The sequence below is a fragment of the Streptomyces violascens genome (assembly GCF_014649955.1).
Classification (GTDB): Bacteria; Actinomycetota; Actinomycetes; order Streptomycetales; family Streptomycetaceae; genus Streptomyces; species Streptomyces violascens.
Genome location: NZ_BMUA01000003.1, coordinates 280127 through 336038, shown reverse-complemented (window position 1 = coordinate 336038; position 55912 = coordinate 280127). Strand labels below are relative to the sequence as shown.

The 55912-nt window shown below is 71.7% G+C and carries 52 protein-coding genes and 1 pseudogene (2 of these 53 cut by a window edge); 27 read left to right on the top strand and 26 right to left on the bottom strand.

The window, feature by feature from the left end; all coding sequences use genetic code 11:
- On the bottom strand, window positions 1-157 hold the beginning of the coding sequence (locus tag IE206_RS09870) for a class I adenylate-forming enzyme family protein (RefSeq protein ID WP_189961675.1). Its footprint begins 1379 nt before the window's first position; only the first 157 of its 1536 coding nucleotides appear in the window; its start codon is at window positions 155-157; its stop codon lies off the left edge, out of view.
- Window positions 158-291: 134 nt separating this feature from the next.
- Here IE206_RS09870 and IE206_RS09865 point away from each other — a divergent pair, with 134 nt between their 5' ends.
- The 4 genes from IE206_RS09865 (at window position 292) to IE206_RS09850 (ending at window position 4468) form a co-directional block, all read left to right on the top strand.
- Window positions 292-1500, top strand: a complete 1209-nt coding sequence (locus IE206_RS09865; RefSeq protein WP_189961674.1) for an amidohydrolase family protein — start codon at window positions 292-294, stop codon at window positions 1498-1500.
- 25 nt (window positions 1501-1525) lie between these two features.
- Window positions 1526-2680 carry an acyl-CoA dehydrogenase gene (locus IE206_RS09860; RefSeq protein ID WP_189961673.1) on the top strand — a complete coding sequence of 385 codons (1155 nt, stop codon included), beginning with the start codon at window positions 1526-1528 and terminating at the stop codon, window positions 2678-2680.
- Window positions 2680-3540, top strand: coding sequence for an acyl-CoA dehydrogenase family protein (locus tag IE206_RS09855; protein ID WP_189961672.1), 861 nt, complete (start codon window positions 2680-2682; stop codon window positions 3538-3540). Before IE206_RS09860 ends, IE206_RS09855 begins: the two co-directional genes overlap by 1 nt.
- 406 nt (window positions 3541-3946) lie before the next feature.
- Window positions 3947-4468 (top strand): ATP-binding protein, encoded by a 522-nt coding sequence (locus IE206_RS09850; RefSeq protein WP_189961671.1) that lies wholly within the window; start codon window positions 3947-3949, stop codon window positions 4466-4468.
- A gap of 326 nt (window positions 4469-4794) precedes the next feature.
- Here IE206_RS09850 and IE206_RS09845 read toward each other — a convergent pair whose 3' ends face one another.
- The gene (locus tag IE206_RS09845; RefSeq protein WP_189961670.1) at window positions 4795-5721 is read right to left on the bottom strand and encodes a cyclase family protein; all 927 of its coding nucleotides are present in this window, start codon (window positions 5719-5721) and stop codon (window positions 4795-4797) included.
- Between the two features lie 87 nt (window positions 5722-5808).
- Here IE206_RS09845 and IE206_RS09840 point away from each other — a divergent pair, with 87 nt between their 5' ends.
- From IE206_RS09840 to IE206_RS09830, 3 genes are all read left to right on the top strand, one after another.
- Window positions 5809-6720 (top strand): SDR family NAD(P)-dependent oxidoreductase, encoded by a 912-nt coding sequence (locus IE206_RS09840; protein WP_189961669.1) that lies wholly within the window; start codon window positions 5809-5811, stop codon window positions 6718-6720.
- A gap of 414 nt (window positions 6721-7134) precedes the next feature.
- Window positions 7135-8280 (top strand): acyl-CoA dehydrogenase family protein, encoded by a 1146-nt coding sequence (locus IE206_RS09835; RefSeq protein WP_189961668.1) that lies wholly within the window; start codon window positions 7135-7137, stop codon window positions 8278-8280.
- On the top strand, window positions 8277-9326 hold the full coding sequence (locus IE206_RS09830; RefSeq protein WP_189961667.1) for a Zn-dependent alcohol dehydrogenase: 1050 nt from the start codon (window positions 8277-8279) through the stop codon (window positions 9324-9326). Before IE206_RS09835 ends, IE206_RS09830 begins: the two co-directional genes overlap by 4 nt.
- 73 nt (window positions 9327-9399) lie before the next feature.
- Here IE206_RS09830 and IE206_RS09825 read toward each other — a convergent pair whose 3' ends face one another.
- Window positions 9400-10398 (bottom strand): GlxA family transcriptional regulator, encoded by a 999-nt coding sequence (locus tag IE206_RS09825; protein WP_189961666.1) that lies wholly within the window; start codon window positions 10396-10398, stop codon window positions 9400-9402.
- 313 nt (window positions 10399-10711) lie between these two features.
- Between IE206_RS09825 and IE206_RS09820 the strand changes: the two genes are divergently transcribed.
- Both IE206_RS09820 and IE206_RS09815 read left to right on the top strand, forming a co-directional pair.
- Window positions 10712-12016 carry an MFS transporter gene (locus tag IE206_RS09820; protein ID WP_189961665.1) on the top strand — a complete coding sequence of 435 codons (1305 nt, stop codon included), beginning with the start codon at window positions 10712-10714 and terminating at the stop codon, window positions 12014-12016.
- Window positions 12017-12135: 119 nt separating this feature from the next.
- Window positions 12136-12840 (top strand): hypothetical protein, encoded by a 705-nt coding sequence (locus IE206_RS09815; RefSeq protein ID WP_189961664.1) that lies wholly within the window; start codon window positions 12136-12138, stop codon window positions 12838-12840.
- Window positions 12841-12861: 21 nt separating this feature from the next.
- Here the strand turns inward: IE206_RS09815 and IE206_RS09810 are convergent, their stop codons facing one another.
- The 4 genes from IE206_RS09810 to IE206_RS09795 form a co-directional block, all read right to left on the bottom strand.
- Window positions 12862-13452, bottom strand: coding sequence for a flavin reductase family protein (locus IE206_RS09810; RefSeq protein ID WP_189961891.1), 591 nt, complete (start codon window positions 13450-13452; stop codon window positions 12862-12864).
- Between the two features lie 76 nt (window positions 13453-13528).
- The gene (locus tag IE206_RS09805) at window positions 13529-14353 is read right to left on the bottom strand and encodes an enoyl-CoA hydratase/isomerase family protein (protein ID WP_189961663.1); all 825 of its coding nucleotides are present in this window, start codon (window positions 14351-14353) and stop codon (window positions 13529-13531) included.
- A gap of 65 nt (window positions 14354-14418) precedes the next feature.
- Window positions 14419-16644 carry an acetate--CoA ligase family protein gene (locus IE206_RS09800; RefSeq protein ID WP_189961662.1) on the bottom strand — a complete coding sequence of 742 codons (2226 nt, stop codon included), beginning with the start codon at window positions 16642-16644 and terminating at the stop codon, window positions 14419-14421.
- Between the two features lie 348 nt (window positions 16645-16992).
- Entirely contained in the window at window positions 16993-18138 is a 1146-nt protein-coding gene (locus IE206_RS09795) for a flavin-containing monooxygenase (RefSeq protein WP_189961661.1), read from the bottom strand.
- A gap of 268 nt (window positions 18139-18406) precedes the next feature.
- Here IE206_RS09795 and IE206_RS09790 point away from each other — a divergent pair, with 268 nt between their 5' ends.
- The 3 genes from IE206_RS09790 to IE206_RS09780 all read left to right on the top strand — a co-directional run bounded on the left by IE206_RS09790 (window position 18407) and on the right by IE206_RS09780 (window position 19888).
- The gene (locus IE206_RS09790; RefSeq protein WP_189961660.1) at window positions 18407-18859 is read left to right on the top strand and encodes a DoxX family membrane protein; all 453 of its coding nucleotides are present in this window, start codon (window positions 18407-18409) and stop codon (window positions 18857-18859) included.
- Window positions 18856-19257 carry a Zn-ribbon domain-containing OB-fold protein gene (locus IE206_RS09785; RefSeq protein WP_189961659.1) on the top strand — a complete coding sequence of 134 codons (402 nt, stop codon included), beginning with the start codon at window positions 18856-18858 and terminating at the stop codon, window positions 19255-19257. Before IE206_RS09790 ends, IE206_RS09785 begins: the two co-directional genes overlap by 4 nt.
- Before the next feature lie 73 nt (window positions 19258-19330).
- The gene (locus IE206_RS09780; protein ID WP_189961658.1) at window positions 19331-19888 is read left to right on the top strand and encodes a GNAT family N-acetyltransferase; all 558 of its coding nucleotides are present in this window, start codon (window positions 19331-19333) and stop codon (window positions 19886-19888) included.
- A gap of 91 nt (window positions 19889-19979) precedes the next feature.
- Here the strand turns inward: IE206_RS09780 and IE206_RS09775 are convergent, their stop codons facing one another.
- The 3 genes from IE206_RS09775 to IE206_RS09765 all read right to left on the bottom strand — a co-directional run bounded on the left by IE206_RS09775 (window position 19980) and on the right by IE206_RS09765 (window position 22507).
- Complete coding sequence (locus tag IE206_RS09775; protein ID WP_373300896.1) at window positions 19980-20630, bottom strand: pyridoxine/pyridoxamine 5'-phosphate oxidase; 651 nt, start codon at window positions 20628-20630, stop codon at window positions 19980-19982.
- A 25-nt stretch (window positions 20631-20655) separates the two neighbouring features.
- Window positions 20656-21213 (bottom strand): GNAT family N-acetyltransferase, encoded by a 558-nt coding sequence (locus tag IE206_RS09770; protein ID WP_189961656.1) that lies wholly within the window; start codon window positions 21211-21213, stop codon window positions 20656-20658.
- Between the two features lie 115 nt (window positions 21214-21328).
- Window positions 21329-22507: a thiolase C-terminal domain-containing protein gene (locus IE206_RS09765; protein WP_189961655.1), complete on the bottom strand. Its 1179-nt coding sequence runs from the start codon at window positions 22505-22507 to the stop codon at window positions 21329-21331.
- Between the two features lie 515 nt (window positions 22508-23022).
- On the opposite strand from IE206_RS09765, the gene IE206_RS09760 reads away from it, so the two are divergent.
- Together IE206_RS09760 and IE206_RS09755 are read left to right on the top strand one after the other, a co-directional pair.
- The gene (locus tag IE206_RS09760) at window positions 23023-24213 is read left to right on the top strand and encodes an acyl-CoA dehydrogenase family protein (protein WP_189961654.1); all 1191 of its coding nucleotides are present in this window, start codon (window positions 23023-23025) and stop codon (window positions 24211-24213) included.
- A complete protein-coding gene (locus tag IE206_RS09755; RefSeq protein WP_189961653.1) occupies window positions 24210-24707 on the top strand; it encodes a nitroreductase family deazaflavin-dependent oxidoreductase in 498 nt (165 codons plus the stop codon). Before IE206_RS09760 ends, IE206_RS09755 begins: the two co-directional genes overlap by 4 nt.
- 111 nt (window positions 24708-24818) lie before the next feature.
- On the opposite strand, the gene IE206_RS09750 is transcribed toward IE206_RS09755, so the two are convergent.
- Window positions 24819-25466, bottom strand: a complete 648-nt coding sequence (locus tag IE206_RS09750; protein ID WP_189961652.1) for a TetR family transcriptional regulator — start codon at window positions 25464-25466, stop codon at window positions 24819-24821.
- A 414-nt stretch (window positions 25467-25880) separates the two neighbouring features.
- On the opposite strand from IE206_RS09750, the gene kbpA reads away from it, so the two are divergent.
- The 3 genes from kbpA (at window position 25881) to IE206_RS09735 (ending at window position 30191) form a co-directional block, all read left to right on the top strand.
- On the top strand, window positions 25881-26684 hold the full coding sequence (kbpA, locus tag IE206_RS09745) for an AfsK-binding protein KbpA (protein ID WP_189961651.1): 804 nt from the start codon (window positions 25881-25883) through the stop codon (window positions 26682-26684).
- 177 nt (window positions 26685-26861) lie between these two features.
- Entirely contained in the window at window positions 26862-29204 is a 2343-nt protein-coding gene (gene afsK / locus IE206_RS09740; RefSeq protein WP_189961650.1) for a protein serine/threonine kinase AfsK, read from the top strand.
- A 171-nt stretch (window positions 29205-29375) separates the two neighbouring features.
- Complete coding sequence (locus IE206_RS09735; protein WP_189961649.1) at window positions 29376-30191, top strand: putative protein N(5)-glutamine methyltransferase; 816 nt, start codon at window positions 29376-29378, stop codon at window positions 30189-30191.
- Here IE206_RS09735 and IE206_RS09730 read toward each other — a convergent pair.
- The 4 genes from IE206_RS09730 to IE206_RS09715 all read right to left on the bottom strand — a co-directional run bounded on the left by IE206_RS09730 (window position 30158) and on the right by IE206_RS09715 (window position 33360).
- On the bottom strand, window positions 30158-30742 hold the full coding sequence (locus IE206_RS09730; protein WP_189961648.1) for a hypothetical protein: 585 nt from the start codon (window positions 30740-30742) through the stop codon (window positions 30158-30160). The genes IE206_RS09735 and IE206_RS09730 overlap by 34 nt on opposite strands.
- A 264-nt stretch (window positions 30743-31006) precedes the next feature.
- A complete protein-coding gene (locus IE206_RS09725; RefSeq protein ID WP_189961647.1) occupies window positions 31007-31780 on the bottom strand; it encodes an enoyl-CoA hydratase/isomerase family protein in 774 nt (257 codons plus the stop codon).
- The gene (locus tag IE206_RS09720; protein WP_189961646.1) at window positions 31777-32208 is read right to left on the bottom strand and encodes a Zn-ribbon domain-containing OB-fold protein; all 432 of its coding nucleotides are present in this window, start codon (window positions 32206-32208) and stop codon (window positions 31777-31779) included. Before IE206_RS09720 ends, IE206_RS09725 begins: the two co-directional genes overlap by 4 nt.
- 3 nt (window positions 32209-32211) lie before the next feature.
- On the bottom strand, window positions 32212-33360 hold the full coding sequence (locus IE206_RS09715) for a lipid-transfer protein (RefSeq protein WP_189961645.1): 1149 nt from the start codon (window positions 33358-33360) through the stop codon (window positions 32212-32214).
- Window positions 33361-33503: 143 nt separating this feature from the next.
- Here IE206_RS09715 and IE206_RS09710 point away from each other — a divergent pair, with 143 nt between their 5' ends.
- Window positions 33504-35105: a FadD3 family acyl-CoA ligase gene (locus tag IE206_RS09710; protein WP_308433920.1), complete on the top strand. Its 1602-nt coding sequence runs from the start codon at window positions 33504-33506 to the stop codon at window positions 35103-35105.
- 25 nt (window positions 35106-35130) lie between these two features.
- Here IE206_RS09710 and IE206_RS09705 read toward each other — a convergent pair whose 3' ends face one another.
- Together IE206_RS09705 and IE206_RS09700 are read right to left on the bottom strand one after the other, a co-directional pair.
- Window positions 35131-35331, bottom strand: a complete 201-nt coding sequence (locus tag IE206_RS09705; RefSeq protein ID WP_189961643.1) for a DUF397 domain-containing protein — start codon at window positions 35329-35331, stop codon at window positions 35131-35133.
- A complete protein-coding gene (locus IE206_RS09700) occupies window positions 35312-36166 on the bottom strand; it encodes a helix-turn-helix domain-containing protein (RefSeq protein ID WP_189961890.1) in 855 nt (284 codons plus the stop codon). The genes IE206_RS09705 and IE206_RS09700 overlap by 20 nt, the downstream gene beginning before the upstream one ends.
- Window positions 36167-36323: 157 nt before the next feature.
- Here IE206_RS09700 and IE206_RS09695 point away from each other — a divergent pair, with 157 nt between their 5' ends.
- A complete protein-coding gene (locus IE206_RS09695; protein ID WP_226598895.1) occupies window positions 36324-36569 on the top strand; it encodes a hypothetical protein in 246 nt (81 codons plus the stop codon).
- Between the two features lie 101 nt (window positions 36570-36670).
- Here IE206_RS09695 and IE206_RS09690 read toward each other — a convergent pair whose 3' ends face one another.
- The 4 genes from IE206_RS09690 to afsR all read right to left on the bottom strand — a co-directional run bounded on the left by IE206_RS09690 (window position 36671) and on the right by afsR (window position 40911).
- The gene (locus IE206_RS09690; RefSeq protein ID WP_189961642.1) at window positions 36671-36940 is read right to left on the bottom strand and encodes a hypothetical protein; all 270 of its coding nucleotides are present in this window, start codon (window positions 36938-36940) and stop codon (window positions 36671-36673) included.
- Window positions 36933-37292 carry a hypothetical protein gene (locus IE206_RS09685; protein WP_189961641.1) on the bottom strand — a complete coding sequence of 120 codons (360 nt, stop codon included), beginning with the start codon at window positions 37290-37292 and terminating at the stop codon, window positions 36933-36935. The genes IE206_RS09690 and IE206_RS09685 overlap by 8 nt, the downstream gene beginning before the upstream one ends.
- Before the next feature lie 202 nt (window positions 37293-37494).
- Window positions 37495-37695 (bottom strand): hypothetical protein, encoded by a 201-nt coding sequence (locus tag IE206_RS09680; protein ID WP_189961640.1) that lies wholly within the window; start codon window positions 37693-37695, stop codon window positions 37495-37497.
- Window positions 37696-37902: 207 nt separating this feature from the next.
- Window positions 37903-40911, bottom strand: a complete 3009-nt coding sequence (afsR, locus tag IE206_RS09675) for an SARP-family global regulator AfsR (protein ID WP_189961639.1) — start codon at window positions 40909-40911, stop codon at window positions 37903-37905.
- 217 nt (window positions 40912-41128) lie between these two features.
- On the opposite strand from afsR, the gene IE206_RS09670 reads away from it, so the two are divergent.
- The 7 genes from IE206_RS09670 to IE206_RS09640 all read left to right on the top strand — a co-directional run bounded on the left by IE206_RS09670 (window position 41129) and on the right by IE206_RS09640 (window position 50206).
- Window positions 41129-42349: an amidohydrolase family protein gene (locus IE206_RS09670; protein WP_189961638.1), complete on the top strand. Its 1221-nt coding sequence runs from the start codon at window positions 41129-41131 to the stop codon at window positions 42347-42349.
- 381 nt (window positions 42350-42730) lie between these two features.
- Window positions 42731-43144: a PaaI family thioesterase gene (locus IE206_RS09665; protein WP_189961637.1), complete on the top strand. Its 414-nt coding sequence runs from the start codon at window positions 42731-42733 to the stop codon at window positions 43142-43144.
- A 107-nt stretch (window positions 43145-43251) separates the two neighbouring features.
- Window positions 43252-44196 (top strand): LLM class F420-dependent oxidoreductase, encoded by a 945-nt coding sequence (locus IE206_RS09660; RefSeq protein WP_226598894.1) that lies wholly within the window; start codon window positions 43252-43254, stop codon window positions 44194-44196.
- A gap of 9 nt (window positions 44197-44205) precedes the next feature.
- Complete coding sequence (locus IE206_RS09655; RefSeq protein WP_189961636.1) at window positions 44206-44991, top strand: SDR family NAD(P)-dependent oxidoreductase; 786 nt, start codon at window positions 44206-44208, stop codon at window positions 44989-44991.
- A gap of 142 nt (window positions 44992-45133) precedes the next feature.
- Window positions 45134-46261, top strand: coding sequence for an LLM class flavin-dependent oxidoreductase (locus IE206_RS09650; RefSeq protein ID WP_189961635.1), 1128 nt, complete (start codon window positions 45134-45136; stop codon window positions 46259-46261).
- Window positions 46262-47009: 748 nt separating this feature from the next.
- The gene (locus IE206_RS09645; RefSeq protein WP_189961634.1) at window positions 47010-48749 is read left to right on the top strand and encodes an N-acyl-D-amino-acid deacylase family protein; all 1740 of its coding nucleotides are present in this window, start codon (window positions 47010-47012) and stop codon (window positions 48747-48749) included.
- Window positions 48746-50206 (top strand): aldehyde dehydrogenase family protein, encoded by a 1461-nt coding sequence (locus IE206_RS09640; RefSeq protein ID WP_189961633.1) that lies wholly within the window; start codon window positions 48746-48748, stop codon window positions 50204-50206. The genes IE206_RS09645 and IE206_RS09640 overlap by 4 nt, the downstream gene beginning before the upstream one ends.
- 3 nt (window positions 50207-50209) lie before the next feature.
- Here the strand turns inward: IE206_RS09640 and IE206_RS09635 are convergent, their stop codons facing one another.
- The 4 genes from IE206_RS09635 to IE206_RS09620 all read right to left on the bottom strand — a co-directional run bounded on the left by IE206_RS09635 (window position 50210) and on the right by IE206_RS09620 (window position 53602).
- Window positions 50210-50533 carry a putative quinol monooxygenase gene (locus tag IE206_RS09635; protein ID WP_189961632.1) on the bottom strand — a complete coding sequence of 108 codons (324 nt, stop codon included), beginning with the start codon at window positions 50531-50533 and terminating at the stop codon, window positions 50210-50212.
- A 99-nt stretch (window positions 50534-50632) separates the two neighbouring features.
- Window positions 50633-51379: an IclR family transcriptional regulator gene (locus tag IE206_RS09630; RefSeq protein WP_189961631.1), complete on the bottom strand. Its 747-nt coding sequence runs from the start codon at window positions 51377-51379 to the stop codon at window positions 50633-50635.
- A 22-nt stretch (window positions 51380-51401) separates the two neighbouring features.
- Window positions 51402-51989, bottom strand: coding sequence for a Uma2 family endonuclease (locus tag IE206_RS09625; protein WP_189961630.1), 588 nt, complete (start codon window positions 51987-51989; stop codon window positions 51402-51404).
- 92 nt (window positions 51990-52081) lie between these two features.
- Window positions 52082-53602 (bottom strand): CehA/McbA family metallohydrolase, encoded by a 1521-nt coding sequence (locus IE206_RS09620; protein WP_189961629.1) that lies wholly within the window; start codon window positions 53600-53602, stop codon window positions 52082-52084.
- A 218-nt stretch (window positions 53603-53820) separates the two neighbouring features.
- Here IE206_RS09620 and IE206_RS09615 point away from each other — a divergent pair, with 218 nt between their 5' ends.
- Window positions 53821-54651: a TIGR03619 family F420-dependent LLM class oxidoreductase gene (locus IE206_RS09615; RefSeq protein ID WP_189961628.1), complete on the top strand. Its 831-nt coding sequence runs from the start codon at window positions 53821-53823 to the stop codon at window positions 54649-54651.
- Between the two features lie 50 nt (window positions 54652-54701).
- On the opposite strand, the pseudogene IE206_RS09610 reads toward IE206_RS09615, so the two are convergent.
- Window positions 54702-55912: pseudogene (locus tag IE206_RS09610) on the bottom strand (CocE/NonD family hydrolase); it runs 298 nt beyond the window's last position.

Sequence of the window (55912 nt, the reverse complement as noted above, 5' to 3'; positions counted from 1 at the left end):
CCGCCGCCACCCGTTCGCAGCGCTCGCGCAGCGCGCCGAAGGTCAGGGTGCGGTCGCCCTGGAGGAGGACCGGGCGGTCCGGGGTGAGCTCGGCGCGGCGCTCGATCAGCTCCCAGAGCGTGCGCGAGGAGCCCAGTGCGTGTGCGGTGTCGGCCATGCCGATCCCCCCAACTTCCCGAACTGACGGGCTGTCAGATATGGCGGAGAGCGTAGGCCCCCGCTCCTTGCTGGTCCAGGGGTGCGAGGCTAGCCTGAGATCTGACGGGTCATCAGATATGCGGAGGGGACCTCATGACCGAACTGCCGCGGATCGTCAGCGTCGACGACCATGTGATCGAGCCGGCCCATCTCTTCGACGTCTGGCTGCCCGCCAAGTACCGCGACCGAGGCCCCAAGCCGCTGACCGCCGGGATCGGTGAACTGGCCTACGTGGCGGGCAAGTACCAGATCACGATGGACCCGGACGGGCCGCCCACCGACTGGTGGATCTACGAGGACCTGAAGTTCCCGTACAAGCGCAACATCGCCGCCGTCGGCTTCGACCGCGACGACATGACCCTCGAAGGCATCACCCGGGCCGAGATGCGGCGCGGCTGCTGGGACCCCAAGGCGCGCCTGGCCGACATGGACCTCAACCACGTCGAGGCCTCCCTCTGCTTCCCGACCTTCCCGCGGTTCTGCGGCCAGACCTTCGCCGAGGCCCAGGACAAGGAAGTGGCGCTCGCCTGCGTCCGCGCCTACAACGACTGGATGGTCGAGGAGTGGTGCGGCGACAGCGGGGGCCGGCTCGTCCCGCTGTGCATCATCCCGCTGTGGGACATCGGCCTCGCGGTCGCCGAGATCCGGCGCAACGCCGCGCGCGGGGTGCGCGCGGTGACGTTCTCCGAGATCCCCACCCACCTCGGCCTGCCGTCCATCCACTCCGGCTACTGGGACCCGTTCTTCGCCGTCTGCCAGGAGACCGGCACGGTGGTCAACATGCACATCGGCAGCAGCTCGCAGATGCCCGCCGCCTCCCCCGACGCGCCGCCCGCCGTGCAGGCCTCGCTGAGCTTCAACAACGCGATGGCGTCGATGATGGACTTCCTGTTCAGCGGGGTGCTCGTGAAGTTCCCGAGCCTCAAACTCGCCTACAGCGAAGGCCAGATGGGCTGGATCCCGTACGCCCTGGAGCGGGCGGACGACGTGTGGGAGGAGCACCGTGCGTGGGGCGGGGTGCGCGATCTGATCCCCGAGCCGCCGTCCACGTACTACTACCGGCAGATCTTCTGCTGCTTCTTCCGCGACAAGCACGGGGTGGCGTCCCTGGACGTGGTCGGCCGTGACAACGCCACCTTCGAGACGGACTACCCGCACGTCGACTCGACCTTCCCGCACACCAAGGACGTCGCCCTCGACCACGTCAAGGGCCTCGACGACGAGACGGTCCACAAGCTGATGCGCGGCAACGCGATCCGCATGCTGGGCCTCGATCTCGACCGCGACCGGGCCCGCTCATGAAGTCGACGCACGCCGAGGAGCGGCGATGGACCTGACGTACACGGACGAGGAGGAGGCCTTCCGGGCCCGGCTGCGCGAATGGCTGGCCGTGTCCCTGCCCAAACTCCCGCCGAAGCCGGACCCGCTGGACTGGCCGGCGAGACGCTCGTACGACACCGCCTGGCAGCGGATGCTGTACGACGCCGGGTACGCGGGGCTCCACTGGCCCGAGGCGGCCGGGGGCCGGGGTGCCACGCCCACGCAGCACCTCATCTACCTGGAGGAGACCGAGAAGGCGGGCGCTCCCTACGTCGGCGCGAACTTCGTCGGGCTGCTGCACGCAGGACCCACCATCGCCGCCGAGGGCACCCCCGGACAGCGGGCCCGCTGGCTGCCGCCGGTGCTGCGCGGCGACGAGATCTGGTGCCAGGGCTTCAGCGAACCGGACGCGGGTTCCGACCTGGCCTCGCTCCGCACCAAGGCGGTCCGCGACGGCGACGACTACGTGGTGACCGGATCGAAGATCTGGACCTCGCACGCCGAAGTGGCCGACTGGTGCGAGCTGTTGGTGCGCACCGACCCCGAGGCGCCGAAGCACCGGGGCATCACCTGGCTGGCCATGCCGATGGACGCGCCCGGCATCACGGTCCGCCCGCTGCGCACGCTCGCCGGGTCGGCCGAGTTCGCCGAGGTGTTCCTCGACGAGGTGCGGGTGCCGGCCGCCAACCGGGTGGGCGCGGAGAACGACGGCTGGCGGGTCACGATGGTGACCCTGTCCTTCGAGCGCGGCACGGCCTTCGTGGGCGAAGTGGTGGCCTGCCGCCGGACGCTGACGGAGCTGGCGGCGACGGCGAGGCAGAACGGGACCTGGGACGACGCGACGATAAGACGTCAACTCGGCCTGCTGAACGCCGAGTTCACGGCCTTGTGGCGGCTGACCCAATGGAACGTGAGCGAGTCGCAGCGCGTCGGCGGGGTCCCCGGCACCGGCGGCTCGGTCTTCAAGCTCCGCTACTCGCACGCCCGCCAGGAGCTGTACGACACCGCGGCCCGCGTCCTCGGCCCGGACTCGCTCGACCTGGACCGCGAGTGGACCCTGGACAGGCTCTCGTCCCTCTCGTACACCATCGCCGCCGGTACGTCTCAGATCCAGCGGAACATCGTCGCCGAGCGCATCCTCGGCCTGCCCAAGGGGCGCTGATGGACTTCCGACTCACCGAGGACCAGAGGGCGTTGAAGGCGGCCATGCGGGAGCTGCTCGAAGCGCGGTTCGACCGGGACGCGCTGCGAGCGGCAGTGGAGCGGCCGGAGCTCGACCGTTCGCTGTGGCGGGCACTGGGCGACGCGGGGTTCTTCTCGCTTCGGCTGCCCGAGCGCGAAGGCGGCGTCGGGCTCGGGCTTCCGGAGGCGGTGCTCGTGTTCGAGGAGGCGGGCCGGGCGCTGCTGCCGGGCCCGCTGGTGGCGACCCACCTCGCGGCCGGCACGGTGGAGGGCGCGGCGACCGGCGAGAGCGTGGTGACCCGGGTCGACGGCGCTCTGGTCGCCTGGCTGGACGAAGCCGACCACGTACTGGGGGACGCCTCGGACGCGACTGCGATCCGCTCCCTCGACCCGCTGACCCCGCTGCACCGGACGGGCGGAACCCGTACGGCCACGGCCGTCGAGGCCGTCCTCCTGAGCGCGGCCGAACAGCTCGGCAGCGCGGCTCGCAGCACGGACCTGGCCGTCCAACACGCACGGGACCGCGAGCAGTTCGGGCAGCCGGTCGGCGCGTTCCAGGCCGTGAAACACCTGTGCGCGGACATGCTCGTACGGACCGAGGTGGCGCGGGCGGCGGTCTACGCGGCGGCCGTGACGGGGGACCCGTACGAGATCGCCGGGGCCAAGCTGCTCGCGGACGAGGCGGCCGTACGCGGTGCGCGGGACTGTCTCCAGGTGCACGGCGGGATGGGGTTCACCTGGGAGGCCGATGTGCATCTGCACCTCAAGCGGGCCTGGGTGCGGGCCGGGCAGTGGCAGTCGGCCCAACAGGCGGCCGAAACGCTGGCTTCGGCGCTGTAGGGCGTACGGGGCGGCACAGTGAGCGGTCACGGTGCGTTGACGGCCGGCGGCCCGGCGCACTCGCCCCGGGCCGGAGTCGAGGGTGCTCTCCGGTACTCTCCGTGGGATGCGAGTGGTGGTGTGGCGCGGCTCTCCCGGTGTTGCCAGTGCGGCGGTCCCGGGCCAGGGGCCGCACGCCACACGCGCCGGACGGAGGCGTCGTACGCGCTCCCGTTCGGTTTCCCGCAAAGTGAGCCGCACAGTATGCACCACGCATACTCCTTCGCGCTGGAATATGCCCGAAGCGCTTGTTGCGGTGACTGTACGTCAACCATGCTGTCTCCCATGGGAATCACGTTCCGTGACCCCGATGGTGGTCCCTGTGAGGCGCGAGGCGATGTGTCCGCCGGTTCGGATGGTGTGAACGGTGCAGGTGCTTCAGGTGCAGTTGGAGGTCGGGCCGGATCCCGCCGAGGTGGGCCGGGCCCGGAAGTGGGCCCGCTCGCGGTTGGCGGGATCCGGAATAGGGCTCGATGAGCCGTGTGCCGAGACGTTGATCCTGCTGATCTCGGAGCTCGTCACCAACGCCGTGGTGCACACGGGCTGTCCGGCGGTGCTGCGGATGCTGCTCGGCCCGGCCGAGGGCGGCACCGTCCGGGTCGAGGTGGCGGACACCAGCTGTTGTCCGCCCAAGCCGCGCCATGCGCTGGGCGACGACACCAACGGGCGCGGCCTCGAACTCGTCGACGGGCTCGCCGACCGCTGGGGCTGGCGGCCCGAGGGCGTGGGCAAGTCGATCTGGTGCGAGGTGGACCGCGACGCGCCCGAAGTGCCGGCGGCACCGGAGCGTTCGGGGCACTCGGGGCTCAAGGAGCTTTCGGGGCGCACGGACGGGGCGTACGGCAACGGGGCGTACGAACCCCCGTGCGCTGTCACAAATACGGCATAAGTAGCAAAGCCTTCAGTGGGTGTTGACGCCTGGTGGCGGCCTGATCACTCTGGGATGAGCGATTCGTCGCGAGGGGACGCCGAGGACTCTGCACGGCCTCGGCGAGTGCGGGTCGTGGCACGGCGTCGGCTCCAGCAGGGCGAGGCTCCTCTCAGGGCATGCGAGGAGCAGAGCCGGTACGCCGATGCCTGGGTGGCGGCGGCGGTGCCGCGCTCGGGGCGCGCACGCGGCGCCGCCACCCGTGGATCTGCCCGGGGGACTGTCGAGAGGGGCTCTCTGCGGGTCCCACTGCAGGTCTCTCCGCGAATCCAGTGGCTCCAGTGGATCTACAGGATCGCTACCGGTGCGACGGGGGTTCCGGTCGCCCCCGCAAAGGGTTCCGGCATGGCGCTCAGCAGGAACGCGTACCGCGATGCCTCGGCGCAGGCGGTCGAGAGGTCCTCCAGATTCCAGTTCTGGCCCTGGAGCATGCCCATCTCGACGAGATCCAGGGCGTGCACGGGCAGCCACAGGTCCTCGATCTCGGGCGGAAAGATCTCGAAGGTGAGGGTGTCGTTGGCGACGGCGGCGACGTCCCGCGCGTGGAACCACTCGGGCGTACGCACGGAGAGCCCCGGCGACGGATAGCCGTAGCCGTGCTTGTCCCCGGCCAGGTACACCTGCATCTGCCCGGTGCGTACGAGCACGATGTCCCCGGCGCGCACGGTGACCCCCGCGAACTCCTCCGCCTCGGCCAGGTCCTCGGGCGTGACCGCGTGCCCGCCTTCGAGCCGGTCGAGGCCCTTGGCGCGGGCGATGTCGAGGAGCACCCCGCGCGAGACGACGTGTCCGGGCTTGTCGATGCCGCTGAACTCGGCACCTCCGTGCGGGGTGATGGTGGCGGCGGGCCGGCCGTTGTAGATCTTCCCCGAGTGCGAGACGTGGGTCAGGGCGTCCCAGTGGGTGGCGGCCTGGAGCCCGAAGGTCACCGCGTCGTCGCTGCACGCGACGGTGCCGGGGCCGAAGATCTCCTGGTTGATCTGGACCATGGTGTGCAGCGGGTTGACCCTCCCGGGGATGACGCCGGTCTGGACGCCGTCCTGCCGGAGGGGGAGGGCGAGGGGGATGCGGCGGCCGGAGCGGATGTGTCCTGCGGCCTGTCGGACCGTCTCGTCGGTGATGTGATTGAGCGTTCCGATTTCGTCGTCGGGCCCCCAACGGCCCCAGTTGTTCACGCGTTTGGCGATTTCGTGGAACTCGGGCGGCAGTGACATACGCGTCCCTCCCGGGGTCTTGTGGTGGAGCATCCGACGGGTCATAGAATCTAACGGTCCGTCAGAAACCGCGGGAAGGGGCCGGGCGTGGGGAACTTCTTGGCAGGCAAGGTCATCGCAGTGACGGGGGCCGGCCGGGGCATCGGCCGCGCCGTCGCGCTGGCGGCGGCCGCCGAGGGAGCCAGGGTCGTCGTCAACGACTACGGCGTCTCGATCGAGGGCGCGGAGCCCAGCAGCGAGATCGCCGACGCGGTGGTGAAGGAGATCGTCGCGGCGGGCGGCGAGGCGGTGGCCGTCGCCGACGACATCTCGACGATGGCGGGCGGCCAGCGCATCGTGGACACGGCGCTCGCCCAGTACGGGCGGATCGACGGGGTGGTGTGCGTCGCGGGCATCCTGCGCGAACGCATGCTGTTCAACATGTCCGAGGAAGAGTGGGACCCGGTGGTCGCCACGCATCTGAAGGGCACGTTCACGGTGTTCCGGGCGGCGTCGGCGGTGATGCGCAAACAGGGCTCGGGCACGCTGATCGGCTTCACCAGCGGGAACCACCAGGGGAGCGTGGCGCAGGCCAACTACAGCGCGGCGAAGGGCGGAATCATTTCGCTGGTGAGGAGCGCGGCGCTGGGCTTGCACAAGTATGGGGTAACTGCCAATGCCGTAGCGCCTGTTGCCCGCACCCGGATGTCGGCGAACGTCCCCATGGAGCTGAAGGAGATCGGCTCGCCGGAGGACGTGGCGGCGCTTGTGGTGTACCTGCTGTCCTCGCGGGCCCGGGAGGAAGGGATCACGGGCCAGGTGTACACCATCGCGGGCCCCAAGATCGCGGTGTGGGCACAGCCGCGGGAGCTCCGCGCGGGGTACGCGGAGGGGGCCTGGACCCCGGAAAGGATCGCGGACTTCCTGCCGGGGACGGTGGGGGTGGATCCGATGCCGATGCTGGCGCGGCTGGAGGAGATGGCGAGGGCGGCGGCGGGTTCGGAGCGGCCCAATGCGTAGTGCCTCCGCCGTGGTTGGGGGGTGCCGAGCTTCCCGGAATGCCCGGGGCTCCGCCCCGGATCCCGGGGGGTCGCCCACCCACTCGTACAGGCCCTCGAGAAGGCCAAGCCCTGGGGGCTCCGCCCCAGACGCCGTTCGCGCCTTGAGGGCGCTCGTGCTCAAACTCCCCCAAGGCCTCAAGGCTCAAGGGCCAGGGGGACCCCCATGACAGGCTGAAGATGCCGATGCCGGCCGGCACCGACCCCGCCAAGGGGCGCGGGGAACTGCGCGAGCGACCACCCACGGCCCGCGGCCGACCCCTCCAGGTCGGAGGGCCGAACCCACCCACCCCCGGAGGCCACGCGGCGGAGCCGCAGAGTGTTACAGCCGGGAAGGGGCGGGGTGGGGGGAACTCTCTCTGACACAGGAGGCGCCATGGACTTCCGCACCACCCCCCAGGACGACGCGTTCCGCGAGGACGCAAGGGCCTGGCTCACCACTCACCTCGCCCGCCAACCACCGGACTGGGAAAGGGAGTTGGGCCGGGGCGGATGGATCGGCATCGGCTGGCCGGGCGGCGCGACGTACGGCAACCGCACCGCCACCCTCACCCAGCAGGTCGTCTGGGCCGAGGAGTACGCCCGCGCAGAAGCCCCCGCCCGCACCGGCCACATCGGCGAGAACCTCCTCGCCCCCACCCTCATCGCCCACGGCACCCCCGAACAGAAGAACCGCTTCCTGCCCCCCATCGCCCGCGGCGAGGAACTGTGGTGCCAGGGCTACAGCGAACCCGGCGCCGGGTCCGACCTGGCCGGCATCCGTACCACCGCCCGCCGCGCAGGCGACGGCACGTACCGCGTCACAGGCCAGAAGATCTGGACCTCCCTGGCCCACGAGGCCGACTGGTGCTTCGTGCTGGCCCGCACCGAGGAGGGCTCGCGGCGCCACCACGGCCTGTCGTTCCTTCTCGTGCCGATGGACCAGCCGGGCAGGGTCGAGGTCCGGCCGATCCGGCAGATGACGGGGACGAGCGAGTTCAACGAGGTGTTCTTCGACGGGGCCGAGGCCCGTGCCGAGCACCTCGTGGGCGGCGAGGGCAACGGCTGGCAGGTGGCGATGAGCCTGCTCGCCCTGGAGCGCGGAGTGTCCACCCTGGCCCAACAGGTGGGATTCACAAGGGAGTTGGAGCACATCATCACCCTGGCCACGACCGGCGACGCACGTGCCGACCCCGCCCTGCGCGAGCAGCTCGTCAAGCAGTGGGCCGAGCTGAAGGTCATGCGGTGGAACGCACTGCGCACGCTGGGGGGCTCGGGGGACGCCGGGGCGCCCAGCGTGGCCAAGCTGCTCTGGGGCGGGTGGCACCGCAGGCTCGGGGAGCTGGCGATGGGGGTGCGGGGCGCGGCGGGCACCGTGGGCCCGGCGGACTGGAGCGAGCCGAGCCCGTACGAACTCGATCCGCTCCAGCACCTGTTCCTGTTCACCAGGGCCGACACGATCTACGGCGGCTCGGACGAGATTCAGCGCACCATCATCGCCGAGCGCGTGCTCGGCCTGCCGAGGGAGGTCCGGGTTCCGTGAGAGGTGTCCTGTTCGACGGGAAGCAGAGCCAGGTCGTCGACGATCTGGAGATACGGGACCCGGGGCCGGGGGAGGTGCTCGTGGCCGTCGCGGCGGCGGGCCTGTGCCACTCGGACCTGTCCGTGATCGACGGGACGATCCCGTTCCCGGTGCCGGTGGTGCTCGGCCATGAGGGCGCGGGCGTGGTGGAGGCGGTGGGCGCGGGGGTCGGCCATGTGGCGCCGGGGGACCACGTCGCGCTGTCCACGCTCGCCGGCTGCGGGGCGTGCGCGGAGTGCGACCGGGGCCGGCCGACGATGTGCCGCAGGGCGATCGGCATGCCGGGCCGCCCGTTCTCACGGGACGGGTCCCCGCTGTACCAGTTCGCCTCGAACTCGGCTTTCGCGGAACGCACCCTGGTCAAGGCCGTACAGGCGGTGAAGATCCCCGAGGACGTGCCGCTCACCTCGGCGGCACTGATCGGCTGCGGGGTGCTGACGGGCGTGGGCGCGGTCCTGAACCGGGCCAGGGTGGACATCGGCGAGACGGTCGTGGTCATCGGGACCGGCGGGATCGGCCTCAACGTCATCCAGGGCGCGCGCATCGCGGGCGCCTCGGTGATCGTCGCCGTCGACAACAACCCGGCGAAGGAGGCGCTGGCCCGCCGGTTCGGGGCGACCCATTTCCTCGCCTCGCCGGACGGCGTCCGGGACATCCTCCCGAACGGCGCCGACCACGCCTTCGAATGCGTGGGCCACCCGGCTCTGATCCGCGCCGCCGTGGACCTCCTGGACCGCCACGGCCAGGCCATCCTGCTGGGCATGACCGCTCCCACGGTGGAGGCGTCCTTCCTGCCCGCCGCCCTGTTCCTAGACAAATCCATCCTGGGCTGCCGCTACGGCAGCTCCCGCCCCCAGCGCGACATCCCCCGCTACGCCGACCTGTACCGCAAGGGAGCCCTCCTCCTCGACGAACTGGTCACCAAGACGTACCCCGTGGAGGACTTCGCGAAGGCGTCGGACGACCTGCACCATGGGCGGGTGGCTCGGGGGGTGCTGACTTTCTGAGCGGCGGCCCATCGGTGCACGTGGCCCTTCCGGGAAGTGAGTCTTCCGGAAGTGAGTCTTCTGGGAAGCGGGCTCAGCCCGCCGTCCCCGCCCGGAAGGTGCGTCGGTAGACCGTCGGGGGGACGCCCAGAGTTGCCTGTAGGTGCTGGCGCAGGGACGTCGCTGTGCCGAAGCCTGCCGCGCGGGCTATCGCGTCCACCGACAGGTCGGTGGATTCGAGGAGGTGGCGGGCGTGCTCCACGCGTTGCTGGGTGAGCCACTGGCCGGGGCTCAGGCCCACCTCCTCGCGGAAGCGGCGGGTGAAGGTGCGGACCGACATGGATTCCCGTTCGGCCAGGTCGCGCAGCTGGATCGGCTCGTGCAGGCGGCCCAGGGCCCAGGCCCGCGCGGCCGTCGTCGTCGCCAACTGCGGTTGTGGCACGGGGCGTTGGATGAACTGGGACTGGCCGCCCGGGCGGTGCGGGGGTACGACCGTGCGGCGGGCCACGTCGTTGGCGATCGCCGAGCCGTGGTCTCGCCGCACGATGTGCAGGCACAGGTCGATCCCGGCGGCCACGCCCGCCGAGGTCAGCACGTCGCCGTCGTCGATGAACAGGACCTCCGGGTCCACGTCCACGGCGGGGAAGAGCCGCTGGAAGTGCTCGGCCGAGGCCCAGTGGGTGGCGGCCGGGCGGCCGTCGAGGTAGCCGGCCGCAGCCAGGACGTAGCCGCCGGTACAGATCGACACCATGCGCGTCCCGGGGCGTACGAGAGCGAGGGCGGCGGCCAGTTCGGGGGTGAGCACGCCCTCCTCGAAGACCGGGCCGAGTTCGTACGAGGCCGGGATCACCACTGTGTCGGCGGCGGCCAGGGCGTCCGGGCCGTTCTCCACGAGGATCGAGAAGTCGGCGTCGGTGCGGACGGGGCCCGGTGGGCGGATCGAGCAGGTGACGACCTCGTACAGCGGTCCGCGTGCCGGGTCGGCCGCGCGGCCGAAGATGCGTTGGGGGATGCCGAGTTCGAAGGGGAGCAGGCCGTCCAGGGCCAGGACGACGATGCGGTGGGGTGGGGCGGCGTCGTCGGCCTTGCTCATGGTGGCCTCCTTCGTGGTGGGGTGGCGGTCTGCACCGCTGGCACTGGTCTGCACCGCTGGCACTGGCCCGGCCCGGCCTGGCTTTGTCGCTATCGCTATCGCTGTTGCTATCGCTATCGCACAAGTCTGAGCGCGGCCGGGGCATTCCCTCACCCCGCCCCATGAGACACGCGGCGGAGCCGCGGGGTGTCACAGCCGGGGAGGGGCGGGGTGGGGAGTGGAACAGGGCCAGTCCCCCCATGGCCCGATCCCTGCGAAGGGTGGCCTTTCAGCCACTCGTACGACAGAGACCCGTACCGCCACGCTGTTCGACGTGACCCGGACAACCGACAGCCTCCCCATCGCGCCCGCCCCCCGGCTCAAGCCCGAACCCAGGATCCACCGCGCCTGGTACGTGGCTGCCGTCGCCTTCGTCACGATCATCGGGGCCGCAGCCTTCCGCTCGCTGCCCGGACTGCTCATCGACCCGCTGCACAGCGAGTTCCACTGGTCGCGCGGCACGATCGGCGCCGCGGTCTCCGTGAACCTCGCGCTCTACGGCCTGACCGCCCCCTTCGCCGCCGCCCTGATGGACCGCTTCGGCATCCGCAAGGTCGTCGCGGTCGCGCTGACCGTGATCGCGGTCGGCTCGGGGCTCACCGTCTTCATGCAGCATGCCTGGCAACTCATCCTCTGCTGGGGACTGTTGGTGGGCCTGGGCAGTGGATCGATGGCGCTCGCGTTCGCGGCGACCGTCACCAACCGGTGGTTCACCGAGCGCCGCGGTCTGGTCACCGGCATCCTGACCGCGGCCTCCGCCTCCGGCCAGCTGATCTTCCTGCCGCTGCTCTCCTGGATGGTCGAGGCCCACGGCTGGCGCCCGGCCGCCGTCACCGTGACGCTGGCCGCGCTCGCCGTCGTCCCCTTCGTGTGGCTGCTGCTGCGCGACCACCCGGCGGACGTGGGGCTCGCGCCGTACGGGGCGAGCGCATACGTGCCCAAGCCCGCCCCCGTCACGGGCGCGGCCCGCCGCACCCTCACCGTCCTCGCCAAGGCCGCCCGCACCGGGCCGTTCTGGCTGCTCGCGGGCACGTTCGCGATCTGCGGCGCCTCCACCAACGGCCTGGTCCAGACGCACTTCGTACCGGCCGCCCACGACCACGGCATGCCGGTCACGGCGGCCGCCGGACTGCTCGCCGTCATTGGCGTCTTCGACGTCGCGGGCACCATCTTCTCGGGCTGGCTCACCGACCGCTTCGAGTCGCGCCGGCTGCTCGCCACGTACTACGCCCTGCGCGGCATCTCGCTCCTCTTCCTGCCGATGCTGCTCGCGCCCGCCGTCCATCCCCCGATGGTCTTCTTCATCGTCTTCTACGGGCTCGACTGGGTGGCCACCGTGCCGCCCACCATCGCCCTGTGCCGTCGGCACTATGGCGACGACAGTGCGATCGTCTTCGGCTGGGTGCTCGCATCGCACCAGGTCGGCGCGGCCGTCATCGCCTTCCTGGGCGGGGTGGCCCGCGACGCCTTCGGCAGCTACGACGTCGTCTGGTACGCCTCGGGCGCGCTGTGCGCGGCGGCCGCGCTGATGGCCCTGGTCATCCGCCACCGCCCCGGCACGGAACCGCTCGCCGTGTGATCCCCTCTTCCTGTACGGGACCGACGTTTACGGGGACGTCCACGAAGACGTCTACGGGACGTTTGCGTACAGGGGAGCCGGGTGTTTCCCCGACCGGGGGGGGACCTAGGGGGAACATCATGAAGCCGAGCAACACGCAGGGCGTCGCCCTGCTGGCCGCGGCCCTGCTGTGCGCCGCCGTGACCGGCTGCGGAACGGCCCGCCCGGGCGACCCGGCGGCGGTCGCCCCGGCTGCCCAGCCGTCCACGCCGTCCGCCACGTCGGCGAACCCCTGTGGGGACGAGACCACGGATACGACAGAGGACGGAACCTCCAGCGGTGCCGGTCCGGCGACGGAGGACGAGGCGGGGACGCCCGGTCCACCGACGGACGAGGACACCGGCAGCCCCGGCCCGCCGACCGACCAGGGCACCGGAAACCCCGGCCCTCCCACCGACGGCGACGGCAACGCGGGCACCCCCGGCCCTCCCACCGACGCCGACCCCGGCACCCCGGGCCCGCCCACCGACGGCACCGCGACGCCCTGCCTTCCCGCCGGCTGGTTCGACATGACGCGGGACTTCGTCGGCTACTACTCCCAGCACCTCACCAAGGCCGACGACGGGATGTGGCCGTCGGTGGTGGCGGTCCGCATCCGCAAGGAGGGTGCGGCCGAGGAGGCCGTGGTGACGGTCGACTTCAACCCGCCGCCGGGCGCCGACGACTGGGAGGGCCGCAGGGTGGCCGAGGTCTTCGCGGACTGGCGGCACGCGGCGTACGACGACAAGGGCAAGCTGCGCGTGGAGACCCGCAGCGGGCGGCTCATCACCGACGCGGCCTGGTGAGCGGCGTCGCGGAAGGCCGGCTCAGTCGCTGAAGCGGCCGAACCTGCCTCCGTGGAAGAGGAGCGGGGCGGCGCCCTCCGTGGCGCCCAGTGCCTCGACGCGGCCGACCACGATCAGGTGGTCCCCGCCGGTGTGCACGTTCTGGATGCGGCAGTCGATCCACGCCGGTACGCCGTCGAGCCGGGGCGAGCCGGTCATGGGCGCCGCGTCGAAGGCGACCCCGGCGAACTTGTCGGCCCCGCTGACCGCGAACCCCCGGCAGAGTACGGACTGTTCGGCCCCGAGGACGTTCACGCAGAACACCCCGGCGCGGGCGATGCGCGGCCACGTCGTCGACGTACGGGCCACCATGAAGGCGACCAGCGGCGGGTCGAGGGAGAGCGAGGCGAAGGACTGGCAGGCGAAGCCGGTGGGTCCGGCCGCGTCCTCGGCGGTGATGACGGTGACCCCGCTCGCGAACTGCCCGAGCACGCGCCGGAATTCACCCGGAGCGACCGGCGCCCGCTCGTCGTCCCGTACGGCCCGGAGGTCCGGGCGCGGCAGGAAGTCGACGGGCTCGGCGGCCGTGGCGGCGCCGACGGACCTGAGGTATCGGACGACGGTGGCCGCCATCCCTGCGTGTCCCATCACATCAGCCATTGAAGCTGACGGTATGTCAGATTGGAAGCCTCGCGGGTGCTGAAATGGCTTACAGGCCACGGTATTTGGGGGTGCGGCGCTCCACGAAGCTCGCCACTCCCTCGTTCGCGTCCCGGGTCGTCATGTTGATCTCCTGGGCCCAGGCCTCGGCGGCGAGTGCGGTGCTGCGGTCGGTGTCCAGGGAAGCGTTCACCAGGTGCTTGGTGAGGGCGAGCGCGCGGGTCGGCCCGGCCGCGAGCCGCTCGGCCCACTCCTTGGCGGTGGCGGCGAGTTCGGCGTCCGCGACCACGCGGTTGACCAGTCCCATGCGCTCGGCGTCGGACGCCCGCAGCGCGTCCCCGAAGAACATCAGCTCCTTCGCCCGCTGCGGCCCCACCAGGCGCGGCAACAGATAGGCGCCGCCCCCGTCCGGTACCAGGCCCCGGCGTACGAACACCTCGATGAACTTGGCCGATTCGGCGGCCAGAACCAGATCGCAGGCGAGCGCGAGGTGGGTGCCGAGACCGGCGGCGGTGCCGTTGACGGCCGCGACGACCGGCTTCTCGCAGTCGAGTACGGCGGTGATCAGGCGTTGGGCGCCCTGACGGATGGTGCGGGCGACGTCGCCGGCGACCCGCTCGCTGCCGGACGCGGTTCCGGTCGCCGGTGCCCCGCGAAGGTCGGCTCCCGCGCAGAACCCCTTGCCGGTGGCGGTGATCACGACGGCTCGTACGGCAGGGTCGGCGGAGGCCGCGCCGAGCAGCGAGATGACCCGTTCGCGCTGGTCCCAGGTGACGGCGTTCATGGCGGCGGGCCGGTTGAGCGTGATCCACGAGACGCCGTTGTCAGTGGCGTGGAGTACCAATGAATCCGGGGAGTCGTCGAGCGGGTCCATGCGGGGGCTCCAGATACGGGGGCGGGGAAGTGGCGAGTGGGGACGCGGCGAGTGGAGGGATCGGCTCAGCGGCAGATGGCGAGGGCATCGAGGGCGACCGCGCCCTGGCCGCGCGGGAGCACCATGATCGGGTTGATGTCCAGCTCGGCGAGCTCGTCGCCGAGTTCGAGGGCCATCCGCTGGACGCGCAGGACGACTTCGACGAGCGCGTCCACATCCAGCGGGGGCCCGCCGCGTACGCCGTCGAGGAGCGCCCGCCCCCGGAGTTCGCCGAGCATGTCCCGCGCCTGCTGCTCGCCGAACGGGGGGACGCGCACGGCCGAGTCGCCGAGCACCTCCACCAGGACGCCGCCGAGCCCGACGGTCACGGTGGGCCCGAACAGCGAGTCGTGCGAGACGCCGACGACCATCTCGACGCCGCGCTCGACCATCTGGCACACCAGGATGCCGTCGAGGTCGACGCCCTCGTACCGGGCGACGTCGGTGAGCTCGCGATAGGCGTCCCGGATCTGGCTGGCCGAGGTCAATCCCACCTTGACCAGGCCGAGTTCGGTCTTGTGGGCGAGCCGTGCGCCGGAGGCCTTCATGACGACGGGGTAGCCGACGAGCCCGGCCGCGCGCACGGCGGCCGCCGCGCTGGTCACGAGCTGCTCGCGCGGCACCCGGATCCCGTACGCCCGCAGAAGCTGCTTCGCCGCGTGCTCGCTGAGCTGCTGGCCCGGGCGCATCAGGGCCTGCGCCTTGCGGAACGAAGGAGAGGGCACGCGGGGCGCCTCGTCGAAGGGGGAGCGGTAGCCGGTGGTGAACCGGTGGTGCGAGAGGTACGCCCGTACGGCGCCGATGCAGTTGGCGAACGTGCGGAAGGTGGCGACCCGGTCCGAGCCGAGCAGCGTCTCGCGGTAGGCGGCCTCGGTGCCGAGCGGCGAGCCCCACACCACGCACACCAGCTTGTCGCTCTGTTCCGCCGCGTCCACCAGGTCCTGCGCCAGCTTGTCGCTCATGGGAGGGAAGGGACCGGTGATCGGGCAGATCAGCACACCGACGGAGGGGTCGGCGAGGATCGCGTCGATTATTTTGCGACCGCGCCAGTCGCCGACGGGGTGCCCGCCGTTGTCCACCGGGTTCGCCACATTCAGGTACGCGGGTATCCACTCATGGAGCTGGTCCTGCTTGGCGGGGGAGAGGGTCGGGAGGTGGAGCCCGGCGGCGGTGGCGAGATCGGAGAAGTGCGCCCCCGTGCCGCCGGAGATCGAATAGACGACGACGCCGTCGGCGAGAGGCTTGCGTGCCCGGGCCAACAGGGCGGCGGTGTCCTGGAGTTCGTCGAGTCCGTCGACGCGGATGACGCCGTACTGGCGCATGGCGGCGTCCACGACGTCGTCGGCGCCGGTCAGCTTGCCGGTGTGTGAGGCGGCCATGCGCGCGCCGGCCTCGGTGCGGCCGACCTTCACGGCGACCACGGGCACACCGGCGCGCGCGGCGCGGTCGGCGGCGAGCAGGAAGGAGCGCCCGTCCTTGAGCCCCTCGACGTAACAGGCGATGGCTCCGACCTCGGGCCGTTCGGCGAAGTAGGAGATGAAGTCGGCGGTTTCGAGGTCGGCCTCGTTGCCGGTGGGCGCCCAATGGGAGAGCCGTACGCCGAGTTCCTGCAGGGTGAACACGGGCCGCCCCTGGTGCCCGGACTGGGTGATGAGCGCGATGGCGGGCCCGTCGAGATCGTCCCGGAACTTCTCGAAGGCGTTGAGGTTGGTGTTGGGCCCGAGGAGGCGGAGGCCGGAGCGCTTGACGGCGGTGGCGAGGCGGTCCTGAGCGGCGGCGCCCTGCTCGCCGGTCTCGGCGAAACCTGAGGCGAAGGCGACGGCGAACTTGACCTTGGCCTCGGCGAGTTCCTCGATGACGGGGAGCGGGTCGCCGACCAGGAGCACAGCCAGATCGACCTGTTCCGGCAGGTCGGACACGGAGGGGACGCAGGGCAGCCCGAAGACGGATTCCCGGGTGGGGTGGACGGGGTGGATGCGGGCGCCGACCCGCTGGGCCCAGTCGATGAGCTGGCGGGTGATGCCGGTGTTGGGGCGGCCCTCGGCGTCGGAGGCCCCGACGACGGCGACGGACTCGGGCCGGAAGAACCGGTCCAGATCCGGTACGTCGGCGTACAGGGGGCGGCCGCTGACGTCCAGGTCGCCCTCGCCGGCGGCTCTGCCGTGGACGGCGCCGGGGGCGGGCTGCTCGCCGCAGGCGACCACGCGCGCGCGGAAGTCGGTCGTGAGGGTGCCGTGAGTCGATCCAAGCATCGTTCCGCCCGCTCCTGGTCGAGGGCCAACATGACTGAGCCGTGCCGGTGGTAACTGACGCATAGTCAGATTACAGACCTGACGGTCAGTCAGGAACCGGTGTGCGAGCAAAGCCTCAACCCTGCGAAGCCGTGGGGTCTGCCTCGCCCCTGCTTCCGCCCCCGCCCCAACCGTGCGCTGGGCCTGCCCCGAACCCCGGGTTTCCCAAACCCGGTTGGTCGCTTTTTGGCCGGGCGGGACCGAGCGGGCCGGTGGGGGTGCGCCGGGGCTCCGGCCCAGGGGCCCGGGGTATTCAAGCCCCTGCACGGTGGAGGGGCGGCGAGCCTCCCCCGGGGAGCCGAGCCGGGTTCACCCCGCCAGGGTTCTGGCGATCCGGGTGGCGTCCAGGGCCAGTTCTCGCAGCATCCCGCTGATCGGATTCGTAAATCCCGTGAAGTACAGACCCGGTGAACCCGGCACCGTGCGTGCGCCCTGTGCCAAGGGGCGGCCCCGTGAGTCGAGGACGCCGAGGTGGCCGACGAGGGCCGAGAGCCCACGCCCGTACCCCGTCGCACAGATCACCACCTCCGGCGAGATCCGAGCCCCGTCCGCCAGGACGACCTTGCCGCCCTCGAAGGATTCGACCGCCGCGACCGGCGAGACCCGCCCGCCCCGCACCGCGTCGATCAGCCCCACGTCCTGCACCGGGATCGCCCCCTCCCGCACCCGCGAGTACAGCCCCCCGGCCGGCCGGGGCAGCCCGTACGCGGAGAGGTCCGGCACGGAGAGCCGTTCGGTCACCGACGCGGCCCGGTCCACCAGGCGTACCGGAAGCCGGCGCACCAGGATGCCGGTCGCCTGCGCGGGCCACCCCGCCGTGGACCGGCGCAGGATGTGCGGCGGGGTCCGCACCGCGAGCCGCACCCGCCCGGCCCCGCCGTCGGCGAGGTCGGCCGCGATCTCGGCCCCGGTGTTGCCGGCCCCGACGACGAGGACGTCCCGGCCGGTGTAGGGCGCCGGGTTGCGGTACCGGCTCGCGTGCACGAGCTCACCCGTGTACGTCTCGGCCCCGGCCCACTCGGGAACGTACGGCGTGTGGTTGTACCCCGTGGCCACCACCACGCGCGACGTCGAAAGGCGCCGCCCGCCGGTCGCGTACAGCACCCACCCCTCGTCACCGGGCCCGCGCTCGATCCGCTCGACCTCGACCCCGGTGACGATCTCCAGCTCATGGAAGTCCGCGTACTTCTCCAGGTACCGCACCACGTCGTCGCGCGACACCCACCGCCCGAACCTGCGCGGAATCCGCAGCCCGGGCAGCGCGGACAGGCGCCGTGTGGTGTGCAGGTGGAGCCGGTCGTAGTGGCGCCGCCAGGAGGCGGCCACGGAGTCGGACTTCTCCAGTACGACGGCCCGCACGCCCCGTGCGCGCAACTCGGCGGCCACGGCGAGCCCGCCGGGGCCGGCGCCGATCACATAGACGGGGCTCGTCGTGGCGTTGGTGGTATCAGCCATGAACGCTGAGCGTAACGGTGCGAACACTTGATGGGTCTCGGTCAAGACCGGAATCGGTTGCGATCTGATCACGCATGTGCACGCCCTGTGTGCATGAGCGCCGCAGGAGCCCCGCGTGCGCGCCGCTCCGCATGCGGGCGCGCGCACATGGGCCTCCCTCTCGCCCCCCACCCCTTGCGCGCACGCCCCGCATCCGCTCAACTGACGTACCGTCAGAAACCTATTCCTGCTGGGGAAGAACCAAGCCTGCTGGAGAAAGGGGCCCCGCGTGGACTCGATCTGGCTCGGCGGCGCCGAATGGCTGGCCGTCCTGCGCATCGGCCTCGGGCTGTGGTGGCTGGAGAGCTGGCGGCACAAGGACAAGAAGGGCTGGTTCGAGCGCGGCACCGGCATCGCCTGGGCGGCCGACGTCGCCGCCAAGCACAAGTGGAACGCCGTCCGCAGCGGCTTCGACGTCGTGGTCAAACCCCGTCCCAAGACCATGGCGTACGTCGTCGTCTATGCCGAACTCGCCCTGGGGCTCGGCCTGGTGATCGGTTTCCTCACCCCGGTCGCCCTCGTGGCCGGGCTCCTCCTCAACCTTCTCTACCTGGTCCTGATGATCCACGACTGGGCCGAGCAGGGCCAGAACGCGATGATGGCGCTCATCTCGCTCGTCGCCCTCGGCGCCATGTCGTGGCAGACCTGGTCCCTGGACGACGCGATAGGACTGTTCCGATGACCGCTGCCACCCCGGAAGTCGACGCCTTCACCCGCCCGTACTGGGACGCGGCCGCCGAGGGCCGGCTCCTCATCCGGCACTGCACGGCCTGCGACCGCGTGCACCACTACCCGCGTGAGTTCTGCCCGTACTGCTGGAGCGAGGACGTGACCTGGCGCCCGGCGAGCGGCCGGGCCACGCTCTACACCTGGTCCGTCGTGCACCGCAACGACCTGCCGCCGTTCGGCGACCGCGTCCCGTACGTCGCCGCCGTCGTCGACCTGGCCGAGGGTCCCCGGATGATGACCGAGGTCGTCGGGTGCCCGGAGGCGGAGCTGCGGATCGAGATGGAGCTGTGCGTGGCCTTCCGGGCCGGGGACGGCGTGAGCGTGCCGGTGTTCCGGCCCGACCCGCGCTGATTGCGTGCCCGCCCGGTCGGGCGACCGCCGAAATTCCCGGCCCGCCCGTACGGATCGGGGATTGAATGGCGGCATGGATCTTCAGCTCATACCCGCCGACCTGCGCGGCCACGGCCTGCGCCTGCGCACCTGGCGCGACGACGACGTCCAGACCCTGCTGCGCGCGGTCACCGACCCCGAGTACCTGCGGTGGAACACGCACAACCACCCCGTCGAGGACGAGGCGGCAGTGGCCGAACTGCTGAGGCTGCGGGCGCTGGGCTGGGCGCGGGGCGAGTTCGCCACGTACTGCGTGACGGACGAGGCCGACGGGACGGTGCTGGGCCAGGTGGGCCTCAACTCCATCAACTGGCCCATGCGTTGTGCCCGGGTGGGCTACTGGACGCTCCCCGAGGCGAGGGGCCGAGGCGTGGCGGGCCATGCCCTGGACCTGCTCACCCGCTGGGCCTTCGAACAACTCGGCCTGCACCGCATCGAGCTGGGCCACGCGGTGGGCCACGCCGCGTCGTGCCGGGTGGCAGAGCGGGGCGGCTACGCGGCGGAGGGAACGCTGCGGGGCGCCATGTTCGAGTCCCAACGCCGGGACGCGTTCCGCGACCTGCATCTCCACGCGAGGCTGGCGACGGATTGAGGTGTGGTGTGGCGTTCCGCCGGGGTGCAACGCTCTTTTCAGGGGCGCGGGGAACCGCGCGCCCCGTTGGTCAATGCCGGGTCGTGCGGCCTTACGGCCAGAGGAGCTCGCGGACCCAGCCGGCCCCGTCGCGGCGATACCGCAGCCGTACGTGCCGGCGCCGGGCGTCGCCCTGGAAGAACTCGACCTCGGCGGGCTCCAGTACGTACCGGGTCCAGGTGGGTACGGGAGCCAGCGGATCGGCCTCCGCCCGCCGCCAGGCCGCTCGGGAGGCGTCCTCCAACTCCCGGTAGTCATCGAGTACTTCACTCATTCTTCCGACCAGGGCCGCGGCGAGTGCTCCGGTCGAGCGGGCGTGGAGGTCGGCCTGCGAGGCGGCCTCTCCGGCCGGGGTGACGGTGCCGCGCACGCGGACCTGGCGGCCCACCGCGGGCCAGTAGAAGCCCAGGGCGGCGACGGGACGGGCGGCGAGCTGGCGCCCCTTCGCGCTGGTGGAGTGAGAGGCGAAGTGCCAGCCTGCTTCGTCGGCGTCGTGCAGCATGAGGGTGCGGATGTCGGGCCGCCCGGCCTCGTCGACCGTGGCGAGCGACATCGTGTGCGGCTCGTCCTGCCCCGCCCCGGCGGCGTGCGTCAGCCAGGCCTGGAAGAGGGGGAGGGGCGCGGCGGGCGCTGCGTCGGGGTCGAAGTGGGGAAGGGCTACGTCCCAGACGCGGAGGGTGTGGAGAAACTCGCGGAATTCCATGCGGCCCATTGTCCGGGCCGCCCGGTCACCGGACCGCCCGTGCCGCGAGCCAGTCCTCGCGCGTCAGCTCGTACTCGACCTCCCCGAGCTCGGTGCCCGGGATGGGGTCCTCGAACTCCTCGAAGTAGGTGCGTACGTAGCTGAGCCCCGCCCGCTCCATGACGCTGCGGGAGCGGGCGTTGACGTACATGGTGTTCGCGGTGATGCGGGACAGGCCCAGGTCGCCGAACCCCTTCTCGATCAGCGCCAGGGCACCCTCGACGGCATACCCCTTGCCCCAGGCGGACCGCCGCAGCCGGTAGCCGAGGTCGCCCGGGCTGTCGCCCATGGGGCGCAGGCAGTGCCAGCCGATGAACTCGCCCGTGTCGCGCAGATGCGTCGCCCAGAAGCCGCCCGTGGCGTACGGCTGCACCATCCGCTCGAAGGACCCGGCGCGGACCTCGGCGCGGGTCTGGGGGCGGCCGCCGGTGAGGTACCGCATGACCTCCGGGTCGCTGTCCAGCTCGACCACGAGGTCCAGGTCGGCCTCGGTGTCGGCGAATGCGCGCAGCGCGAGGCGGGGGGTGGTGAGGAAGTAGCCCATGGGGGCGATCCTGAGGGGCGGGGGTGGGAGGTCGCCACCCAATTCCGGGTGCGGTGGCCCGGGGTGGGGCCGGCGGGGGCCGGGGCGGACCCTCAGGGCACCCCGCCCGGCCCGCTCAGCCCCGGCCCAGCACCATCGTTCCCGACGAGCAGAACCATCCCCCCGTCCCCGACACCACCCCCACCTCCGGCAACCGCCCCCCGGGCCTGCGGACCTGCCCCGCACCCCCCTCACCCCGCAACTGCCGTACCGCCTCCACCAGCAGGAACAACCCCCGCATCCCCGGATGGCACGCCGAAAGCCCACCCCCGTCCGTGTTCACCGGCAGCTCCCCGTCCCGCAGCAGCCGCCCCTTCGACACGAACGCCCCGCCCTCCCCCTTCGCGCAGAACCCGAGGTCCTCAAGGGTCACCAGCGTCATGTACGTGAACGCGTCGTAGATCTCGGCCACGTCGACGTCCGCCGGGCGCACCCCGGCCCGTTCGAAGGCGAGGCGGCCCGAGACCGCCGCCGGGGAGACCGTGAAGTCCTCCCACTCCGACATCGTCGTGTGCGAGACCGACATGCCCGAACCGAGCACCCACACCGGCGACTTGGCCGTGTCCGGTACGTACTCCTGTGCCGCGAGCAGCACCGCGCAGCCGCCGTCGGAGCGGATGCAGCAGTGCAGCTTGGTGAAGGGGTCGGCGATCATCGGGCCGCTCAGGACGTCGTCCACCGTGATCGGGTCGCGGAACATCGCGTCGGGGTTGGTGGCCGCGTTCGCCCGCGCCTGCACCGCGACGTCCGCCAACTGCTCGACGGTGGTGCCGAATTGATGCATGTGCCGGCGCGCGGCCATCGCGTACTTGGAGATCAGCGTGTGGCCGTACGGGACCTCGAACTGGAGCGGGCCCCGGGCGCCGAAGGACAGGTTCGAGGTGCGGCGGCCCGCCTTGATGTCGGCGCGGGCGGTCGAGCCGTACACCAGGAGTACGGCATTGGCGTGCCCGGCGGCGATCGCGTCCGCGGCGTGCGCGGCCATGACCTCCCAGGTGGCGCCCCCGACGGCCGTCGAGTCCACCCAGGTGGGCCGGAGCCCGAGATACTCGGCGACCTCCACCGGCGCGAGCGTGCCGAGTCCGGCCGAGCCGAACCCGTCGATGACCTCGCGGTCCAGCCCCGAGTCGGCGAGGGCACGGCGGGCGGCCTGGGCGTGCAGGGCGTAGGGGGTGGCGTCGTCCACGCGGCCGGTGTCGGAGAGTGCGACGCCTACGACGGCTACCTTGCGGCGCGGGGTGGTTGAGGGCGACATGAATCTGACGGTACATCAGATCCTGGCCCCTTCCCGCCCGTTGCCGAAACCCGTCGAGGGTGTGGGGATGGGCTGAGCGAGACTCCTGGGGCTCCGCCCCAGACCCCGTATCGAGCCTGAAGGGCGCTCGTCCTCGAACGCCGGACAGGCTGGGAATGCACTCTGGCAGGGTCGACGCTGCCAGGGGTGCGGGGAACTGCGCGAGCAACCACGTGTGGCCCGAGGTCGAAGAGGGGTTTGAGGGGCGCGGGGAACTGCGCGAGTACCGCGTACGGCCCGAGGCCGAAGAGGGGTTTAAGGGCGAGGGAACTGCGCGATCGGCCTCAGTCGTCCCTCGGCCGGGCCTCAGCCGGCCCGCAGCTGAAAAGGGGCCCACCCTTGGGTGGCGCGACGGAGTCCGTCCGCTTCCGGCAGGGGCGATCCACCCAGCCCCACCCCTGTGCATCTCCGCCCCGCGCCCCTAACATGACGGCCCGTCAGATCAGAGGCCTTGCCTCTGAGGGAGGAGCTCGACGATGGACGCCGCCTTCACCGCGGAGCAGGACGAGATCCGCCGCACCCTGCACGAACTGCTCGCCAAGCACTGCGGCCCACAGGACGTGAAGAGCGCCGTGCGCACCCCGGTCGGTCATGACACCGCACTCTGGGGACGGCTCGCCGCCGAGCTCGGGCTGCCGGGGCTCGCGCTGCCCGAGGAGTACGGGGGAGTCGGCTGCACCACCGCCGAACTCGCCCTGGCCTGCGAGGAGACCGGACGCGCCCTGCTGCCGTCCCCCCTCCTCGCCACCGCCGTACTCGCCGCCCCGCTCATCGCGGCCCTCGGCACCGACGCGCAGAAGTCCGCCCTGCTCCCGCTCATCGCCCGCGGCGAGCGCACCGCCACCCTCGCCGTGCCCGGCACCAGCCTCGCCCTCGCGCTCGGCCTCACCGGCGCCAATGCCGACGGCGAGTGGGCCGGGGGAGGCCGGGCCGGCGGCGTACAGGCCAGGCGGATGCCGCAGGACGGCACCTGGCGGCTGTACGGGGAAGCCGACCAGGTCCTCGACGGGCACAGTGCGCAGCTTCTGCTCGTCGCCGCGCACACCGGCGGCTTCGCCCGCAGCCGCACCCTGCTTTTCCTCGTGCACGGTGACGCGGACGGGCTTCGGCGCACTCGGCAGACCACCCTCGACGAGACCCGGTCGCAGGCTCGCATCCAACTGCGCGACACCGCAGGCGAGTTGATGGGCAGTGACGACTCCCTCGACATCCACGCCGCTCTCGCGGCCACCGGGCTCACCGCCGCCGCCTGTCTCTCCGCGGAGGCCGTCGGGGCCGCCGCCGAGGCGCTGGAGCGGACCGTGGCGTACGTCAAGGAGAGGGAGCAGTTCGGGCGGGCCATCGGGTCCTTCCAGGCGGTCAAGCACCGGCTCGCCGACCTGTACGTCCAGGTGCAGGCGGCCAGATCGGCGGCGTACTACGCGGCCTGGGACCCCGGCGCGGGCGCCCTCGCGCTCGCCCAGGGGCTCGACGCGCTGCGCTCCGCCGCCTCCGAGGCCGTCCAGCTGCACGGCGGCATCGGCTTCACGTGGGAGCACGAGGCGCACCTGTATTTCAAGCGGGCCGCCGCCGACGAACTCCTCTTCGGGCCCGTGCACCGACTGCGCGGCCACGCCGCCGACCGGGCCGGACTGTTCGGCGCCGCCCCGGCCGGGGCGACGGCATGAGCCCCGCCCCCGCCCGAACCGCACCCGGGGTGCGGCTCATGCAGAAGGTGTCCTCCACCCGCACGTTCGCCAGGGTCGCCCCGCACGTCATCCCCGCGATGGACCGCGCCGTACACCGCCTGACCCGCGGCAGGGTGATCCTCAGCGCGCAGATGCTGCCCGGTGTCATCCTGACCGCGCGCGGCGCCAAGTCCGGGCTCCCGCGCACCACTCCGCTCGCCTGCATGCCCGAGGAGGGCAGCGGTACGTGGATCCTCATCGGGTCCAACTTCGGGCGGGACGGACACCCCGCCTGGACCGGAAACCTGCTCGCCCACCCGGACGCGGAGATCAGCTGGAAGGGCCGGGACATCGCGGTGCGGGCCCGGCTGCTTCAGGGGGAGGAGCGGGCCGAGGCCTGGCGGGCCGCCCTCGACTTCTGGCCTCCGTACGCCACTTACCAGTCCCGCATCGAGCGGGAGATCCGGCTCTTTCGTCTGGAGCGAAGGCCCTAGCCGGGGCTCGCGGAGGGGCGGCATACGGGAACGCCGACGGCGGTTGCCCCGCGAAGGGGTGAACCGCCGTCGGCGCGACAGGACTTGGGGTATCCGCCGAGGTGCCTACGGCTACTTCGTCGGCTTCTTGCCCGTAATGCCCAGGTGGACCAACAGGGCCAGATTGGGCTTGAGTTCGGCCTGCTTGACGCCCCAGGTCTGGAAGCCCTTCTGGTGCGAGGCGACCGACGCCAGCATCGCGACGAGCGAGCCCGCCATTGCCGCCGGGCTCACGTCCTTGTCGACCTTGCCCTTGGACTGGAGCTCGGCGACCGCGTCCGTAAGGGAGTTGGTGACCGAGTTCAGGATCTTCATGCGGATCTTGTAGAAGCGTTTGTCGCCCTCGGCGGCGCCCAGGTCGACGACCCGCAGGATCGCGTCGTTCTTGCGCCAGAAGTCGAGGAAGCCCTCGACGAGCTCCTCCGCGGTCTGCCAGCCGGCCCGCCCGACCCAGGAGCGGCCCTCGACCAGAGTGGTCAACCCGGCGCCCTCCTTGGCCATTTCCTCCGCGATCTCCAGGACGGCGCCCTCGACGTCGGGGAAGTACTGGTAGAAGGTCGCGGGTGAAGTACCCGCCTTCCGGGCCACATCGATGACTTTTACGTCCCGGTACGGCGAGGAGCTGAGCATCTCACTGAGGCAGTCGAGCAGCTTCTGCCGTGTCGCCTGGCCGCGTCGGCCGGCCACGCGGCCGTCGACGGTGCGTACTTGTCCTGTCATGCCGTCAGCTTACCGAGGGGTGATCGGAGCGCGATTCGGCCGAGTGCAAATGGGGGCCCGGAGGCGGTACATCCCGACGGGCGCGGGGAACCGGCCGCCCCGGTGACCGTCCACGGGGGTGGTCACCGGGGTGTGGGCCGACGTCGCCGCCGATCGCCGTTCGCCTCACCGGTGGTCGACTTTCGGCCGTCCGCCCTCTCGACGCCTCCGGCCCGTCCGGCCACTCGAATGGTGTTATCAACACCCTGTGGACAACTTTGGTGGACAAGCCGTGCGGCACTTGGCCCGCCGCCCCGCCGTGCAGGGAAATCTGGCCATATGTTCGAATTGTGCGACCGCATCGGACGTGATGGGTCGTTAGTTTGACCCCGATACGGCCCCACGACGGGGGCACCTCAGGAAGGAATCAGGCGCATGGGCGGATATCCGGAAGGCGCGCCGTGCTGGGCCGACGCCTCGCTGTCCGATCTGGCGGCCGGCAAGAGGTTCTACGGGGAGCTCCTCGGGTGGACCTTCGACGAGGACGCCGAGGGGACGGCCGACGCCAAGCAGGGCGGCTACACCAGCGCCTTCAAGGACGGAAAGCGCGTCGCGGCCCTCCAGCCCAAGCGGGACGGCCGCATGCCGACCTCCTGGACCGTCTACCTGGCCACCCCCGACGTCCACGCGCTCGCCGCCCGCATCCGCGAAGCCGGCGGCCAAATGATCACCGAGCCGCTTCCGGTCCCGCCGCACGGCACGATGGCCCTCGCCGCCGACCCGGGCGGCGCCGTTTTCGGCCTGTGGCAGGGCGACCGGCACACCGGCTTCGAGCTGACCCGCAAGCCCGGCTCGTTCTGCTGGACCGAGGTGTACACCCGCGACAAGGACCAGGCCGACGCGTTCTACGAGTCCGTCTTCGGCTACGAGGGCGGCGATCCGGGCAGCCCCGACGAGATCGGCGCCGACTTCCGCACCTGGTCGCTGCCCGGCGCCGAGCCGGGACCCGACAACGCGATCGGCGGCCGCAGCCTGATGTCCGACGCCTTCCCCGCCGCCCTGCCCGACCACTTCCTCGTCTACTTCAGCGTCGAGGACTGCGACGCTGTCGCCGCCGCCTGCACCCGTCTGGGCGGCCGGGTCACCGCCGAGCCCTTCGACATTCCGTACGGGCGGATGGCGGTCCTCAACGACAACCAGGGCGCCGCTTTCGCCGTTCTGCAGGGTTCGGGCACGTAAGAGCCCGGGTCCCGCGGCACGCGCGGCACGTCCGGGGTGTCCCGGATCGGGGGGAGACATCCCGGTCTCGACCCGGGTTGGCCACCGGCCACCTCCGGCAGGGAGAATCGGGGTGCCGCGTGAGACGCTGCACGGGGCCGAATTCATGCACGGCCCGTACGGGGAGGTGGCAGGCAAGTGGAGCAGCTGACGCAGCACGACCCGAGGCGGATCGGCCCCTTCGAGGTGCTGGGACGGCTCGGTGCCGGCGGCATGGGGCTGGTCTATCTGGCGCGCTCGGCCTCCGGCCGCCGCGTGGCCATCAAAACGGTGCGCACCGAGCTCGCCGAGGACCAGCTCTTCCGGGTCCGCTTCACCCGTGAGGTGGAGGCGGCCCGCGCGGTCAGCGGCTTCTACACCGCCGCCGTCGTCGACGCCGACCCGCGTGCCCCCGTGCCGTGGCTGGCCACCGCCTACGTACCGGCGCCCTCCCTCGAAGAAATAGTGAATGAGTGCGGGCCGCTCCCGGCCCAGGCGGTGCGCTGGCTCGCGGCCGGCATCGCGGAGGCCCTGCAGTCGATCCACGGCGCGGGCCTGGTCCACCGCGACCTGAAGCCGTCGAACGTCCTGGTCGTCGAGGACGGTCCCCGTGTGATCGACTTCGGCATCGCGTCCGGGGTCTCCAACACCCGCCTGACCATGACGAACGTGGCCGTGGGCACGCCCGCCTACATGTCGCCGGAGCAGGCCAAGGACTCCCGCAGCGTCACCGGAGCCTCGGACGTCTTCTCGCTCGGCTCGACCCTCGTCTTCGCGGCGACCGGGCACGCGCCCTTCCACGGCGCGAACCCCGTCGAGACCGTGTTCATGCTGCTGCGCGAGGGCCCGGACATCACCGGCCTGCCGGACGAGCTGCGCCCGCTCATCGAGTCCTGCATGCAGATGGAGCACCCGAACCGCCCCTCGCCCGAGGACCTCCAGGCCCAGCTCGCGCCCCACCTCTTCGCCTCGGGCTCGGACGACAGCGGCACGGCGTCGGCCTGGCTGCCGCCCCGCTCCGTCGCCATGATCGAGCAGCGCAGGGGCGGCGGCCGCATGCAGGTCGTCAAGCCCGCCGACCCCTCGCCGAGCTCCGCCGTGCCCTCCGGCAGGCCGGCCCCGCCCCGTCCGGTGGAGCCGCCGTACCCGGGCGGGCAAGGCGGCTCGGCCGTCACCTACCCGCCCGTCCACGCCGACGATCCGGTCCACCTGCCCGGCGCCAAGGTGGCGATCGGCCCCGGACCGCGGGCCGCCGACGCATCCCGCGTCGCCGTCGACGCGGGGCCCGCCACCGGCTGGGTGCGCAGGCCCGGTGCCAATGGCGCGCAGGCCGGCCCGGTGCCGCCGCCCGCTCATCCTCCCGAGGCCCCCGGACGCTGGCGCCCCTGGCGTTTTCGCATGTCGAACGATGTGTGGGGCACCCCGGCCGTCGCGGGCGACCTGCTGTACGTGACCTCTTTCGAGGTACACGCCCTGGACGTGGGCAGCGGCCGCCGCCAGTTCAAGACGCGCGACGTCGCCTGGGCCATGGCCGTCGAGGCCGGCCGCATCCACGCCTCCGACGGGCCCACCCTGTACGCCCTGGACGCGGCCGACGGCGGCGAGCTGTGGCGCCTTCAGGCGGACGCCTGGGTGTATTCCCTGAAGGCCGACCGCGGCACCGTCGTCACCGGCACCCGCGGCGGCGGCGTACAGGCCTGGGAGGCCGCGAACGGCGAGAAGCTGTGGGAGACCTCCGGCGCCCAGACCGACTTCGAGACCCCCGAGGCCGGGCCCGCCATCCACGACGGCACGGTGTACGTCTGGCAGGACGCCCGGCTGCGCGCCCTGGACGCCCGCACCGGCGTCGAGCGCTGGTCCTACCCGGTCGGCGACGCGGCCTCCTGCGGCGGCGTCCCGGTCCGGGTCGCACCCGCGCAGGACGGCTACGTCTACGTCTCGGCGGGCACCCGCGTCCTGGCGATCGACATCGTCTCCGGGCACGTCCGCTGGCACTTCGAGGCCCCCGCGGTCTTCCTGTGCCCGCCGACGTTCGCACCGGGTCCCGCGGTGGCCGGGGGCGGCGTGTACCTCGCCGACTACCTCGGCACCGTGTACGCCCTGGACGCCTCGACCGGCAAGGACCGCTGGCGCATCGCCACCGAGTCCCGCCAGTCCGTCGAGCCGGTCCTGGTCGCCGACGGCAACATCCACGTGGGCAGCGGCAACGCGCTGTACACCCTGGACGCGGTCACCTCGACCCCCAAGTGGCGCTTCGCGGCGGGCGGCGAGGTCGTGGGCACCCCCGTGGTGGCCGAAGGCCGCATCCACTTCGGCTCGGCCGACCACTGCCTGTACACGCTGGACGCGGCGGGGGGCCAGCTCCGGTGGAAGCTTGCCACCGGGGGTGAGATCACCGGGTCCCCTGTCGTGCGCAGCGGGGTGGTTTACGCGTGCAGCAAGGACAGGTGTGTGTACGCACTCGATGCGGTCAAGGGAACCGCCACCTCTGGATCCCGCTAGGCGCGGGGGGCCTTTGCCCTCTCGCTGCGGGTCCGTCGTGGCTGGTCGCTCCCCCAAGGTCTCGGCTTCGCTCGAACCGAGGGGGACCCCCATCGCGGCGGAGCCGCACGATGACACCGCCCCGCACCCCTTGGGGGTGCCTGATGTCGTATCCGAAAGGGCTTTTCCCGTATGCCAGTTGAGGCGCTTTCTTCTTCCGCTGTCGTTGCGCGACTGCGCGCCGCTGGGTGCGTATTCGCCGAGGACGAGGCGGAGTTGATACTCGCCACCGCTGAAGGTCCGGCCGAAATCGCCGCGATGGTGGAGCGCAGGGTCTCCGGGTTGCCGCTTGAGCATGTGGTGGGGTGGGCCGAGTTCTGTGGGCTCAAGGTGGCTGTCGACACCGGGGTTTTCGTGCCGCGCAGACGTACGGAATTCCTGGTGCGGCAGGCGCTCGCGGCCGCTGACACGGCCCGCCCGCTCGTGATCGTGGACCTGTGCTGCGGTTCGGGGGCGCTCGGGGCCGCGCTGGCTTCGGCGCTGCCGGGGGCGGAGCTGCACGCTGCCGACATCGAGCCCGCCGCCGTGGCCTGCGCCCGGCGCAACGTGGCCGCGCTGGGGGGCCGGGTCTACGAGGGCGATCTCTTCGCGCCGCTGCCGTCCGGGCTGCGTGGCCGCGTCGACATCCTGACGGCGAATGTTCCGTACGTCCCCACGGACGAGGTCGGCCTGCTGCCGCCGGAGGCCCGCGACCACGAGCCGCTGGTGGCCCTGGACGGAGGTTCGGACGGGCTCGACATCATGCGCCGCGTGGCTCTCGCCGCGCCGGACTGGCTGGCCCCGGGCGGCACCCTGCTCGTGGAGACCAGCGAGCGGCAGGCGGCGGCTGCGTTGGCCGCGATGTCGGCGGGGGGCCTGCGGGCCGGGCTCGTCACTTCGGAGGAGCTGTACGCGAACGTGGTGACCGGGGTACGTCAGGCGCGGGGCGGGCTGTCCGGGGGCTCGTAGGGGGGCTGCTCGTCCGGGGGCAGCGCGTGCCGGGGTTCGTACGGAGCCTCATGGGGCGCCTCGTACGGGCGCTCGTACGGGCTGTCCGGCGGCGTGGGTACGTCGGAGCGGGGGCGGGGCTCCGGCTCCGGCTCGGCCGCGCGTCGCCCCGACATCAGTCCCGCTGCGAGCAGCAGCGCCAGCCCTCCGCCCAGGGCCATCGCGACGCCCTGCCCGAGCCCGTTGCCGGACGAGTCGACGCTCAGGCTTCCCGTGACCTGCCCCTGCCGCACCATCCACAGGATGGCGAACCCGAGCGTGATCAGCCCGGCGACGGCGACCAGGATGCGCGAGCGCAGCACGAGCCCCACCAGGGTGACGAGTGCCGCGAAGGCGAAGGGGAGCAGGATCGAGCCGGCCACCTGCGCCTTGGTGGCGGAGATGCCCGAGAAGAGGTCGTCGATGCGGTAGGTGCTGCCGTGACGGCCGTCGTACCAGGCACGGAAGGGGCTCCAGACGGCGGCCGTCGCTCCGGCGAGAGCGAGGATCGAGCCGAGGATGTTGCGGACCATCGGCGGCCCTCCTTAGCGGCGGCTCTCGCTGCCGACGCTACGCCGGGCACGACGGTGCCGCTACCTGGCGGCTCCGGGTGCCGCCCTCCGTTTCGGCCGCGGGTGGCGGGCGCTGGTTTGCGCAGTTCCCCGCGCCCCTTATGGTTCAGCACCCTTTCCGGGCGCGGGGAACTGCGCGACCAGCACCCACCGGCCCGCAGGGAACGCTCTCCCACACCCCACACCCCACACCCCACACCCCACACCCGCACCCCGCGGAACGCGTCACCGTACCCGGAACTCCCCCGACCGCCGGGCGGAAAACAGCTCCGCCTGTCGCGCGGCCGGCAAGTTGCCCAGTGCCACAAACCCCGGGGCCCGGGCATGGGCCGCGGCCAGGGTCGTCTCCTTCGCGGCCCAGAGCGACCGCACCGTTCCCTGCACCGCCTCCGTAGGGAACGAGGCGATCGCCTCGGCGCACCGGGTCGCTGCCACCAACTCCCCACCCGGCGGGGCCACTTCGCTCACGAAGCCGATCTCGTACGCCCGCCGCGCCGACATCCGCTCGGCCGTCCCCATGAGCGCGAGCCGGGCCGCCTCGCCGTGCGGCATGCGCAGCGCGAGGTACATCGACTCGTACGCGCTGACCATCCCGTACGTCGTATGAGGGTCGAAGAACGTCGCATCCTCGGCGGCGATCACGAACTCCGCCTCGCCGAGCAGATAGAACGCCCCGCCGCAGGCCATCCCGCGCACGGCGGCGATCACCGGCTTCCACAGGTCGTTCGCCTTCGGGCCGATCGCGATCAGCGGATCGTCGGTCGAGTACGGGGACGAGGGCTGCGGCACCTCGGCCGAGCGGTCGATGCCGGTGCAGAAGGCCCGCTCCCCGGCGCCCGTCAGGACGACCGCCCGCACCGTGTCGTCGAACCTCAACTCACGCCAGAGTGAGGACAGTTGATCGGCCGTATCCAAATCCACCGCGTTCAGGCGCTCCGGCCGGTTCAGGGTGACGATCGCGACGCCCGTCTCCTTGTCGCGGTCCACCAGGACGCTCATGCGCGCTCCAGGAGCCAGCGTGGCACGGTCATCCCGTCGACCTCGGTGAACGCGACCTGTACGCGGGCGCCGATCCTCAGCCGGGACGGGTCGACCGAGTCGAGCGCGGCGTCCGGCTCGGCGACGACGTTGCCGACCAGCCGGATCAGCGGGTCCTCGGCGAGCTCGACGATCACCGCGTTGTACGGGGCCTGCGCCGCGTAGTCGGGGAGGAGCGGGGGGTGCGGGAAGACGTACGACCAGATGCGGCCGCGGCCCGAGACCCGGCGCCACTCGTCGGCGAAGGACTGGCAGTGCGGGCAGCACGGCCGGGGCGGGAAGCGGAGCCGGCCGCAGTCGGGGGCGGCGCAGGCCTGGACGCGGAGTTCGCCCCGGGCCGCGTACTCCCAGAAGGGGGCGCCGTCCGGATCGACAACAGGGGTCAGCATCTCTCAGCTCCTCAGCAGAATGGCGGAGGTGGGGACTCCCTCGCCCGCGGTGACCAGGCAGGTGGCGGCGTCCGGGACCTGGGCAGTGCTGTGGCCGCGCAGCTGTTTGACTCCCTCGTTGATGAGGTTGAAGCCGTGTACGTAGGCCTCCGACAGGCCTCCGCCGCCGGTGTTGATGGGGAGGCGGCCGCCGATCTCCAGGGCGCCGCCCTCGGTGAAGGCGGCGCCTTCACCGCGCCCGCAGAAGCCGTAGCCCTCCAGGGAGAGAGGGATGAGCGGGGTGAACGCGTCGTAGATCTGGGCCACGTCGACGTCGTCGGGGCCGAAGTCGGCCTGCTTCCACAGGTGCCGGGCGGCGGTCCAGGCGGGGCCGGTCAGCGGGTCGTCGTTCCAGTAGTTGACCATGCCGTGGTGCTGGGCGGGCAGGCCCTGGGCGGCGGAGTGCACGTACACGGGCTTCTGCCGGCAGTCGCGGGCGCGCTCGGCGGCGACGATGACACACGCCAACGCGCCATCCGTTTCAAGGCAGTTGTCGAAGAGACACAGGGGTTCGCTGATCCAGCGGGACGTCATGTACATCTCCCGGGTCAGCGGGCGCTCGTACATGATCGCGGCAGGGTTCTGGTTGGCGCGGTTGCGGCAGGCGAGGGCGACGTTGAAGAGGTGGTCGCGAGTGGCGCCGTGCTCGTGGAGATAGCGGCGGGCCAGCATGCCGATCTCGTCGGCCGGCCGAAGCAGGCCGAACGGACGGGTCCACTGGGCCGGGGTGGGAAGCTGAACGGCCGTATTTTTCCAGGGCCTTGGCCCACTGCCCCGCTTTCTCGACCGCCAGGCGACACCGACGCTCGCCTGCCCGGTGGCGATCGCGGCGGCCAGGTGCCCGACGGTGGCGCAGCAACCGCCGCCCCCGTAGCCGATCTTGCTGAAGAAGGTCACGTCGCCCGCGCCGATGGACTTGGCGACCTCGACCTCGTCGGTCTCCTCCATCGTGTACGAGGCGAACGCGTCAACCTCGGCGGCGCTGATGCCCGCGTCATCGAGCGCGGCGACGATCGCCCGGCACGCCAACTCCTTCTCGGACTCCGGCAGTTGCTTGGCGAAGGGCGTCTGCCCGATCCCGACTATGGCTGTCGCGTCCTTCAGGGTGGCCATGGCCCCACCTCCACGAGCGTCACCAGTACTGACAGCGCAGGAGGCTACAGCTAATCTGACGGTTAGTCAGCAATGGGGTCTCCCCTGCTCGAACGGAGTTGAGAGCTTGGGGAAGGGTGGAGGGGCTTTCGATGGGGCTTTCGGTGCGCGGGGACCTGGAGTGGGGCACGATCGCGAAGCTGGTACGCGGCGCGGCCGTCCGGTACGGCGAACGCGAGGCCGTCGTCGAGGGTCGCAGTCGCATCTCGTACGCGGAGCTCGGCGAGCGGGTCGAGCGCGCGGCCGCCGCGTGCATGGCGGCCGGCGTCGAGCCCGGCGACCGGGTCGCCCTCTGGGCGCCCAACACCGCGGACTGGATCGTCTCGGCGCTCGGCGCGGTGACCGCCGGCGCGGTGCTCGTGCCGCTGAACACGCGGTTCAAGGGCGCGGAGGCGGCGTACGTCCTCGACAGCAGCCGCGCGAAGCTGCTGTTCGTGACGGGAACATTCCTGGGCACCTCGTACGTCGCCTCACTGCGCCGCGCGACCGCCGAGGGCTCCGGTTCGGGCCCCCTGCCGTCGCTCCCGCACCTGGAGCAGGTGGTGGTCCTCTCGGACGACGCACCCGACAACTTCCGTACGTGGAAGGACTTCCTGGCGGGCGGGGAAGGGGTGTCGGATGCGGAGGTGACGGCCCGGGCGGACGCCATCGAGCCGGAAAGCCCCTCCGACATCATCTACACCTCGGGCACCACAGGCCGCCCCAAAGGCGCCGTGATCACCCACGCCCAGACCCTGCGCGGCTATGCGATCTGGTCGGAGCTCGCGGGTCTGCGCGAGGGCGACCGGTACTTGATCGTGAACCCGTTCTTCCACACCTTCGGCTACAAGGCGGGCATCATCGCGTGCCTGATGCGGGGCGCGACGATGGTGCCGCAGCCGGTGTTCAACATCGACACGGCGCTCGCGAACATCGCCGCCGAACGCATCTCGGTCCTGCCCGGCCCGCCCACCCTGCACCAGTCGCTCCTGGACCACCCGGCCCGCGACCAGCACGACCTGAGCGCCCTGCGCCTTGTGGTGACGGGGGCTGCGGTCGTCCCCCTGCGCCTGGTCGAACGACTGCGGACCGAGCTGGGCGTGGGCACCGTCCTGACCGCGTACGGCCTGTCCGAGGCGAGCGGCATCGTCACGATGTGCCGCCGCGGCGATCCGGCGGAGGCCATCGCCTCGACCTCGGGCCGTGCGATACCCGGCACGCAGATCCGCGTCCTCGCCGCCCCGGGCGCCCCGGGCGAGGTCCTGGTGCGCGGCTTCAACGTCATGCGGGGCTACTACGAGGACGAGCCGGAGACGGCGCGGGCGATCGACGAGGACGGCTGGCTGCACACCGGCGACGTCGGCGTCCTGGACGAGACGGGCAACCTCCGCATCACCGACCGGATCAAGGACATGTTCATCGTCGGAGGCTTCAACGCCTACCCCGCGGAGATCGAGCAACTCCTCGGCCTGCACCCGGAGGTGGCCGATGTCGCGGTGATCGGCATCCCCGACGCCCGCCTCGGCGAAGTGGGCAAGGCGTACGTGGTCCGCCGCCCCGGCTCGGTGATGACGCCGGACGACCTGATCGCCTGGTCCCGCCGCGAGATGGCGAACTACAAGGTGCCGAGGGAGGTCGAGTTCCTGGCGGAGCTGCCGCGGAACGCGAGCGGGAAGGTGGTCAAGGGGGAGCTGCGGGCCCGCTCTTGTGCGGGCGGCTTTGAGTGAGCCCGACCCTGTCCGAAGGCTTGGCTCAGCCCTTGACGTCGGCTACGAAGGCGGCCCAGCTGGCGGCGCGGAAAAGCAGAACGGGGCCCTGCTGCACCTTCGAGTCGCGGACGGGGACAAGATTGGGGAATCCGTCGGCTATCTCGACGCAGCTCCCGCCGTCGCCGTTGCTGTAGCTGCTCTTGAACCAGCGCGCGGCACTCAAGTCAAAGCTGTTGCTTGCCATTTCGATAGTCCTTAGCCGCTTCCTCGATCACGGTGAGGGACGCCTCCGGTGGCATTGCGGCGGCCCTGAGCCGATCGTATGCCTTACGGTACTGCTTCACGACGGCCGGATCGTCGATGGTGTCGCCGCTGTACGACGACTCCGTATAGAGCAGCGGCGGGGCGTCGGGGAAGTCCAAGACGGTGACCATGCCAGCCATCAGAGGATGTGCCCCGCAATTCCACGGAAGGATCTGTGGAGTGATCCGGTGCTGCCGTGCCAACGCTGCGATGTGTTCGAGCTGTTCGGCCATCGCTTGTGGCGAGGTGATCGGCAGTCGGAGTAGAGACTCGTGCAGGATCGCCCAGTACTCGGGCTTCATGGGGTCGGCATCGAAGAGTTGGGCCCGGGCGAGGCGTGCGTACACTCGCGTGTCCGTCTTCTCTTGCGGCTCTGTCGGGTGCGCAGCCCGGCTCACGGCGCGGGCGTACGCCTCGGTCTGGAGGAGACCAGGGACGACGGTGGGGCCCCACTCCTCAATGGATTCGGCGCGCTTCTCAGCCTCAAGGACCCGCTCGAAGTACGAGGCGTGCCCGCCCCGCTTAGCCTTGCGCACGTCCTCGCAGCGGCGCGCGAAGAACCCGTCGGTCTTCAGTACCCGGTCCACGTGCTCGGCCAGTTCGCGCGGCATGCGGCGCTCGCCCCGCTCGACTTCGCTGAGGTGGCTCAAGCCGTAGAAGCTCCCCTCAACCAGCTGCTGAAGCGTGAGCCCCGCCGCTTCCCGCTTCCAGCGCAGCTCCTTGCCGTAGAAGCAGGGGACGCTCTCCGAGCCGTCGATGTCCTTGCGTCGCACCATGGTCTGCCCGCCCATTCCACAACGTTCCTGCCGCGCTTCACAGTTCGCGCAGGGGAACCCAAACCCCTTCCAAGGTAGGCCACTTCACGTCAGGGTGTGACTGAATCGTCACAGTGCGCATGCGTGCGCGTGCGCACCCACAGGAAGGCACTGCCCCATGAGCCCCCACCAGGACCACCACCCCGTGTCCCACCGGCCGGACGGCGACGACATGACCCGCTGCGTGCAGGAGCTGCGCCGCGCGCTGGCGGCCCACGGCATCATCCTGCCCTCGCTCCGCGTGGACCTGCCGAGCTTCGTGAGCCGGTACCCCTCCCCGTCGGGCCTGGTCGCGCTCGGCAACTGCAACACGGACACGGCGCTGAGGCTGGCCGAGGCGCTGCGGTGCTGCAGCGGCGAATGAGCGGTTGCGGGGGAGGCCTGTGGGGCACTCGCCGCGCCCCCGGCCCCCGCGCCCCCGGGCGGCGGTGGCCGGTTGGCCGTGAGGGCTGTCGCAGCGGTGGGTCACATGGGTGAGGCGGTTACCTGGAGGACGTACACGCACTGGTGCCGCACGATCGTCAGGTAGAGGAACATGCCCCCGGGAACGAAGGCGGTCTGGACGCCGTCCCCCAAGCCCTCGTAGCGCGTGCCGTCGAGATGGAGAGCTGCTGCGGCTCTGGTGATTTCGGCGGCGCGTTTCTCCACCTCGGCGACCAGCAAGGGTGGTGGAGGTGTCTCGCCGCCGACCACGTGCGTCTCGTGGGGCTCGTACTCCCAGTGCCACTCACTCATGCGCGAGCGACTCCCGGGCAGTGAGGTAGACGGTCCGGATCTCCTCCATGGCCGTCCGCCAGGCCGGATCGTCGCGGTCGAGGATCTGTGCGGCGTACTCGGCGGAGTGCAGGCGCGAGGCGAGGGCGGGGAAGCGTGCGATCTCGATGACGATCGCCCAGGCCTCCAGGAACTGCACGATCGGACCGAGTGAGTCCGTGCGCGCCGCAAGGGCGATCGCTTCGTCCTTCTGCTGTTCCATCTCGGCCAGCCGGTGCGGCGCGACCTGGGCCAGGGCGACCCGGAGCGCCGCGGGCGTTCGTTCCGGCCGTGGGATGAGGGGGCCGCCGGGCTCGGTGTGCTGTGCGCTCATCCTGGTCCTTCCTGAGGTGCCAGGGGCCACAGTACGGGAGGCGTACAGACCTCGCGGGGCCGTTGTGGAAGCCGGACCCGCGCCGGGCACACGACTGCGGTGCGGGCCCGCCCCCCAGCGGGTCCCGCACCGATGGTCCTGCTCCCCCCGGCCGCGGCGGCTCCCCTCCCGCGCCGCCGCGGCCGTCCCCCGCTCGGATGGGCTACTGGGCCTTCGGCCTGAAGGGCTCCGAGGTGGCGTGCTGGTCGAGCGTGGTGATCGCCGGCTCGTCCGTGGCGTGCTGGTCAAGGGTGGTGACCGGGGTGCCGGTGGCGTGCTGGTCGAGCGTGGCGATGGCGGGCTCGTCCGTTGCGTGCTGGTCCTGCGGCGTGACGAGCGGCTCGTTCTTCTTCACGTCGCCCATGATTCTCATCTCCCGTTGGTGGTGCTGCCTGAGTGGATGGCGAAACCGTCCGGCCACTCCCCCGAGGGTGGCCGGACGGACTTGCCAGGGCCGACAGATTAATGTCCGGCCGTCCTGTCGGCTCTCGCGCCCCCCGACGCGCCGGGCCGACAGGTAAGACAATGCCGGGTGCCGATAAACGTTCAATGAACGCGCTGACCAGGGCCGTTATGCGGCCGCCAGCGGGCTGAGCAGGGCGCGCACCTGGACGGCCTCCGGCGAGCCCAGCTCCTCGAAAATGACCAGCGCGTCGCGCCAGCAGACCTGCGCCCGGCCGGCGTGACCGATGGCCGCCAGAGCCTGTCCGAGCACGGTCAGGACGTTGCCGCGCCGCCACTCGCCGCCGATGCCGCGCAGCACGGTGAGCGCCATCTCGGCGTTGGCCGCCGCCTGCGCGGGCCGCCTGCCCGAGAGGTCGACCTCCGCGAGCCGGAACAGCGTCATGCCCTCCCACAGGCGCTGCCTGCTGTCCCGGAACACTTCGAGCGCCTCGTTGAGCCGGTCCGCCGCCGCGGGCAGCTGGCCGCTCTTGGTGAGCGCGAGGCCCAGGGCGTAACGGGCGTTGGCGCCGCGCAGCTCGTGGCCCATCGAGTCGTAGATGTCGAGGCCCTCCTGTGCCAGGGTGACCGCGCTCGCGGTGCGGCCCATGGCCAGGTGGATGCGGGACAGGTTGCACAGCGCGCTGGCCTCGCCGGGCCGGTTGTCGTCGGCGCGGAACGCCTCGATGGCGCGGGTCAGGTGGGTCTCGCCGTCGGTGTGCCGGTTCTGGTAGAGCGCGATGATGCCGCGCGCGTTGGAGGCCCAGCACAGCGGCAGCGGGTCCGCGGTGGGCCCGGCGAGGCGCATGGCCTCCTGGGCCTCGCGGTCGGCCGGCTCGAACCGGCCCGCCAGCTGGTGCACATTGGCCAGCGTCATCACGGCGCGGCCCTCGGCCTGGGTGTCGCCCCAGGTGCGGGCGGCCTCGCGGACGGCCTCGGCGGTCGCCTCGTACTGCTTGGAGTTGGCGCCGGACTCGCCGAGGTCGAGGGCCGCGTACAGGAGGTCGACGGCGCGGCGCAGGGTGCGCGGCCCGGACAGCTGGCGTACGCAGGCGAGCAGCGGGTCGGCCTCGGTGTACAGCCAGTCCTGGGCGGCGTGGCGGTCGTCGAAGACCAGGCCCCGGTGCGTGGTGGGCTCCAGGTGGTCCACGAGGCGGTCGCCCGGGCGCTCCAGGGCGTACACCCCGGACGCCGTGGCCAGATAGAAGTCGAGCAGGCGCGACATCGCCGATTCCCGTTCCGCGGACGGCAGATCGTCCCGCTCGGCGCAGGAACGCGCGTAGAGCCGCACCAGGTCGTGATAGCGGTAGTGGCCCGGCGCGGCCGACTCCACCAGGGACGTGTCGACCAGCGACTCCAGGAGGTCCTCGGTCTCCTGCTCGGGCAGGTCGAGGACGGCGGCCGCCGCGGCAAGCGAGATGTCGGGCCCGTCGGGCAGGCCGAGCAGGCGGAAGGCGCGGGACTGGGCGGGCTCCAGCTGGCCGTAGCCGAGCTCGAAGGTGGCCTTGACCGCGAGGTCACCGGCCTGGAGCTCGTCCAGGCGGCGGCGTTCGTCGGCGAGCTTCGCCGCCAGTACGGACACCGTCCAGGTACGGCGCGAGGCGAGCCGGGATGCTGCGATGCGGATGGCGAGCGGCAGGAAGCCGCACGCGGCGACCACGTCCAGGGCCGCCTCGCGCTCCGCGGAAACCCGCTCCTCGCCGACGATCCGGGTGAACAGCTGGAGCGCCTCGTCGGGGGACATCACGTCCAGGTCGACCAGGTGCGCGCCGACCAGGTCGACCATGCGGATGCGGCTGGTGACGAGCGCCGCGCAGCCCGCCGTGCCCGGAAGCAGCGGCCGGATCTGGGCCGCGTCCCGGGCGTTGTCGAGCAGCACCAGGACCCGGCGGCCGTCGAGCGTGGAGCGGAACAGGGCCGCGCGCTCCTCCATCGAGTCGGGGATCGCCGAGTCCGGCGTGCCGAGCGCGCGCAGGAACGCGCCGAGCACGGTGTCCGGCTCGGCGGAGTGCTGCCCCGCGCCCTGGAGGTCGACGTACAGCTGGCCGTCGGGGAAGTACGGGCGGGCAGTATGGGCGACGTGCACGGCGAGGGTGGTCTTGCCGACGCCCCCGATGCCGGCCAGCGCGGAGACCGCCATGACCGTGGTCTCGGCGCTGGCGAGCCGCGAGGTGAGCTCGCGCACGAAAGCGGCCCGGCCGGTGAAGTCCGGGACGGACGCGGGGAGTTGAGCAGGGCGGACCGGGGCCGGGGCGGAGGCGGGCGCGTCGGCGGGCGGCCGGGCCAGGTCCTCGTCGGCCTGCAGGATGCGGTGCTGGAGGCGGGCGAGCTCGGGCCGCGGGTCGACGCCGAGCTCGTCGGCGAGCAGCCGCCGGGTGTCCGCGTACACGGCGAGCGCCTCGGCCTGGCGGCCGCTGCGGTACAGGGCCAGCATCAAGAGTTCGCGCAGCCGCTCGCGCAGCGGGTGGGCGGCGGTCAGCGCGGTCAGTTCGGAGACGGCCTCGGCGTGGCAGCCCGCCTCCAGGTCCATGTCGAGCCGCGCCTCGGTGAGCTGGAGGCGCCACTCGGCGAGCCGGGTGCGCTGGTTCTCGGCGTACGGGCCCGGCACGTTGGCGAGCGGTTCGCCGTCCCAGTGCGCGAGCGCCTCGTTCAGGAGGTCGCGGGCGCGGGACTTCTCGCCGCCGGCCCGCGCCTTCTCGGCGGCGGTCGCCAGCTCCTGCGCCTCGGCGAGGTCGAGGGTGGCGGCGCCGGCCCGGATCGCGTAGCCGCCGGACTCGCTGACCAGGACCCCGGGGTCGAGCACCTTGCGCAGCCGGGAGGCGTATGTGCGGAGCGCGGCAAGCGCCTGCGAGGGCGGCTCCTCGCCCCAGATGGCGTCGATGAGTTCGGCGGCGGTGGCGGTGCGGCCGTCGCGCAGGAGCAGGGCGGCGAGCAGGGCGCGCTGCTGCGGGGAGCCGGACGGCAGGGCCTCTTCGCCCCGCCAGGCCCGTACGGGTCCGAGTACGCCGAAGCGGAGCCCGGCGCCGGACGCCTCCGGGTCGTGCTCGGCCGCCGCCTGGACGAGGTGCCCCGTCGTGCGCTGCGGCGGTGGTACCGGAGCGCGCTGCTCCGGTACGCGCGTCCCGCCGTCACGGTCCATAGCTGCCCCCTGTACCCCCGTACTCCTGGATTGCTCCCCGCCAGTCTGCCCTGTCCGGAGGGGTCGCGTCAGCAGCGGGTGACGCTCTGCACAAGGCTTCGACACATGCCCTGCACACTCATCGCAAGCGCTGGTGGGGCGCGGGAGCGGTCCGGGCGGGGCCCGAGGCGTGCGCGAGTAGCTGACGGATCGTCAGATCAGGTCTACCGTAAACGGCATGGAGACCTTCCCGAAGATCATCTCGGTGGACGACCACACGGTGGAGCCCCCCAACGTCTGGCGGGACCGCCTCCCGTCCGCATACCGGGACATCGGCCCGCGCATCGTCAGAGCCCCCCTGAAGGAAATGACGTTCCTGGGCGGCAAGTTCGCCCCGGTCATGGGCGCGAAGGGGGACGACGGGCCGATCGGCGACTGGTGGGTGTACGAGGACCTGCACCGCCCGCTGACCCGACTGGACACGGCGGTGGGCTACGACAGGGACGAAATAAGGCTGGAAGTGATCACGTACGAGCAGATGCGACCGGGCTCGTACGACGTTCCGGCCCGCCTCGCCGACATGGACATGAACCACGTCCAATCGGCCCTGTGCTTCCCGACCTTCCCCCGCTTCTGCGGCCAGACGTTCACCGAGGCGAAGGACCGTGAGCTCGGCCTGCTCTCGGTGCGGGCGTACAACGACTGGATGGTGGAGGAGTGGTGCGGCCCCCAGGCGAGGGGCCGCCTGATCCCCCTCACCCTGATCCCGCTGTGGGACGCCGAACTCGCCGCAGCAGAGGTCCGCCGCAACGCGGCGCGCGGGGTGCGCGCGGTGGCGTTCTCCGAGATACCGCCGCACCTGGGCCTGCCCTCGATCCACACGGACGACTGGGACCCGTTCCTCGCCGCGTGCGACGAGACCGGCACGGTGATCGCCATGCACATCGGCTCCTCCAGCCGCATGCCGTCCACCTCCCCGGACGCCCCGCCCGCGGTCGGCTCGACCATCACCTTCGCCAACTGCTGCTTCTCGATGGTCGACTGGCTGATGAGCGGCAAGTTCGAACGCTTCCCCAACCTCAAGATCATGTACGCGGAGGGCCAGATCGGCTGGATCCCGTACATCCTGGAACGCGCGGACGTGGTCTGGGAGGAGAACCGAGGCTGGGGCGGAGTGGCGGACAAGGTCCACCGCCCGCCGTCCGAACTCTTCAGGGACCACGTGTACGGCTGCTTCTTCGACGACGCGTTCGGGCTGCGCAACCTGGACGCGGTGGGAGTCGGCAACGTCCTGTACGAAACGGACTACCCCCACTCGGACTCGACGTGGCCCAAGTCGAGGGAGGTGGGGGAGTCGCAGATGGGGCACCTGGAGGGGGACGTGGTGGAGCGGATCGTGCGGGGCAACGCGATCGGGCTGCTGGGGTTGACGCCCGAGGGGCTCTGGCCTGGGGCGTGAACGTCCCCGGGCGGTCGCCCTGTTGAGAGCGGGGGTGGTGGTCGCAGCCCGGGAGCTCCGACCACTACGCCTCCTCTCTGATCGCGCCTTCACCGCACACGACAGTGGGCAGCTGGACGAAACCCCACGACGGGGAAGCGCCTCGGCTGCGTGAATAGGGGCGGCGTCCTGCCGGAACGGGAGTCGGGGCCTAGCCGGCCTCATGGGCCGGAGTGTTGCCCAGCCCCCTCAGGGTGAGTGGCGCGCCCAGTAGGCACCCCGCCAGGATCCCCGCGTGGAGGGTCGTGGGCTCATGGTGACGCAGGTGGGCCGGGACGCGGCAGGGTGGGCCGTCGTCGGGTGGCGGTGACATTTGTCCGGGCCGCCGCCACCATGAACGGCATGGCACTGACCCTTGCTGAAGCAGAGAAGATCCTGGCCGACAACTTCGCACCCTGGGTGCTCGATCTCGGGCTGACGGTGGAGGACACCGGCGCGCTCCATGCCGTACTGCGGCTGCCCTGGAGCGACGCGCTCGCCCGGGACGGGGGCGGGATCAGCGGGCAGGCGCTGATGGCCGCCGCCGACACCGCCACCGTCATCGCGGTTGCCTCCGCGCGCGGGGCGTACGGGCCGATGACGACCGTTCAGCAGTCCACCACCTTCCAGCGCCCCGTCACCGGTGTCGACGTACTGGTCGACGCGCGCGTCACCAAGCTCGGGCGGCGGATGGCCTTCGCCGAGATCACCATGACGGGCGAGGGCAGCGAGGAGCCGGCCGCCCGCGCCTCCACGGTGTACGCCCTGCTCGGCTGACACCACCACCGCCCGCACACCCCTTGCCTGACGATGCGTCAGCAATGACGATAGGGGCCACCGAGTTATTTGACGGTTCGTCAGATCAGGGTGGAGGCGGGCATACGGTGCCGATACTGCCGAACGGGCGACTGGTGTACGGGATGCAGCTTCCCGTCCAGTCGCAGAGCACCATCTACGCGGAGGGGTGGGAAGCCGACGCCGGGCCGGAGGACCTGGTCGCGATCGCGCGGGCGGCCGACCGGTCGGGGTTCGCGTACGTAGCGAGCTGCGACCACGTCGCCATTCCCCGGCGGCTCGCGGGGCCGATGAGCACCATCTGGTACGACCCGGTCGCCACCCTCTCCTTCCTCGCCGGGGTCACCGAGCGGGTCCGGCTGATGAGCCATGTCGCCGTCGTCGGGCTCCGGCACCCCCTCGTCGCCGCCAAGCAGTACGCGACCCTGGACCACCTCAGCGGCGGGCGGCTGATCCTGGGGGTCGGAGCCGGGCACGTACAGGAGGAATTCGAGGCGGTCGGGGCCGACTTCGAGCGGCGCGGGCCCGTGCTCGACGAGACCATCGACGCGCTGCGGGCCGCGCTGGGGCCGGAGGAGTACCCGTCCTTCCAGGGCGAGCGGTTCGCGTTCAGCGGGCTCGGACAGCGGCCCCGGCCGGCCCAGCGGCACGTACCGGTCTGGGTGGGCGGATCGTCCCCGGCGGCGGTCCGCCGGGCCGCCCTGCGCGGGGACGGCTGGCTGCCCCAGGGGGACAGGAGAAGCGAACTCCCGTCCCAGATCGCCAAGTTGAGGGGCATCCGTGAGGACGCCGGGATCGTCGACCCCATCGTCATCGGCGCGATCACCGAGGCGTTGTACGTCGGTGAGCCCGGCTGGGAGACCGGGCGGCGCACCCTCACCGGGAAGCCGGAGGCCCTCGCCGAGTCGCTGCGCGTGTACCGGGCGATGGGCGTCGACCAGATACAGGTGCGGTTCCGGTCCCGTGGGCGCGATGAGCTCACCGACCAGATGGCCGCGTTCGGGGCCGACGTCGGCCCGTACCTCAATGACTAGGAGTCCAGTATGGGCAAGCTCGACGGGCGGGTCGTCTTCATCACCGGTGCGGCGCGCGGGCAGGGCGAGCAGGAGGCCCGCCTGTTCGTGGCCGAGGGGGCCAAGGTCGTCATCGCGGACGTGCTGGACGAGCAGGGCGAGGCACTGGCCAAGGAGTTGGGGGAGGAGGTGGCCCGCTTCGTCCATCTCGACGTGAGCCGGGAGGAGGAGTGGACGGCCGCCGTCGGCGCCGCCAAGGACGCCTTCGGGAAGATCGACGGGCTGGTCAACAACGCGGGGATTCTCCGTTTCAACGCGCTGGTGGACACTCCGCTGGATGAGTTCATGCAGGTCGTGCAGGTCAACCAGGTCGGCTGCTTCCTCGGGATCAAGACCGTGGCGCCCGAGATAGGGGCCGCGGGCGGCGGCACCATCGTCAACACCGCCTCATACACCGCGATGACCGGCATGAGCGCGGTGGGCACATACGCGGCCACCAAGCACGCCATCCTCGGGCTCACCCGGGTCGCGTCGATGGAGCTCGCGCATCTGAGGATCCGGGTCAACGCGGTGTGCCCGGGGGCGATCGACACCGCGATGTCCAACCCCGCCCAGCTGGATCCGACGGCGGACGCCGCGGAGACCTCCGCGGCCCTCGACGAGCTCTACCGCAAGCTGGTGCCGCTCGGCCGGGTCGGCAGGCCCGAGGAGGTGGCCGCGCTCGCCCTGTTCCTGTCCACGGAGGACTCCTCGTACATCACGGGGCAGCCGTTCGTCATCGACGGGGGGTGGCTGGCGGGGGTGTCGCTGTTCTGAGGCCGCGTTCCGTGGCTCCGCGCGAAGCCCTGCCTGACTGTGCGTCAGGTATTGACGGTCCATGCGGCCGGTGGAACAGTCGAGCTCGTCACAATCTGACGATGCGTCAGAAACTCGTGATATCTCATGAAGGAGAAGTCCCTTGGAATTCGGACTCTTTGTGCAGGGATACGTGCCCGCAGCACGGTCCGCGGTCGACCCCATGGCGGAGCACAAGGCGCTGATGGAGGAGACGAAGTACGTCATCCAGGCCGACAAGTCCGGCTTCAAGTACGCCTGGGCCTCCGAGCACCACTTCCTGGAGGAGTACTCGCACCTCTCGGCCAACGAGGTCTTCCTCGGCTACCTCGCCCACGCCACCGAACGCATCCACCTCGGCTCCGGCATCTTCAACCCGCTGGCCCAGGTGAACCACCCGGTGAAGGTCGCCGAGAAGGTGGCCATGCTCGACCATCTCTCGGAAGGGCGCTTCGAGTTCGGGTCCGGGCGGGGGGCGGGCTCGCACGAGATCCTGGGGTTCATACCTGGCGTCACCGACATGAACTACACCAAGGAAATCTGGGAAGAGACCATCGCGGAGTTCCCCAAGATGTGGCTCCAGGAGGAGTACCCGGGGTTCCAGGGCAAGCACTGGCAGCTTCCACCGCGCAAGATCTTCCCCAAGCCGTACGGGAAGTCGCACCCGGCCATGTGGTACGCCGCCGGGTCCCCCTCCTCGTACGCCATGGCCGCGCGCAAGGGGCTCGGGGTGCTCGGCTTCTCCGTGCAGAAGGTCTCCGACATGGAGTGGGTCCTGGAGCAGTACAAGACGGCCATCCAGGAGGCCGAGGCGGTCGGTGACTTCGTCAACGACAACGTGATGGTGACGTCGACGGCGATTTGTGCGCCTACGCATGACGAGGCCGTACGGATCGCGGTCGAGGGCGGGCTCAACCGGCTCCAGTCGCTCGTGTTCCGGTACCACGACACCTTCCCCCGGCCGGAGGGGATTCCGGAGTGGCCGGAGACCCTGCCCGAGTACAACGCGGAGATCATCGAGCTGCTCATCGCGGAGGAGCTGATGATCTGCGGCGATCCGGACGAGGTCACGGCGCAGTGCAAGAGGTGGGAGCAGGCGGGGGCGGATCAGCTGTCGTTCGGGCTGCCGATCGGGGTGCCGTTCGAGGACACGCTGCAGACGATTCGGCTGATCGGGGAGCATGTGATTCCGAAGATCGACACGGATCCGGTGCACCGGTCCTCCCGGTTCCGGGCAGCGGCGGGGGGCTGACGCCCCCGGGCCCCGGGGGCGGGGGTGCGCCGGGGTTCCGCCCCGGGCCCCGGTGGCCCCCCGCCCCTTCCCGCTGTGACACTCTGCGGCTCCGCCGCGGGGCCTCCGGGGGTGAGATGTCCGGGTGCGGCCCGGTGGTCGTTCCTGGGGCTCCGCCCCAGACCCCGTTCGCGCCTCAAGGGCGCTCGTCCTCAATCGCCGGACGGGCTGAAATGGGCTGACGTCCGTGATCGTCGACTGGCCAGGGACGCCTGCTTGGACACCCTGCCAGGGGGCAATCCCGCCAGGGGCGCGAGGAACTGCGCGAGCAACCACCCACGGTCCGCAGCCGACCGAGCACCCCTCGTCCGACCCCACCCCCGGCGGGTTTCGGGAAGGGGCGAGCGAGGGGCCGATGGGGTCTGGGGCGGAGCCCCAGGAGGCCCGGGCCGTCCAACCCAGCGCATACGGGCGGGCGGGTGGACACCCCTCGGGGCCCACCCCAGCCCAGAGGGAGCCGGGGGCAGAGGCCCCCGGGCAGAAAGGCGCGGGGCGGTGTCTTCCCGGACCGCCGCTCCGTAACCGGCCCCGGCCGGAGGCCATTCGCGGCGGCCCCCGGCCGGGGCGGACCCGCGTACGCGGAGAACGGAGGGGACCCCGCGTACCCAGAACCGCCCCGGCGGGGGTGCACGCCCCGTAACCAGAACCGTCCCCGCCCGCCCCCGCGTACCCCGCAGGACAAAGCCGCCGCACCGAAGAAAGGGACCCCATGCTCGACCACCTGATCAAGGGCGCCACCCTCGTGGACGGCACCGGTGCCCCCGCCCGGCCCGCCGACGTCGGCATCAGGGGCGGCCGGATCGCCGTCATCGCGGACCCCGGCACCGTCCAAGAGCCCGCCGCCGGCACCGAGGACGCCACCGGCCTCGTACTCGCCCCCGGGTTCGTCGACCCGCACACCCATTACGACGCCCAGCTCTTCTGGGACCCGTACGCCACGCCGTCCATGAACCACGGCGTCACCACCGTCGTCGGCGGCAACTGCGGATTCACCCTCGCCCCGCTCCACCCCGACCGCCCCGAGGACGCCGACTACACCCGCCGCATGATGTCCAAGGTCGAGGGCATGTCCCTCAAGGCCCTTGAGGAAGGCGTGAGTTGGGGCTGGCAGTCGTTCGGCGACTATCTCTCCGCCCTTGACGGGCGCATCGCCGTCAACGCCGGATTCATGGTCGGTCACTGCGCCCTGCGCCGCCACGTCATGGGCCCGGACGCCGTCGGCGGCCAGCCCACCCCCGCGCAGCTCGACGCCATGCTCGCCCTGCTCCACGACGCCATGGACGCCGGGGCCTGGGGGCTCTCCACCACCCAGTCCTCCACCCACTCCGACGGAGACGGGAAGCCCGTTGCCTCCCGGCACGCACGTCCCGCCGAACTCCTCGCCCTCAGCGCGGCAGTGGGCGAACACGAGGGCACCCAGCTGGAAGCGATCGTCGCCGGGTGCCTCGATCAGTTCGCGGACGACGAGATCGATCTGCTCGTCGAGATGAGCGCCGCTGCCGGGCGTCCCCTCAACTGGAACGTCCTCACCATCGACGCCGCCGTACCCGAACGCGTACCCCGTCAGCTCGTCCCGAGTGAGCGCGCCCGCGAGGCCGGGGGCCGGATCGTCGCGCTGACCATGCCGATCCTCACGCCCATGAACATGTCGCTCGGCACCTTCTGTGCCCTCAACCTCATCCCCGGCTGGGGCGAGATCCTCGGCCTGCCCGTCCCCGAGCGCATCGAGCGGCTGCGCGACGCCGGCGTACGGGCCGAGATGCTGCGCCGCGCCGACAGCAAGGAGGCCGGCATCTTCCGCCGTCTCGCCAACTTCGGGCGGTACGTCATCGGCGACACCTACAGCCCCGAGAACGAGGGCCTGTCGGGCCGGGTCGTCGGTGACATCGCCGCCGAGCGCGGGCTCGACCCGTTCCGCTGCCTCGTCGAGATCTGCGCCAACGACCGGCTGCGTACGGTCCTTTGGCCCATGCCGACCGACAACGACCCCGCCACCTGGGCGCTGCGCCGCGAGACATGGGAGCACGAGGACGTGCTGCTCGGCGGGTCCGACGCGGGCGCGCACCTCGACCGGATGTGCGGCGCCCCGTACACCACGCGCTTCCTCGGCGACTGTCTGCGCGGGCGCAAACTCGTCCCCCTGGAGCGGGCCGTGAAGATGCTCACCGACGACCCGGCCCGGCTTTTCGGGCTGCGCGAGCGCGGCCGGATCGAGGAGGGTTTCCATGCCGACCTCGTCCTGTTCGACCCGGAGCGGATCGAGGCCGGGCCCGCCACCCTGGTGCACGACCTGCCGGGCGACAGCCCCCGGCTCGACTCCAAGGCGATCGGCATCGTCTCGGTCCGGGTCAACGGCATCGAGACCCTCCGCGACGACCGGGTGACGGGGGCCGTGCCGGGCACGGTGCTCCGTTCGGGTCGCGACACCAGGACGGTGAGCACCAAGTGACCGAATATGAAAGGCAGTTGTTCATTGGCGGCGAGTGGGTCGAGCCCGACGGCGGGCACTATCCCGTGCTCGACCCCGCCACCGAGGACGTCGTCGGGCTCGCGCCCGAGGCGAGCCGCGAGCAGGTGTACCGGGCGGCCGCCGCCGCGCGTGAAGCCTTCGCCTCCTGGTCGCGTACGCGCCCCGAGGAGCGGGCCGCGATCCTCGACCGGGCCGCCGACCTCATGCAGCGCGACTTCGCCCCGAACGCCGAACTCGCCCGCGCCGAGACCGGCGCCACCACCGCCACCGCGCGCGGCATGCAGGTCGGGGTCGGGGTCTCCCGGTTCCGCCGGTACGCGAAGGGCGCCCTGGAGCCGGTCGAGGAGGCGCTCGTACCGCAGATCAACGAGGCCGGGCCCATGGGCAGGGCCGGGGTCTTCGGGGCGCTCGCCGTGCGGCAGCCGGTCGGTGTGGTCACCTGTATCACCTCGTACAACAACCCCTGGGCCAACCCGGCGGGCAAGGTCGCACCCGCGCTCGCCATGGGCAACACGGTCGTGGTGAAGCCCGCCCCGCAGGACCCGCTGTCGGTGTTCAGGATGGCCGAGGCACTGGAGGAGGCGGGGGTGCCGCGCGGGGTGGTGAACGTCGTCACCGGTTCCGCGCCCGCGGTCGGCGAGGCGGCCGTCGACTCACCGGACGTGGACATGGTCAGCTTCACGGGGAGTACCGCCGTCGGGCAGCGCATCGCCGAAGGGTGCGGCCGCGACATGAAGCGGCAGCTGATGGAGCTGGGCGGCAAGGGCGCGGCGCTCGTCTTCGACGACGCCGACCTCGACTCGGCGGTCCAGGGCATCGGCACGACCTTCGCCTTCTACAGCGGCCAGATCTGCACCGCACCGACTCGCGTCCTGGTCCAGCGAGGCGTCCACGACCAGCTGGTCGAGAGGCTCAAGGGGTACGCGGGCTTCCTGAAGGTCGGCGATCCGACGGCGCGGGACACGGTGGTCGGGCCGGTGATCTCGGCCGCCCACCGGGACCGCATCGAGTCGTACGTGGAGCTGGGCAGGAAGGAGGGGGCCACGGTGGTGGCGGGCGGCGACCGCCCGGCGTACGACCGGGGGTTCTACGTCGCCCCCACCCTCCTCGCGGACTGCACCAACGACATGCGGGTGGCCCGCGAGGAGATCTTCGGCCCGGTCGTGGTGGTCGTCCCCTTCGACGACGAGGACGAGGGCGTCGCGCTGGCCAACGACAGCGAGTACGGCCTGCTCGACTACGTCTGGTCCGGGGACGTGGCCCGCGCCTTCCGCGTCGCGCGGCAGCTGCGCGCGGGCGGGGTCGGCGTGAACACGATCGGCCGCAACATGGAGGCGCCGTTCGGCGGTTTCAAGAAGAGCGGGGTGGGCCGGGACGTCGGCTCGTACGCCCTGCACGCGTACAGCGAACTCCAGGCGATCGTCTGGCCCGGCTAGCGCCTACTTCGGGGACAGCTCGGCCATCTTGTTCCACCCCTGGCCGGGCACCTCGACGTTGATGATCTCCGGGGTGGCGGCGATGGCGCCGGCCATCGACTCCATGCCCGCGCGGAAGTGGTCGGAGTCGACGTGCGCCGCGCCCGCGGCCGCGTCGGCGAAGCCTTCGAGGAGGGTGTACCGGGTGGGGTCGTCCACGCTGCGGGACCAGTCGTAGAACAGGTTGCCCGGCTCGGCGCGGGTGGCGCGCGTGAAGTCGTCGACGATGGTGAGCCAGTTGTCGGCGTGCTCGGGGCGGACGGTGAACCGTACGGCGATGAAGATCATGTCTCTACGGTGCGGTGCGGGCGGGGCCGGTGCAAGCGGGGATGCGGCCGATTCCGGCTCCCTCGGAATCCGGGCCGGACCCCGTCGCGGCCGGACCGCTCAGGCCCCCGGGACCAGCTCGGCGGCGACCCGGGCCACGGCGCCCCGGATCGCACCGTGCCGCTTGCGGAACTCGCCGGTGGCGAGCGACACGGACACGGCGTGCACACTGCCGTCCCCGCGCGGACCGGGCAGCGCGACCGCGAGACAGGTGTACGCCGGATCGGCCTCCCCCATCGACACGGCGAACCCCTGCCCGCGAACCCGGGTGAGCTCCGCCTCGAACCGGTCGGCGGCGGTGATCGTACGGTCGGTGAACCGGGCCATGCCGTGCTCGTCGAGGTAGCGCCGGCGCACGGGCCGGGGGAGCCCGGCGAGCAGCGCCTTGCCGTGCGCGGTGGCGTGGGCGCGGATCTCGGGGCCGGGGGTGAAGGGGTTGGCGGTGTCGGTGACGGGGGCGGTGCTGTCGACGACGGTGATCAGCCCGCCGCGGTACGCCGTGTAATAGGCCTCGGCCCCGGTCGCCCGACGTAGCCGGGCCAGCAGCTCACCGACGCCGGGGGCGAGCCCGAGATGCCGCTGGAAGCCCCGGTGCAGGGCGGGCACGCGCGGCCCGGGAACGTACCCCTGGGCGGTCCGCGTGAGATGCCCGCGCGCGGTGAGCGCGCCGAGCAGGTGATAGGCGGTGGAGAGCGAGCACCCGACCCGCCGAGCCAGCTCCTTGGCCCCGACGGGCCCGGCCGCGTCGGCGACGGCGTCCAGGATGGCCAGGGCGCGGTCTACGGACTGGGGGGTGGTGCTGGTCATGGGGCGAGGGTACGGCGGGTGGTCACTCGCGGGGGAATTCCTCGGTGGGGAGGACGAGGTCGACCACGGTCCCGGTGAGGTCGATCTCGGCCCCGAAGGCGACGGTGAGCTTGGTCCGGTAGTCGCCTTTCTTGGGGTCGGTGTAGACGTGGCACGTGCCGGTGTACGGATCGGCGATGACGTACACGGGCACGCCCGCCGTGGCATACGTCAGCCTCTTCGGGCCGTAGTCGTTGGCGGCGGTGCCTTTGGAGATGACCTCGGCGACGAATTCGACGTCCTGGTAGCGCCAGCGACCGTGGGCGTCCTCCTCGACACCGTCCCGAACCTTGGCCAGGTCCGGGCAGAATCCGTTGAGATGGCCGGGGAAGTCGATGCGCACATCCGACAGCACGACGACCTCCATCCCGAACCTGGTCTCAAGGGCGTGCAGGATCCTGCGGATGATCTGCCAGTGCACGTTCCGCTGCGGCGTCATGTGGACGAACCCCTCGACGATCTCGACCCTGTATCCCTCGGGGACAGGCATCCGCTCGAGTCGCTCGAACCAGCTGTCGAGATCGTCGCCGTGGTCGGCCATCTTGGTCCTGTCTTCTTGAAGAACAGTCACTGTGGCGCTCCTCCCCGCTGCCGCCCGCTTGATCGAGTGCAGCCGCGCAGTACAACGATAAGCACAGTGACCGGGACACGCCGGGTGCCGCGTCAGGCGTCCAGGAACACCGGATTCGTGAACGCCGTCAGCGGCCCCGGGAGCCCCGCGACGACCGGCGCGTGGCGGACCTCGGCCCGGATGTACGTCGCGTACTGCCGGGTCGTCTGCCAGGTCGCCGTGCCCGTGCCGGAGGCGGGCAGCTGGGTCGTGTACAGGGTGCCCTGGTCCGTCACGAAGGCCACCGAGCAGCCCGGCGCGCCCGTCACCTCCAGGCGGGCCGTCACCGGCTCGGCGGCGTCCGCTCGCAGGCGTTCGCCGATGCCCGCGTGCTGGCCGTGGCCGCCGGAGACGGTGAAGGACAGGGACACCGCCGCCGACTCCGCCACGTAGGAGTGGCCCGCCTTCAGGCCCGCCTGGATCGCCTCCCGGCTCAGGTCGTCGGCCAGGACCACCGTCTGGGGGCCGCCGATGCGGTCCGGGTCGCGGTGGGCGTCGCTGTTGCCCATCGCCGGGGTCCATGCTCTGCCCGAACGAGCCGACGCCGTAAGGGAGTTGTCCCACTCCTGGAGGGTCACCTCGTCGTCCGGCGTGTACGGGCCGTTCCACACCTCCACCGCGTCCGCCTCGCCGAAGCCGAACTTCCAGCCGCAGCCGACGCACGTGGCGTGCGGGTGGGCCGGGACCACGATGCCGCCCGCCGCCCGGATCGCGCGCGCGAAGTGGCCGAAACGGTTGTCCCGGGCCCGGTAGCGCCAGTCGACGAAGGTGCCCGGGTTCGTGCCGAGCGCCACGACATGGCCGTTGCGCGTTGTGATCTCCTCGCCCGTCATGATCAGCAGGTCGTCGCCCCACAGGCCCTGCCACGCCCGGTGCGCCGAATTCGTGTTGTGCTCGGAGGTGTTGATGAAGTCCAGGCCCGCCGCCCGCGCGAGCGCCGCGATCTGGGCCGGGGTGCGGCCCCCGTCGGAGTACACCGAGTGCATGTGGCAGTCGCCCCGGTACCAGGCCCGGCCCCGCCCCTTGGCCCGCGTCGGCGGGTAGACCGGCGCCGGGGTCGTGCCGGGCTCGCCGTACTTCAGCGTGACCGTCACCGTGTACGGGAGCCCCTGCGGCGCCACCGTGTACGGGCCGAGCGCGACATGCCAGGTCCCCGCGCGCACCGGGCCGCGCAGATAGCCCGGCGTCGCGTCGTCCGCCCGGATGAAGAACTCCGTGCGCGCCCCGCCCGACCAGCCCCTGAACCCCGCCCCGCCGAGACCCGTACCCCGCTCGTCGAAGATGCCGATGTCGAGCGCGTTGTTCTGGGTGCCCGTCGGCACGGTCGCCTTCTCGTACGTGTACGAGACCGCCAACTCCCTTACGCCGTGCGGTACTTCGACCGGCAGGTATACGAAGTCGGGGGAGCCGGGCGGCAGCGTTCCGCGTACCACCTTGGTCTCGTCGGGGCGGCCGGCCGAGCCGCCGCCGGGTGCCGCGCTCGCGAAGCTCACGGTTCCCAAGGTAAGCGCGGTCGCCGCGCCCGTCACGATGAGATTTCGTCTGCCGATGGGTCCGGATCCGTTCTCGGTCATGAGCTGAGCTCCCAACGGGTTGGGGATGAGTCGAGATGGTTCGGGTGGGCCGAAGAGGGTGCCTGCCCACTGTCGTACCCCTGCGTGAACGCGGGGAGTCGGGGAGTTGAGGGCCCGTGGCCGATTGGGGCAGGCATCGGCTGCGGGCGTCCCTTGCGGCCTCGCCCCGGTGGGGATAGGAAGTGATCCCCACCGCAGACCGACCGGAAGGTATGCCGATGCGCATCGCCGTCACCATCTTCCTGACCGACCAGACGATCACCCCCGTACGCCTTGCCCGCGAGCTGGAGGAGCGCGGGTTCTCCGGGCTCTACCTGCCCGAGCACACCCACATCCCCGTGGAGCGGGTCACCCCCTATCCGGCGGGCGGTGAGCTGCCGCCGGAGTACGGGCGCACCCTGGACCCGTTCGTCGCGCTCGGCCAGGCCTCGGCGGTGACCGACCACCTCCACCTCGGCACCGGGATCACGCTCGTCGCCCAGCGCGACCCGATCGACCTCGCCAAGCAGATCGCCACCCTCGACCACCTCTCCGGCGGCCGCTTCACGCTCGGGCTCGGCTACGGCTGGAACAAGGAGGAGGCCGCCGACCACGGCGTCGAGTGGACGACCCGGCGCGAACTCGTCCGCGACCGGATGGCCCTGATGCGTGCGCTGTGGGCCGATCAACCCACCTCGTACGAGGGCGAGTTCGGGTCCGTGAAGGCCTCGCACGCCTTCCCCAAGCCCGTCCGCGGCGGCGCGCCCCGCACCCTCATCGGCGGGGCCGCCGGGCCCAAGCTGTTCGCGGCCGTCGCCGACTACGCGGACGGCTGGCTGCCCATCGGCGGGCGCGGCCTCACCGAGTCGCTGCCGGTGCTCCGCCGGGTGTGGGAGGACGCGGGGCGCGACGTGCGGGACCTCCAGATCGTCCCGTACGCCGTGCTCCCGGCCCCCGGCAAGCTCGCCCACTACGCGGAGCTCGGCATCGAGGAGGTCGTCCTCCAGCTGCCGCCCGCCGACGAGGCCGGGGTGCTCAAGGTTCTGGACGAGTACGCCTCGTATCTGTAAGCGGGAAGTGGGGGCGGCCCCGTGAGCCGCCCCCGGCCGCTCGGCCCGGCTCAGCTCAGCGGGATGTCCAGGTAGGACGGGTCCTCGTCGGGCGAGGTGATCGTGATCGTGCCGGGGGTCCCGGTGGGCTCGCCGTAGAACGGGTCCACCGAGTCCACGACGAGCATCAGGCGGTGGCCGGCCCGCACGTCGTACCCGGTGACCTGGAGCGCGATGTCGACCGTGGCGGGCGTCTTCGGGGCGCCGCCGAGCAGCGTGTACGGCGCGTGCGTGATGATGCGGGCCACGCCGAGCGCGTTCACGTCGAAGAGGTACGCCACGAACGTCGTGTCCGGCTTGCTCGGCGCGACCGTCAGACGCAGCCTCGGCACGCCGCGCAGCTGGTGGCGGGAGGGCAGGGGCGCGCTCGTCCACACCCCGGCCGCGGCCCGGTCGATCTTCCCCGTTCGGTACGCCTTGGGGAGCCCGGCCAGTTCGGCGTACCCGGTGAAGATGATCCGGTCCGCGACGGTGGCCGGGGTGTCGGCGCCGGTGGCGAACGTGGTGTGCCAGCCGTTGGTGGGCTTGTCGAGGAGCCCGCCGTCCTTGGCGCCCTCGGAGGGGCCGGTGAGGTAGAAGCGCTCGGGGTTGCCGGTCGCCGCGTGCCAGGTCGCGCGCGACTCAAGAGCCCGGCCCCACATGATCTCGCTGACGATCTGGTCCTCGGCGCCGGACTCGGAGTCGAACGTGGCGGCCGCGGCCTCGTCCCCGTTCACTTCGCGCAGATGGCGGTCGAACCAGCTGTGCGCCTCCTGCCAGATCCGGTTGGGAAGCCCCACCATGCCGGTCATCTCGGGGCCCGAGTGGTCGCCGATCGACCAGAGCAGCCGCTTGGGGCCGCTCAGCGCGTTGAACATCTTCAGCGTCTGGTTGCCCGGGAACAGCGTCTCGTGCCAGGCCTGCGCGAAAAGGACCGGCACCTGACGCTCATTCAGCTTGTCGACGCGGTGGTAGGGCGAGCGTTCGGCCGCCCACTCCAGCGTCTCCTCGACGTTCTCGTTGGCCAGGACGTCGTCGAAGGCCTTCTGGGTGCGCGCGCTGAGCCGGGCCGTGGCGGCGGCACCGAGCAGCGTCCGGACGGAGGCCACGTGCCGGGTGCTGTTCTCGTAGAACGCCTCGCCCAGGTCGCCCCAGGTGCTGAGCGCGACCACGGCGTGCACGCGGGGGTCCTCGGCGGCGACCAGCTGGCTGATGCCGGAGCCTTAGGAGTCGCCGAGGAAGC

Coding starts and splice junctions, on each gene's coding strand:
- IE206_RS09765 (WP_189961655.1), bottom strand. CDS start 22,507: ATGTCGCCCTCAACCACCCCGCGCCGCAAGGTAGCCGTCGTAGGCGTC.
- IE206_RS09730 (WP_189961648.1), bottom strand. CDS start 30,742: ATGGTCCGCAACATCCTCGGCTCGATCCTCGCTCTCGCCGGAGCGACG.
- IE206_RS09720 (WP_189961646.1), bottom strand. CDS start 32,208: ATGCTGACCCCTGTTGTCGATCCGGACGGCGCCCCCTTCTGGGAGTAC.
- IE206_RS09760 (WP_189961654.1), top strand. CDS start 23,023: ATGGACGCCGCCTTCACCGCGGAGCAGGACGAGATCCGCCGCACCCTG.
- IE206_RS09680 (WP_189961640.1), bottom strand. CDS start 37,695: ATGGGCGACGTGAAGAAGAACGAGCCGCTCGTCACGCCGCAGGACCAG.
- IE206_RS09855 (WP_189961672.1), top strand. CDS start 2,680: ATGGACTTCCGACTCACCGAGGACCAGAGGGCGTTGAAGGCGGCCATG.
- IE206_RS09705 (WP_189961643.1), bottom strand. CDS start 35,331: ATGGCAAGCAACAGCTTTGACTTGAGTGCCGCGCGCTGGTTCAAGAGC.
- afsR (WP_189961639.1), bottom strand. CDS start 40,911: ATGGACCGTGACGGCGGGACGCGCGTACCGGAGCAGCGCGCTCCGGTA.
- IE206_RS09825 (WP_189961666.1), bottom strand. CDS start 10,398: ATGAGCAAGGCCGACGACGCCGCCCCACCCCACCGCATCGTCGTCCTG.
- kbpA (WP_189961651.1), top strand. CDS start 25,881: ATGGGCGGATATCCGGAAGGCGCGCCGTGCTGGGCCGACGCCTCGCTG.
- IE206_RS09735 (WP_189961649.1), top strand. CDS start 29,376: ATGCCAGTTGAGGCGCTTTCTTCTTCCGCTGTCGTTGCGCGACTGCGC.
- IE206_RS09845 (WP_189961670.1), bottom strand. CDS start 5,721: ATGTCACTGCCGCCCGAGTTCCACGAAATCGCCAAACGCGTGAACAAC.
- IE206_RS09805 (WP_189961663.1), bottom strand. CDS start 14,353: ATGGACCCGCTCGACGACTCCCCGGATTCATTGGTACTCCACGCCACT.
- IE206_RS09865 (WP_189961674.1), top strand. CDS start 292: ATGACCGAACTGCCGCGGATCGTCAGCGTCGACGACCATGTGATCGAG.
- IE206_RS09770 (WP_189961656.1), bottom strand. CDS start 21,213: ATGGGCTACTTCCTCACCACCCCCCGCCTCGCGCTGCGCGCATTCGCC.
- IE206_RS09645 (WP_189961634.1), top strand. CDS start 47,010: ATGCTCGACCACCTGATCAAGGGCGCCACCCTCGTGGACGGCACCGGT.
- IE206_RS09690 (WP_189961642.1), bottom strand. CDS start 36,940: ATGAGTGAGTGGCACTGGGAGTACGAGCCCCACGAGACGCACGTGGTC.
- IE206_RS09615 (WP_189961628.1), top strand. CDS start 53,821: ATGCGCATCGCCGTCACCATCTTCCTGACCGACCAGACGATCACCCCC.
- IE206_RS09860 (WP_189961673.1), top strand. CDS start 1,526: ATGGACCTGACGTACACGGACGAGGAGGAGGCCTTCCGGGCCCGGCTG.
- IE206_RS09670 (WP_189961638.1), top strand. CDS start 41,129: ATGGAGACCTTCCCGAAGATCATCTCGGTGGACGACCACACGGTGGAG.
- IE206_RS09755 (WP_189961653.1), top strand. CDS start 24,210: ATGAGCCCCGCCCCCGCCCGAACCGCACCCGGGGTGCGGCTCATGCAG.
- IE206_RS09750 (WP_189961652.1), bottom strand. CDS start 25,466: ATGACAGGACAAGTACGCACCGTCGACGGCCGCGTGGCCGGCCGACGC.
- IE206_RS09655 (WP_189961636.1), top strand. CDS start 44,206: ATGGGCAAGCTCGACGGGCGGGTCGTCTTCATCACCGGTGCGGCGCGC.
- IE206_RS09665 (WP_189961637.1), top strand. CDS start 42,731: ATGGCACTGACCCTTGCTGAAGCAGAGAAGATCCTGGCCGACAACTTC.
- IE206_RS09630 (WP_189961631.1), bottom strand. CDS start 51,379: ATGACCAGCACCACCCCCCAGTCCGTAGACCGCGCCCTGGCCATCCTG.
- IE206_RS09695 (WP_226598895.1), top strand. CDS start 36,324: ATGAGCCCCCACCAGGACCACCACCCCGTGTCCCACCGGCCGGACGGC.
- IE206_RS09795 (WP_189961661.1), bottom strand. CDS start 18,138: ATGGCTGATACCACCAACGCCACGACGAGCCCCGTCTATGTGATCGGC.
- IE206_RS09815 (WP_189961664.1), top strand. CDS start 12,136: ATGAAGCCGAGCAACACGCAGGGCGTCGCCCTGCTGGCCGCGGCCCTG.
- IE206_RS09785 (WP_189961659.1), top strand. CDS start 18,856: ATGACCGCTGCCACCCCGGAAGTCGACGCCTTCACCCGCCCGTACTGG.
- IE206_RS09835 (WP_189961668.1), top strand. CDS start 7,135: ATGGACTTCCGCACCACCCCCCAGGACGACGCGTTCCGCGAGGACGCA.
- IE206_RS09725 (WP_189961647.1), bottom strand. CDS start 31,780: ATGAGCGTCCTGGTGGACCGCGACAAGGAGACGGGCGTCGCGATCGTC.
- IE206_RS09620 (WP_189961629.1), bottom strand. CDS start 53,602: ATGACCGAGAACGGATCCGGACCCATCGGCAGACGAAATCTCATCGTG.
- IE206_RS09800 (WP_189961662.1), bottom strand. CDS start 16,644: ATGCTTGGATCGACTCACGGCACCCTCACGACCGACTTCCGCGCGCGC.
- IE206_RS09715 (WP_189961645.1), bottom strand. CDS start 33,360: ATGGCCACCCTGAAGGACGCGACAGCCATAGTCGGGATCGGGCAGACG.
- IE206_RS09810 (WP_189961891.1), bottom strand. CDS start 13,452: ATGGCGGCCACCGTCGTCCGATACCTCAGGTCCGTCGGCGCCGCCACG.
- IE206_RS09635 (WP_189961632.1), bottom strand. CDS start 50,533: ATGATCTTCATCGCCGTACGGTTCACCGTCCGCCCCGAGCACGCCGAC.
- IE206_RS09775 (WP_373300896.1), bottom strand. CDS start 20,630: ATGGAATTCCGCGAGTTTCTCCACACCCTCCGCGTCTGGGACGTAGCC.
- IE206_RS09780 (WP_189961658.1), top strand. CDS start 19,331: ATGGATCTTCAGCTCATACCCGCCGACCTGCGCGGCCACGGCCTGCGC.
- IE206_RS09700 (WP_189961890.1), bottom strand. CDS start 36,166: ATGGTGCGACGCAAGGACATCGACGGCTCGGAGAGCGTCCCCTGCTTC.
- IE206_RS09685 (WP_189961641.1), bottom strand. CDS start 37,292: ATGAGCGCACAGCACACCGAGCCCGGCGGCCCCCTCATCCCACGGCCG.